47 protein-coding genes (1 of these 47 only partly in view) are annotated in these 57,671 nt (G+C 73.1%); 29 read left to right on the top strand and 18 right to left on the bottom strand.

All coding sequences use genetic code 11. The features are described from left to right. On the bottom strand, nucleotides 1-474 hold the 5' portion of the coding sequence (locus tag ACH4EB_RS32555; protein WP_398351785.1) for an RNA polymerase sigma factor SigF. 345 nt of this gene lie to the left of the window's left edge; the window shows 474 of its 819 coding nt (coding positions 1-474); it begins with the start codon at nucleotides 472-474; its stop codon lies off the left edge, out of view. Nucleotides 475-924: 450 nt separating this feature from the next. On the opposite strand from ACH4EB_RS32555, the gene ACH4EB_RS32550 reads away from it, so the two are divergent. The 6 genes from ACH4EB_RS32550 (at nucleotide 925) to ACH4EB_RS32525 (ending at nucleotide 7,144) form a co-directional block, all read left to right on the top strand. Next, entirely contained in the window at nucleotides 925-1,293 is a 369-nt protein-coding gene (locus ACH4EB_RS32550; RefSeq protein ID WP_031009365.1) for an STAS domain-containing protein, read from the top strand. A gap of 181 nt (nucleotides 1,294-1,474) precedes the next feature. Then, entirely contained in the window at nucleotides 1,475-1,972 is a 498-nt protein-coding gene (locus tag ACH4EB_RS32545; protein ID WP_365843991.1) for an ATP-binding protein, read from the top strand. Between the two features lie 401 nt (nucleotides 1,973-2,373). Further along, the gene (locus ACH4EB_RS32540) at nucleotides 2,374-3,150 is read left to right on the top strand and encodes an LPXTG cell wall anchor domain-containing protein (protein WP_398351784.1); all 777 of its coding nucleotides are present in this window, start codon (nucleotides 2,374-2,376) and stop codon (nucleotides 3,148-3,150) included. Between the two features lie 66 nt (nucleotides 3,151-3,216). Next, nucleotides 3,217-4,206: a hypothetical protein gene (locus tag ACH4EB_RS32535; RefSeq protein WP_398351783.1), complete on the top strand. Its 990-nt coding sequence runs from the start codon at nucleotides 3,217-3,219 to the stop codon at nucleotides 4,204-4,206. Nucleotides 4,207-4,478: 272 nt separating this feature from the next. Beyond that, complete coding sequence (locus ACH4EB_RS32530; RefSeq protein ID WP_398351781.1) at nucleotides 4,479-5,669, top strand: hypothetical protein; 1,191 nt, start codon at nucleotides 4,479-4,481, stop codon at nucleotides 5,667-5,669. Continuing rightward, entirely contained in the window at nucleotides 5,669-7,144 is a 1,476-nt protein-coding gene (locus tag ACH4EB_RS32525; protein ID WP_398351780.1) for a hypothetical protein, read from the top strand. The genes ACH4EB_RS32530 and ACH4EB_RS32525 overlap by 1 nt, the downstream gene beginning before the upstream one ends. A 151-nt stretch (nucleotides 7,145-7,295) precedes the next feature. Here the strand turns inward: ACH4EB_RS32525 and ACH4EB_RS32520 are convergent, their stop codons facing one another. Continuing rightward, complete coding sequence (locus tag ACH4EB_RS32520) at nucleotides 7,296-8,825, bottom strand: peptide MFS transporter (RefSeq protein WP_398351779.1); 1,530 nt, start codon at nucleotides 8,823-8,825, stop codon at nucleotides 7,296-7,298. Nucleotides 8,826-9,346: 521 nt separating this feature from the next. Between ACH4EB_RS32520 and ACH4EB_RS32515 the strand changes: the two genes are divergently transcribed. After that, nucleotides 9,347-10,027, top strand: coding sequence for a response regulator transcription factor (locus ACH4EB_RS32515; protein WP_385238189.1), 681 nt, complete (start codon nucleotides 9,347-9,349; stop codon nucleotides 10,025-10,027). Nucleotides 10,028-10,086: 59 nt separating this feature from the next. Beyond that, nucleotides 10,087-11,334 (top strand): ATP-binding protein, encoded by a 1,248-nt coding sequence (locus ACH4EB_RS32510; protein WP_398351777.1) that lies wholly within the window; start codon nucleotides 10,087-10,089, stop codon nucleotides 11,332-11,334. Nucleotides 11,335-11,366: 32 nt separating this feature from the next. Here the strand turns inward: ACH4EB_RS32510 and ACH4EB_RS32505 are convergent, their stop codons facing one another. Beyond that, entirely contained in the window at nucleotides 11,367-11,897 is a 531-nt protein-coding gene (locus tag ACH4EB_RS32505) for a GtrA family protein (protein ID WP_398351776.1), read from the bottom strand. A 135-nt stretch (nucleotides 11,898-12,032) separates the two neighbouring features. Further along, nucleotides 12,033-12,470 carry a protease inhibitor I42 family protein gene (locus ACH4EB_RS32500; RefSeq protein ID WP_398351775.1) on the bottom strand — a complete coding sequence of 146 codons (438 nt, stop codon included), beginning with the start codon at nucleotides 12,468-12,470 and terminating at the stop codon, nucleotides 12,033-12,035. A 144-nt stretch (nucleotides 12,471-12,614) separates the two neighbouring features. Here ACH4EB_RS32500 and ACH4EB_RS32495 point away from each other — a divergent pair, with 144 nt between their 5' ends. From ACH4EB_RS32495 to ACH4EB_RS32485, 3 genes are all read left to right on the top strand, one after another. Further along, complete coding sequence (locus ACH4EB_RS32495; protein ID WP_398351773.1) at nucleotides 12,615-13,811, top strand: 5-(carboxyamino)imidazole ribonucleotide synthase; 1,197 nt, start codon at nucleotides 12,615-12,617, stop codon at nucleotides 13,809-13,811. A gap of 104 nt (nucleotides 13,812-13,915) precedes the next feature. Then, nucleotides 13,916-14,419 carry a 5-(carboxyamino)imidazole ribonucleotide mutase gene (gene purE, locus ACH4EB_RS32490; RefSeq protein ID WP_398351833.1) on the top strand — a complete coding sequence of 168 codons (504 nt, stop codon included), beginning with the start codon at nucleotides 13,916-13,918 and terminating at the stop codon, nucleotides 14,417-14,419. Beyond that, complete coding sequence (locus ACH4EB_RS32485) at nucleotides 14,416-15,603, top strand: dipeptidase (protein ID WP_398351772.1); 1,188 nt, start codon at nucleotides 14,416-14,418, stop codon at nucleotides 15,601-15,603. The genes purE and ACH4EB_RS32485 overlap by 4 nt, the downstream gene beginning before the upstream one ends. Nucleotides 15,604-15,720: 117 nt before the next feature. Here the strand turns inward: ACH4EB_RS32485 and ACH4EB_RS32480 are convergent, their stop codons facing one another. After that, the gene (locus tag ACH4EB_RS32480; RefSeq protein WP_398351771.1) at nucleotides 15,721-17,061 is read right to left on the bottom strand and encodes a UDP-glucose dehydrogenase family protein; all 1,341 of its coding nucleotides are present in this window, start codon (nucleotides 17,059-17,061) and stop codon (nucleotides 15,721-15,723) included. A gap of 197 nt (nucleotides 17,062-17,258) precedes the next feature. Here ACH4EB_RS32480 and ACH4EB_RS32475 point away from each other — a divergent pair, with 197 nt between their 5' ends. After that, entirely contained in the window at nucleotides 17,259-18,431 is a 1,173-nt protein-coding gene (locus ACH4EB_RS32475; RefSeq protein WP_398351769.1) for an acyl-CoA dehydrogenase family protein, read from the top strand. A gap of 191 nt (nucleotides 18,432-18,622) precedes the next feature. Here the strand turns inward: ACH4EB_RS32475 and ACH4EB_RS32470 are convergent, their stop codons facing one another. From ACH4EB_RS32470 to ACH4EB_RS32460, 3 genes are all read right to left on the bottom strand, one after another. Further along, nucleotides 18,623-18,811, bottom strand: a complete 189-nt coding sequence (locus ACH4EB_RS32470) for a hypothetical protein (protein ID WP_398351768.1) — start codon at nucleotides 18,809-18,811, stop codon at nucleotides 18,623-18,625. Between the two features lie 3 nt (nucleotides 18,812-18,814). Continuing rightward, a complete protein-coding gene (locus ACH4EB_RS32465; RefSeq protein WP_398351767.1) occupies nucleotides 18,815-18,949 on the bottom strand; it encodes a hypothetical protein in 135 nt (44 codons plus the stop codon). A 587-nt stretch (nucleotides 18,950-19,536) separates the two neighbouring features. Further along, nucleotides 19,537-20,835: an LCP family protein gene (locus ACH4EB_RS32460; protein WP_398351766.1), complete on the bottom strand. Its 1,299-nt coding sequence runs from the start codon at nucleotides 20,833-20,835 to the stop codon at nucleotides 19,537-19,539. Between the two features lie 260 nt (nucleotides 20,836-21,095). Between ACH4EB_RS32460 and ACH4EB_RS32455 the strand changes: the two genes are divergently transcribed. Continuing rightward, nucleotides 21,096-21,644, top strand: coding sequence for an acyl-CoA thioesterase (locus tag ACH4EB_RS32455; protein ID WP_398351765.1), 549 nt, complete (start codon nucleotides 21,096-21,098; stop codon nucleotides 21,642-21,644). Nucleotides 21,645-22,201: 557 nt separating this feature from the next. On the opposite strand, the gene ACH4EB_RS32450 is transcribed toward ACH4EB_RS32455, so the two are convergent. Both ACH4EB_RS32450 and ACH4EB_RS32445 read right to left on the bottom strand, forming a co-directional pair. Continuing rightward, nucleotides 22,202-22,336, bottom strand: a complete 135-nt coding sequence (locus ACH4EB_RS32450; RefSeq protein WP_398351764.1) for a lasso RiPP family leader peptide-containing protein — start codon at nucleotides 22,334-22,336, stop codon at nucleotides 22,202-22,204. A 308-nt stretch (nucleotides 22,337-22,644) separates the two neighbouring features. Then, nucleotides 22,645-24,096, bottom strand: a complete 1,452-nt coding sequence (locus ACH4EB_RS32445; protein WP_398351763.1) for an LCP family protein — start codon at nucleotides 24,094-24,096, stop codon at nucleotides 22,645-22,647. A 208-nt stretch (nucleotides 24,097-24,304) separates the two neighbouring features. On the opposite strand from ACH4EB_RS32445, the gene ACH4EB_RS32440 reads away from it, so the two are divergent. The 3 genes from ACH4EB_RS32440 (at nucleotide 24,305) to ACH4EB_RS32430 (ending at nucleotide 28,176) form a co-directional block, all read left to right on the top strand. After that, on the top strand, nucleotides 24,305-25,366 hold the full coding sequence (locus tag ACH4EB_RS32440) for a glycosyltransferase family 2 protein (protein ID WP_398351762.1): 1,062 nt from the start codon (nucleotides 24,305-24,307) through the stop codon (nucleotides 25,364-25,366). 235 nt (nucleotides 25,367-25,601) lie between these two features. Then, a complete protein-coding gene (locus tag ACH4EB_RS32435) occupies nucleotides 25,602-27,032 on the top strand; it encodes an MFS transporter (protein ID WP_398351760.1) in 1,431 nt (476 codons plus the stop codon). 37 nt (nucleotides 27,033-27,069) lie between these two features. Beyond that, nucleotides 27,070-28,176 (top strand): polyprenyl synthetase family protein, encoded by a 1,107-nt coding sequence (locus ACH4EB_RS32430; protein ID WP_398351759.1) that lies wholly within the window; start codon nucleotides 27,070-27,072, stop codon nucleotides 28,174-28,176. Here ACH4EB_RS32430 and ACH4EB_RS32425 read toward each other — a convergent pair. From ACH4EB_RS32425 to ACH4EB_RS32410, 4 genes are all read right to left on the bottom strand, one after another. Continuing rightward, nucleotides 28,164-29,864: an LCP family protein gene (locus tag ACH4EB_RS32425; RefSeq protein ID WP_398351832.1), complete on the bottom strand. Its 1,701-nt coding sequence runs from the start codon at nucleotides 29,862-29,864 to the stop codon at nucleotides 28,164-28,166. The genes ACH4EB_RS32430 and ACH4EB_RS32425 overlap by 13 nt on opposite strands. Before the next feature lie 614 nt (nucleotides 29,865-30,478). Then, complete coding sequence (locus ACH4EB_RS32420) at nucleotides 30,479-32,242, bottom strand: LCP family protein (RefSeq protein ID WP_398351758.1); 1,764 nt, start codon at nucleotides 32,240-32,242, stop codon at nucleotides 30,479-30,481. 230 nt (nucleotides 32,243-32,472) lie between these two features. Then, the gene (locus ACH4EB_RS32415) at nucleotides 32,473-33,819 is read right to left on the bottom strand and encodes an LCP family protein (RefSeq protein ID WP_398351756.1); all 1,347 of its coding nucleotides are present in this window, start codon (nucleotides 33,817-33,819) and stop codon (nucleotides 32,473-32,475) included. A gap of 197 nt (nucleotides 33,820-34,016) precedes the next feature. Beyond that, nucleotides 34,017-34,769: a TIGR03089 family protein gene (locus ACH4EB_RS32410; protein WP_398351755.1), complete on the bottom strand. Its 753-nt coding sequence runs from the start codon at nucleotides 34,767-34,769 to the stop codon at nucleotides 34,017-34,019. A gap of 126 nt (nucleotides 34,770-34,895) precedes the next feature. Between ACH4EB_RS32410 and ACH4EB_RS32405 the strand changes: the two genes are divergently transcribed. From ACH4EB_RS32405 to ACH4EB_RS32395, 3 genes are all read left to right on the top strand, one after another. Further along, a complete protein-coding gene (locus tag ACH4EB_RS32405) occupies nucleotides 34,896-36,278 on the top strand; it encodes an N-acetylmuramoyl-L-alanine amidase (RefSeq protein ID WP_398351754.1) in 1,383 nt (460 codons plus the stop codon). A 73-nt stretch (nucleotides 36,279-36,351) separates the two neighbouring features. Then, the gene (locus tag ACH4EB_RS32400) at nucleotides 36,352-37,434 is read left to right on the top strand and encodes a sugar phosphate nucleotidyltransferase (RefSeq protein WP_398351752.1); all 1,083 of its coding nucleotides are present in this window, start codon (nucleotides 36,352-36,354) and stop codon (nucleotides 37,432-37,434) included. 198 nt (nucleotides 37,435-37,632) lie between these two features. Continuing rightward, entirely contained in the window at nucleotides 37,633-38,547 is a 915-nt protein-coding gene (locus ACH4EB_RS32395) for a DNA-3-methyladenine glycosylase family protein (protein WP_398351751.1), read from the top strand. Nucleotides 38,548-38,586: 39 nt separating this feature from the next. On the opposite strand, the gene ACH4EB_RS32390 is transcribed toward ACH4EB_RS32395, so the two are convergent. The 3 genes from ACH4EB_RS32390 to ACH4EB_RS32380 are packed head-to-tail and all read right to left on the bottom strand — an operon-like array spanning nucleotide 38,587 to nucleotide 41,468. Next, complete coding sequence (locus tag ACH4EB_RS32390) at nucleotides 38,587-39,948, bottom strand: coenzyme F420-0:L-glutamate ligase (protein WP_398351750.1); 1,362 nt, start codon at nucleotides 39,946-39,948, stop codon at nucleotides 38,587-38,589. Then, entirely contained in the window at nucleotides 39,945-40,901 is a 957-nt protein-coding gene (gene cofD, locus ACH4EB_RS32385) for a 2-phospho-L-lactate transferase (protein WP_398351749.1), read from the bottom strand. Before cofD ends, ACH4EB_RS32390 begins: the two co-directional genes overlap by 4 nt. Nucleotides 40,902-40,913: 12 nt before the next feature. Then, nucleotides 40,914-41,468: a cysteine dioxygenase gene (locus ACH4EB_RS32380; RefSeq protein WP_398351748.1), complete on the bottom strand. Its 555-nt coding sequence runs from the start codon at nucleotides 41,466-41,468 to the stop codon at nucleotides 40,914-40,916. Between the two features lie 677 nt (nucleotides 41,469-42,145). On the opposite strand from ACH4EB_RS32380, the gene ACH4EB_RS32375 reads away from it, so the two are divergent. The 3 genes from ACH4EB_RS32375 to ACH4EB_RS32365 all read left to right on the top strand — a co-directional run bounded on the left by ACH4EB_RS32375 (nucleotide 42,146) and on the right by ACH4EB_RS32365 (nucleotide 48,082). Beyond that, complete coding sequence (locus tag ACH4EB_RS32375) at nucleotides 42,146-42,409, top strand: WhiB family transcriptional regulator (RefSeq protein WP_003983763.1); 264 nt, start codon at nucleotides 42,146-42,148, stop codon at nucleotides 42,407-42,409. A gap of 292 nt (nucleotides 42,410-42,701) precedes the next feature. Continuing rightward, a complete protein-coding gene (locus tag ACH4EB_RS32370; RefSeq protein WP_398351747.1) occupies nucleotides 42,702-46,538 on the top strand; it encodes a glycosyltransferase in 3,837 nt (1,278 codons plus the stop codon). Continuing rightward, nucleotides 46,535-48,082, top strand: coding sequence for a DUF5719 family protein (locus tag ACH4EB_RS32365; protein WP_398351745.1), 1,548 nt, complete (start codon nucleotides 46,535-46,537; stop codon nucleotides 48,080-48,082). Before ACH4EB_RS32370 ends, ACH4EB_RS32365 begins: the two co-directional genes overlap by 4 nt. A gap of 78 nt (nucleotides 48,083-48,160) precedes the next feature. On the opposite strand, the gene ACH4EB_RS32360 is transcribed toward ACH4EB_RS32365, so the two are convergent. After that, the gene (locus tag ACH4EB_RS32360) at nucleotides 48,161-48,700 is read right to left on the bottom strand and encodes a metallopeptidase family protein (protein WP_398351744.1); all 540 of its coding nucleotides are present in this window, start codon (nucleotides 48,698-48,700) and stop codon (nucleotides 48,161-48,163) included. Nucleotides 48,701-48,971: 271 nt separating this feature from the next. Between ACH4EB_RS32360 and ACH4EB_RS32355 the strand changes: the two genes are divergently transcribed. The 7 genes from ACH4EB_RS32355 (at nucleotide 48,972) to ACH4EB_RS32325 (ending at nucleotide 57,410) form a co-directional block, all read left to right on the top strand. Beyond that, on the top strand, nucleotides 48,972-49,415 hold the full coding sequence (locus tag ACH4EB_RS32355) for a DUF3499 domain-containing protein (protein ID WP_398351742.1): 444 nt from the start codon (nucleotides 48,972-48,974) through the stop codon (nucleotides 49,413-49,415). A gap of 282 nt (nucleotides 49,416-49,697) precedes the next feature. After that, nucleotides 49,698-51,314 carry an L-lactate permease gene (locus ACH4EB_RS32350; protein ID WP_398351740.1) on the top strand — a complete coding sequence of 539 codons (1,617 nt, stop codon included), beginning with the start codon at nucleotides 49,698-49,700 and terminating at the stop codon, nucleotides 51,312-51,314. A 176-nt stretch (nucleotides 51,315-51,490) separates the two neighbouring features. Continuing rightward, entirely contained in the window at nucleotides 51,491-52,849 is a 1,359-nt protein-coding gene (locus ACH4EB_RS32345; protein ID WP_398351739.1) for a phosphomannomutase/phosphoglucomutase, read from the top strand. A gap of 342 nt (nucleotides 52,850-53,191) precedes the next feature. After that, a complete protein-coding gene (locus ACH4EB_RS32340; protein ID WP_030021694.1) occupies nucleotides 53,192-53,374 on the top strand; it encodes a Trm112 family protein in 183 nt (60 codons plus the stop codon). 64 nt (nucleotides 53,375-53,438) lie between these two features. Next, nucleotides 53,439-54,581: an SIS domain-containing protein gene (locus ACH4EB_RS32335; protein ID WP_398351738.1), complete on the top strand. Its 1,143-nt coding sequence runs from the start codon at nucleotides 53,439-53,441 to the stop codon at nucleotides 54,579-54,581. Between the two features lie 227 nt (nucleotides 54,582-54,808). After that, complete coding sequence (manA, locus tag ACH4EB_RS32330; RefSeq protein ID WP_398351737.1) at nucleotides 54,809-56,134, top strand: mannose-6-phosphate isomerase, class I; 1,326 nt, start codon at nucleotides 54,809-54,811, stop codon at nucleotides 56,132-56,134. Between the two features lie 316 nt (nucleotides 56,135-56,450). After that, entirely contained in the window at nucleotides 56,451-57,410 is a 960-nt protein-coding gene (locus ACH4EB_RS32325; RefSeq protein WP_398351736.1) for a cation diffusion facilitator family transporter, read from the top strand. Nucleotides 57,411-57,671: the final 261 nt, after the last annotated feature.

Here is a 57,671-nt window from a genome sequence, read left to right as displayed (position 1 = left end):
GCGTTCGGCCAGCTCGCTGACCGTCGGGGAACGGTCCAGCTTCTGCGCCAGCTCGTCACCGGCCTTGGCCAGGTCCAGGCGCAGTTCCTGCAGGCGCCTGGGCACCCGTACGGACCAGCTCGTGTCCCGGAAGAAACGCTTGATCTCGCCGACGATGGTCGGCATGGCGAACGTCGGGAACTCCACGCCGCGGCTCAGCTCGAAGCGGTCGATCGCCTTGATCAGGCCGATGGTGCCGACCTGGACGATGTCCTCCATGGGCTCGCTGCGCGAGCGGAACCGGGAGGCCGCGAACTTCACCAGCGCGAGGTTGAGTTCGACCAGGGTGTTGCGGACGTACGCGAATTCGTGGGTGCCTTCTTCCAGCGACTCCAGGCGCTCGAAGAGGGTCTTGGACAGGGCCCGGGCGTCCACCGGCCCCACCTGGTCGTACGGGGGGATCTCGGGCAGCCCGTCGAGCTCGGGGATTCCCATTGCATCCGATGCGGACGGTTCAGATGTGATCTGCGGGGAATGAGTCGTTCGGGACTGTTCGGGCAGGGCGGCCTCGGACAGGACGGCCTCGGTGAGAGCGGCCTCTGCGAGGGTGGTCTCTGACAAGGGAGTCGACGACGCGGTCTCCGTGGTGTCTTCGGTGCGCAATTCGTCGAGCCGGGGTGACATGTTGTCCTCCATCGTTCTCGGCATATGGCTGCCGATGCCTCTACGCGAAGCTGCGGTGTGCGGCGCCTCCAAAGCCGGCCGTTTCGAATGTGTCCTTACTACGCCTACCTGGGTTTGCCGGAAGATGGCAAGTGCGTGTTGTCCTGGTTTGCAGGGAAGTACGTATTGTTCGGCTACCAGCCTTGTGGATCGAAGGCGTAGTGTTCGGTCAGCGCAGTCGTAAGCAATCGGACGCCGAGACAGCAAGAGGGGTGCACGCGCATGGACCGCGGGACGGTCGGCAGTGCCAGTCGGGGACGGCTCAATGTCGCGATCCGGCATCAGGGTGCCAGCGCGATCGTGACCGTAGCGGGTGAGCTGGATCACCACACCGCGGACCTGTTGCGGGAATCACTTGAGGGGTGCGTCGCGGACGGCTTCGCGCGACTGGTCGTCGACTGCTCGCAACTGGAGTTCATGGACTCCACCGGCTTGAACGTACTGCTCGGCGCCCGCCTGAAGGCGGAGGCCGGGGGAGGCGGGGTACATCTGGCCGGAATGCAGCCGGTGGTGGCGCGAGTCTTCGAGATCACCGGCGCGGACGCGGTGTTCACCGTGCACGACTCCCTCGACAAGGCTCTCGCCGACTGACGGCGGCGGCGCAGGTGGTGCACTACGGGGGGTTCCTCCCGTATGCGTTGCCCGCGTCACAACTTCCGTACCCAAGAAGTGGGTGTTCTCACGGTCCCGTCGGGCAGGAGACATCTGAATCTGTTGAATCTGTCAGGTAACCGCTATCCGTGAAATGGCGAATCGGTGAGGTGAAGCGCTGATGAGCACCACCCGGCCGTACCCGCCGGGCGACCTCGGCCCGGAGCCGGGCAACGCCGGCGCTCCCTCCGCCTCCCCGGCCGTCCCGGCCGGCCAGATCCGCAGGCTGCGCCTGGCGGGTGTGCAGGGAGCCGTCGCGCGGGCCCGTGACTTCGCCCGGCAGGCCCTCCACGACTGGGGCTGGCTCCCGGCCGCCGGTGCCGACCAGCGGGCGGCCGCCGAGGACGTCCTGCTCGTGGTCTCCGAGCTGGTCACCAACGCCTGCCTGCACGCGGAGGGGCCCGAGGAACTGCGGCTGCGCAGCAACGCCAAGGTGCTGCGCCTCGAAGTGACCGACCTCGGCGCGGGCTCGCCCGCGCCCCGCACCCCCCACCGGGCGGGGCGGCCCGGCGGGCACGGCATGTTCATCGTGCAGCGCCTGTGTCTGGACTGGGGTGTCGTACGCAACCCCGACGGCACGGGCAAGACCGTGTGGGCGGAGCTGGCGGCTCCCTCTTAGGGCCCCCTGGGCGGGGCCCTCCTTCGCGCTCCGGGGCGGCGAGGCGCGGCGCGCGGGGCGCCACCGAAGCCGTCGGGCCGGCGTGGCCCGGTGGCCGTGGGTGAGCGGCCGGGGGCGCGCGGTCGGGGTGCGGCCTGTTGTTTCCGTACGGGCGCGTCCGCGTCCGGAACGCGGATGCGCACCCCCTGTGCCTCAAGGCGCCCTCCTGCACTTCAAGCGCCCCCTTGGCCTCCCCCTGCCCGTCATCCGCTCTTCCTGTCTTCCCCCGGCGTCCCGCACCGTACGGATCCGGCCTGTTCTGTGACTTCCCTCGACAAGGTCCCCGGCGTACCTTGAGCCACCGATCTGATGTGCCGTCAGTAACATCGGGCGGCGCTCAACCGCGAGAAGGGGAACTCAAGGTGGCCCGCTTCTACGAACAGCACGCCGCGCGCCCCCGCCGCCGCGCGGCCGGCCTGGCCGCGGCCGTGGCGCTGACGGCGGGGTCCGCGGTCCTGCTCGCCGCGCCGGACGCCCGGGCCGACGTCGTGGACGTCAACTACCAGTGCAAGACGCCGATCGGGAACAAGGGCGCGGTCTCGCCCATCGACATCAGGAGCACGCGCAGCGCAAGCGCGTACAAGCTCGTGATGTCCTTCCGGAAGGGCGTCTCGTCCAGCCCCGTCGAACTGGGCGCCGGTGCCATGAAGCCGAGCGCGCTCATCAAGCTGGGTGGCGCGGAGAGCGGCACCGTGCCCGTGTCGGGGCCGCCCAACGACAAGGCGGTTCCCGCCAACACGCCCATAAAGATCAGTGACTTGAGCGGGACCTATACGCCCAAGCAGAGCGGCAAGGTCACCTTCACCGCCTCCACGCTCACCATCAAGGCCCTCGGGACGACCACCACCTGCACGCCCGCCAACAACCCGAAGCCGTCGCTCACCCTGGACGTCAAGAGCGCGGGCGGAACGGGCAGTTCCGGGACGGGCAGTACCGGAACGGGTGGTTCCGGCAGTACGGGTGACAGCGGCACCGGCAGCGGCGCCGGGGGATCGACGGGCACCTCCGGCGGCGGAGAGCTGCCGCAGACCGGCCCGGCCGACTCCGCCGTCGCCCTCGGGACACTCGGCGGCACGGTGCTCCTCGCCGGCGCGGCAGGCGTCCTCTGGCTGACGCGGCGCCACCAGCAGCACGCCTAGACCCCGGCCGCCCGCGCACGCGTACCAGTACGAGCACCAGGACCTGCACCAGCCCAGGAGCCGCCGATGCCGTCCCGTACCCGCTCGGTGGTCTCGGGCGCAGCCCTCGCGACCGCCGCCGCGCTGCTGAGCCCGGCCGGGGCGTACGCCGGGCCCGTCCCCGGCCCGCCCGCCCCGGGCCCGGAGGGCGGGCGGTGGACCGCCGCGCCCGCCCCCGGCGGCGGGACCCGGCCGAGCGCCCGGGACCGCCCGTACTTCTACCTGGAAGGCGCGCCCGGCGCGGTCCTGAAGGACCGGCTCTCGCTCACCAACCCTGGTGGCGGTGCGGTGACGCTCCGGCTGCGCGGCGGGCCGACCAGGGCCGGCGGCTGGATCTCCACGGCGGGCAGGGAGATACGGGTGCCGCCGCGTACCCGGGCGGACGTGCCCTTCACCGTGACCGTCCCCGGGGACGCGACGCCGGGCGACCATCCGGCCGCGCTCGTCGCCGAAGGGGGCGGCCGGGCGGCCACGGTCCCGGTGCATCTGCGGGTGACCGGGCCCGCGCTCGCCGCGCTGAGCGTCGAGGACGTGGCGGTGGAGCGCCGGGGGAGCGCGGCGGTCATCCGGTACGTGCTGGTCAACCGCGGAAACACCGCGCTCAGGCCACGGCTCGCGGTCGACGCCGACGGGCTTTTCGGCCCGGTCCTGCGCCGCGCCGCGCGCCCCCTGCCCGGCACGCTGCCGCCGGGCCGCCGGATGCCGCTGACCGAGCCGTGGCCCGATCCGCCCGTGCTGGACTCGGTGGACGTACGGCTGACGGTCACGGCGGCGGGCGGCGCGCACGGGACGGCGGAAACGTCCTGCACGGCGGTGCCGTGGGGTGCCGCCGCGCTCCCGCCCGCGGGGCTGCTGACGGGCGCGGCCCTGTGGCGCATACGGCGCCGGAGGCGGGCCCCGGAGCCGCGGCAGGAGGAGCGCGCGGCTCCCGGGCCGGGGCCAGGGGCACGCACAGGGAGGCAGACAACGGCGCACCCGGCCCCCGCGGCGGCTTCCCGGGCGGGGACGGATACATGAGCGGCGCCGGGTGCGTGAGCGGTGACGGGCGCGTACGTGGCGGCGGATACGTGAGCGGCGCCGGATGCGTGAGTGGCGATGGTCCTGTAAGTGGTGGCGGACACGCGCGTGGCGGCGGGAGAGCGGGCCGCGCCGCGCCGGCGGCCGAGGGCGGGAGGGCGGGCGCCGGCGGGAACGCAGCCGCAGGCGGGGGCGCGGGCCACAGCGGATACGCGGGCGTGCGTGCCGGTGCGGGCGCCGGAGCGGAGCCCGGGCATCACAGGGGCGCGGCCGTGTCCGGCGGGACCGCGACGACGGTCCTGGCGCTCTCCGCCCTCTTCTGCCTCTTCCTCCTGCCGGTGACCGTGCCCCCGGCCTCGGCGGCCTCTCCGGGCTCGGCCGCCGCCCCGGCCGCCGCTCCATCCGCCCAGGACCCCCGTATCCAGCTCTCCGCCCGAGAGGCAGGCCAGGGCGGCACCCTCACCGTGACCGGCCGGGGCTGGCGGCCCAAGACGCTGCTCACCCTGCTCATCTGCGGGCAGAACATGATCGGCGGCACCAACGCCTGCGCCAACGGTGCCGGCCGGGCCGTGACCACCGGCCCGGACGGCTCCTTCCACAGGGACCTCCCGGTCGCCGAGCCGCCCAAGCCCTGCCCGTGCGTCGTGCACGCCGCCACCGTGACCGGCGCGCCCGCCACCGCCGACGCCCCGTTCACGGTGGCCGGGCACCCGGTCGCGCCGCTGCCGCGCCAGGACGCGGGCGGGCGGCTGAGCGTCCTGGCACCGCCGCGCCTGGAGGGCTCCGACAACCTGCTGACCTGGTTCGGCGCGCCGCCGCGGCGGCGGCTCGTGGTCACCGTGGGCAACGTCGGCTCCACCCCCGCCGAGGACCCGGTCTTCGAGGTCGGCACCTCGCACGGTGTCTTCGCCCCGCAGTGGGAGGAGCGGCAGTGGCAGGGGACCGTGCCCGCCGGACGGAAACAGCGGATCGAACTGCCGGTGGAGCTGCCCGCCGGGGCGCACGGCGACCACCTCGTGTCGCTGAAGTACGGCGGCAAGGTACTCGCCGAGCAGCCGTGGGGCGTGGGGCGGCCCTGGGGCGTGACGCTGTTCTGGGTCCTGCTGTGCGTCGTCGTGCCGGCCGCCGTCTTCCGCGTCGGCATGGCGCTTGTCGACCGCGTCCGCCCGCGCCCGGTAGCCGCCCGTACGCGAGGGCGGGGCAGGACCGCCCCGCACGCTCCACCGCGTACACCGGTCGCCGGACGCCACCGCGAGGCCCGCGCCCCGGGCCGGACCGGGCGGCTCTCCGGCCTGGCCGAACGGCTCCCCGGCCGCGGGCGCGCCCCCGCGCCCGGCGAGCCGGAGCCGCCCCCCGCGGACGGCGATGCCGCCGCCACCCTGCCGTGGTTCACCCCGGACACCGCACCGTCCGCCACCACAGCACCACCCACCGACCCGCCGACGTCGAAAGGTTCCCCGTGATGAGGCAACGCAGGAGAGCGAGCGCGGGCGGATTCGCGCTGATGCTCGCGGGTGCGGGCATTCTGGCGGCCGCCGGACCGGCCGGGGCCGCGGAGACGGCGTACCGGACCGAGTGCGTACCGCCGCCGATCTCGGGTCTGCCCGCGATCCAGGGCACCACCAAGGTCGAGGTGACCGCGCCCGCGACGGCGAAGGTCGGCGACGAGGTCGAGGTGGTGTGGCGGACGGTCGAGGCCGCGTCCAAGAACCCCGACATCCTCGACCTGGACAAGGACACCGTGCAGCCCAGCGGCAAGATCAAGGTGGCCGGCGCGCAGAGCGGCGAGCTGAGTGTCCAGGGGCCGCGGCAGAATCCGCCGATCCCCAGGAACAGCCCGATGAAGCTCTCGGACATGAAGGGCACCTTGAAGCTGGAGAAGCCCGGCGAGGTCACCCTCGCGCCCGGCTTCTACAACATCAACGTCAACAAGCCGATCTCCACCGACACGAAGTGCAGCCCGAAGGAGGAGGTGAAGCCCGCCGCCACGATCAAGGTCACGGAGGGCGGCGGCACCACCGGCGGCACCACCGGTGGCGGCACGGCCGGCGGTGACACCGGCGGTGGCACGGGAGGCGGTGACACCGGCGGCAGCGGCACCGGCGGGACCACGGGCGGCTCCACGGCGAGCGGCGGTACGAGCGGTGGTACGAGCACCGGCGGTACCGGCGGCTCCGGCACCGGTGGCTCGACCGGTGGCAGTGCCGGTGGCAGCACCGGCGGTACGGCCGGCTCCTCCGGCGGCGGAGGCGACCCCGACGGCACCTCCTACGAGGGCAGGCAGGTCCAGGTCCCGTACGCCTGCAAGACCCCCATCGGCGACAGGAAGGCCACCTCGCCAGTGCGGATCGACGCGACCAAGAAGGGCGGCGGGTACGGCCTGACGGTGACGTTCGCGAAGTCGGTGATGGACAGCCCGGCGGACATCCCGGCCGGTGCGGTCAAGCCGTCCATGGAGGTGCGGGTCGGCGGCGCCGACCGGGGCACCGTCCGGACCGAGGGCCCGGCGAACAAGGAACCGATCAAGTCCGGGCAGCCGATCGCGATCCCCGACCTGAAGGGCACCTACACCCCGGGCGCCACCGGCAAGGCGACCCTGACGCCGGGCGTGCTCACCGTCAACGCCCTGGGCACGACCACGACCTGCACCCCGGAGAAGGACCCGGGCGTCTCCCTCGCCCTGGACACGACGGCCCAGCAGGGCGGCACCAGCGGCGGCTCGTCCGGCGGCTCGGCGTCCGGCGGTGCCGGCGGGGCCACGGCGGGCGGCGGTTCGGCCGGTCCGGCGAGCGCGGGCGGTTCGTCGGGCGGCCTCGCGGAGACCGGCGCGGGCGACCACGGCGGCCTGCGGGCCCTGGCCCTGGTCGCGGGCACGGTGGTCCTGCTGGGCGGCGCCGTCTTCACCTTCGCGCCCGGCCGCCGGCTGCGGCACCGCTGAGCCCGTACCGCAGGCGGGTTCCGGCCCGCACCGGGTAACGGGCCGGGACCCGTACGCGAACGCCGGACAGCGGCGTACCCGCAAGGCAGAAGGGGCCCGGTGCCCTCTGGCACCGAGCCCCTCCGCGTATCAGGGACGCGTCACGAGCGCGTCAGCGGACGTCACCCATGGACGCCTCGATCTTCTTGCGGGACATCCAGATCGCGACACCGGCCAGCACGGCCAGGGTCGCTTCGGACGCCACCACCCCCACACCGCTGAGGTCGGCACCGGCCAGGGAGATCAGGCTGACCACGCAGTCACCGGTGGTGACGGCGAGGAACCACACGCCCATCATCTGGCTGGCGTACTTCTGCGGGGCCATCTTGGTGGTCACCGACAGGCCGACCGGGGAGAGGCACAGCTCACCCATGGTCTGGATCATGTAGACGGTGATCAGCCACATCGGGGTGACCTTGTCGCCGTCGGACGACATCTGCATCGGCACGATGAACACGAAGTACGAGGCGCCGACGAGCAGCATCGACATCGCGAACTTCACGACCGTGGTGGGCTCCTTGGAGCGCCGGGCCAGGGCCGTCCAGATCGCGGCGAAGACCGGCGCGAGCGCCATGACCCAGGCCGAGTTCACCGACTGGAACCAGGTGGACGGGAAGTGCAGGCCGAAGACCGAGTCCGCGGTGTTCTTGTCGGCGAAGACGTTCAGCGTCGAACCGGCCTGGTCGAAGATCATGAAGAAGATCGCGGCGGCGACGAAGAACCAGATGTAGCCGCTGACCTTGGTCTGCTCGGACTGCGTCAGTTCCTTGTCGCGCTTGATGCGCACCAGGACCGAGATCGGGATGATCATGCCGAGCAGGCTGATCGGGATCAGCGCCCAGTTGAGCGTGAAGGACCCGGTGGCCACGACGATGCCGTAGAAGACGGCCGCGATGACGACCCAGATCAGGCCCTTGCGCAGCCAGCTCATCCGCTCGTCGCGCGTGAGCGGGGTCGGTACCTGGCCGCTGCGCGGGTTCAGGTTGCGGGTGCCGAACAGGAAGCCGGCCAGGCCCAGCGCCATACCCAGACCGGCGGTGGCGAAGCCGACGTGCCAGTTGATGTTCTGGCCGATGGTGCCGACCACCAGCGGGGCGATGAAGCCGCCGAGGTTGATGCCGATGTAGAAGATCGTGAAACCGGCGTCCCGGCGCGGGTCCTGCGGACCGTCGTAGAGCTGGCCGACCATCGTGGAGATGTTGGCCTTCAGCAGACCCGAACCCAGCGCCACCAGCACCAGGCCGACGAAGAACAGGCCCTCGCCGGGCAGGGCCAGCGTGAGGTGGCCGGCGATCACGACGCTCGCGCCGATGGCCACGGTCTTGCGCGGGCCCCAGACCCGGTCGCCGAACCAGCCGCCGGGCATGGCGAGCAGGTAGACCATCGCCATGTAGACCGCGTAGATCGCCGAAGCGGTCGCGGCGGTCATGGCCAGGCCACCGCCCTGCTCGCCCACCTTGGCGTCGGCGCCGCCCGAGATGAGGTAGAGGACGAGGAGCGCCCTCATGCCGTAGAAGCTGAACCGCTCCCACATCTCGGTCATGAAGAGAGTGGCCAGTCCGCGGGGGTGGCCGAAGAAGGTTTTGCCGTCGCTGGCAGGGTTCCCCTGCGCGCCGGCGTCCTTCGTCAGGCTGGACGCCATGGTGCTTCCTAGGTGTGCTCGGGACGCGTGGGAGACCGCAGCGCGCCCGGGTCGGCTGACCGGCACCGGCGTCACGTTGCCCGCCCCCACGTCCTTGGGGGCCGACGCCACTGGCAGAGGAATCGGCAGGACAGTCGTGACACCGGGATCCACGCCCCCGTGCTGCTTCGCGCGGTGGACCCGGTCGACAGGTCATTCACTGTGTATCAAGACTGGAGGTACCAGCCCCGCACACAACAGGGACCGATGACGTCTCTTGAGAGTCATGGGTCCCGAGGCTGTGCTACGGACGTTGGGACACCATACGTCCAGCGACCGTACCGATGGGACGACTGAGACAACGGTCACATGATCAACCGGGAACCGTACCGGGGGTCGCACCTGCGGCGTCCGCCGTGCCCCGTGATCACCCGCCGGCCGCGAGCACGCCGCCGGCCCGCCGTCCGCGGGACGTTTTCCGGCCACCTCCGGGCGTACCGGGTGCCGCCCGTGGAGGCCGGACATCGGACTACCATCGGCCCATGACCCGTGTACTGCTCGCCGAGGATGACGCGTCCATCTCGGAGCCGCTCGCCCGCGCCCTGCGCCGCGAGGGTTACGAAGTCGAGGTGCGCGAGGACGGCCCCACGGCGCTCGACGCCGGTCTGCAGGGCAATATCGACCTGGTCGTCCTCGACCTGGGCCTGCCCGGCATGGACGGCCTGGAGGTGGCCCGCCGGCTGCGCAACGAAGGCCACTCCTTCCCCATCCTCGTGCTCACCGCCCGCGCCGACGAGGTCGACACCGTCGTCGGCCTGGACGCCGGTGCCGACGACTACGTCACCAAGCCCTTCCGGCTCGCCGAACTGCTCGCCCGCGTCCGCGCCCTGCTGCGCCGCGGCTCGTCCGTCGAGCCGCAGCAGCCGCCCGCGACCCACGGCGTACGGATCGACGTCGAGTCGCACCGGGCCTGGATGGGCGACGACGAACTCCAGCTCACCGCGAAGGAGTTCGACCTGCTGCGGGTGCTGGTGCGGGACGCGGGCCGGGTCGTCACCCGTGACCAGCTCATGCGCGAGGTCTGGGACACCACGTGGTGGTCGTCCACGAAGACGCTGGACATGCACATCTCCTGGCTGCGCAAGAAGCTCGGCGACGACGCGGCCAACCCGCGGTACATCGCCACCGTGCGCGGCGTCGGCTTCCGCTTCGAAAAGAGCTGAGCGCCCGCCGCCGGGCGGGAAGAAGTAGAAGAACGAACGCATCCCGCCCGGAGGACACCGTGCGCCGCCGTCTGATCAATTCCACCCTCGCCGTGGTGCTCGTCGTGATCGCCGTCTTCGGCGTCTCGCTCGTCATCGTCGAGACCCGCACCATCCAGTCGGGGGCGCAGGACAGCGTCGCCTCCGAGGCCGTACGGCTCGTCGGCATCGTCGAGAGCCGGCTGGGCAGCGGCGAGAAACTGACGCCCGAGATCCTCTCGGAACAGATCACCGCGAAGCGGTACGCCGAGATCAAGGTGCCGGGCAGGGCGCGCATCGAGATCGGCTCCCGGCCGACGGGCGACGTCATCGCCTCGACCCAGCACGGCGACCGCGGCGAGACCGTCACCGTCCAGGAGCCGCGCTCCGCGGTCAGCGCCGAGATCGGCCGGACGCTGCTGGTCATCCTGGCCGTGGCAATCCTCGCGATCCTCGCCGCCGTGGTGCTCGCCGTCCAGCAGGCCCGCCGGCTGACCGCCCCGCTGACCGATCTCGCGGAGACCGCCGAGCGCCTCGGCTCCGGCGACCCCCGCCCGCGCCACCGCCGCTACGGCGTGCAGGAGCTGGACCGGGTCGCGGACGTGCTCGACGCCAGCGCCGAGCGGATCGCCCGGATGCTCACCGCCGAGCGGCGGCTCGCCGCCGACGCCTCCCACCAGTTGCGCACGCCGCTGACCGCGCTCTCCATGCGGCTGGAGGAGATCACCGTCACCGACGACCCGGACACGGTGAAGGAGGAGGCCAGCATCGCGCTGGGCCAGGTCGAACGGCTCACCGACGTCGTCCAGCGGCTGCTGACCAACTCCCGCGACCCGCGCTCCGGCTCCGCCGTCGCCTTCGACCTCGACGAGGTCGTCAAGCAGCAGGTCGAGGAGTGGCGCCCGGCCTACCGCAGCGCCGGCCGGGCCATCGTGCGCTCCGGCAAGAAGGGGCTGCGGGCGGTCGGCACACCCGGGGCGGTGGCCCAGGTCCTCGCCACCCTGATCGAGAACTCGCTGATGCACGGGGACGGGACGGTGGCGCTGCGCACCCGGGTCACCGGCAACCAGGCGGTCGTCGAGGTCACGGACGCCGGCCGGGGCGTACCGCCGGACCTCGGTTCGCGGGTCTTCGAGCGGACGGTCAGTGGCCGGAACTCGACGGGGCTGGGCCTGGCCGTGGCCCGTGACCTGGCGGAGGCGGACGGCGGGCGGCTGGAACTCCTCCAGCAGCGCCCGCCGGTGTTCGCCCTCTTCCTCGCCCGCGAGGCCGAGCCGCACGCGGAGTGAGCCGGCGGCCGGTGGCCCGCCAGGAGCGCGCCCTAGTCGCGGGGCCGGTCGGCGGCGGCCGCGCGGGCCGTCTGCGGCGTCTGGGCGCCCTCCGCGAGGAAGGACTCCGCGGTCTCCACGGCCTTCCGCGCGGGCAGCGCGCGGAACACCCAGGTGCGGTAGGACCAGAAGCGGAAGAGCGTGGCCAGGCCGATGCCGAGGAACTTGAAGACGTTGCTCTGCAGCGAGGTGTCCCAGCCGAACCCGTACGTCGCCACGTACAGGACACCGTTCTCGATGACCAGGCCGATGACGCTGAACAGCAGGAAGAGCGTCAGCTCCTTGGTCCGGCCGTTCTTGTCGCGGTCCCGGTAGGTGAAGTAGCGGTAGCCGAGGTAGTTCGTGCCGGTGGCGACGACGGTCGCGATGACGCTGGCCCGGACGACGGGCAGCTCGGACAGGTGCCGTACGAGGTTGAAGACGGCGAAGTTGACGAGGACTCCCGCCCCTCCGACGGCGCCGAACTTCATGAGTTCGCGGGCCAGCGCGTCCAGTCGGGCCCGCAGTGCGCTCCGTTCACTCATCGTGATCGTTCAGCTCCTGTGGTGGGCGTTCGTGGGCGTTTCTGCGCGGCCGTCCCCGTGCAACCGCACGCTCATGCTAACCAGGGGACCTGTGTGCTGCCTGCCATCCGGGACGGCAGGGGCGTACGGGATATGTCAGTCCACGGTCACGCGGAACCGTCGGGTCCGGCTGTTCTCGTCCTGCTCGTCGGCCTGCGGGGTGCCGCAGCGGAAGCAGTATCTGAGAGTCACCTCGGTACGTCCGGCGCCCCGTGCCATGAAATCCACGTAGCGGATGCCCCCTGAGCCCGGGCGGACCGGCTCGTCGGCGTCGTAGTGGCCGCCGGTCTTCCGCAGTACGGCCGGGTCCGGCTCCGGTGCCGCCAGGACCCACCGGAAGCCGGTGGAGGGGTTGTCCTTGAGGCGGATCGAGAAGTGGGTGCCGGCGGAGACCGTGATCTCCCGGTCGTCCTCGTCGAAGACGACGGGGCCGGTGAGCTGTGTGATCACCGCGTAGACGGCGGCGGCCAGGGCGGCTGCCGCGACGACGATGCCCACGGTCCTGGTGCGCCCGGGTATCCGGCCGTCGTTCATGCGTTCCGTCCCCTCCGTGCGGGCGGCGAGCCTACCGCCCCGGCCGATCTCCGGGAGCCGGAACGGGGAGAGTGGCGCACTTGGGTTCGTAGGTTCCTCCAAGAGAGTGACGGAGCTGCGTGGGCGGGCGGATACCCTGGGGACGTGACGTTCCCGGTAGTCGGCATGGTCGGCGGCGGTCAGCTCGCCCGTATGACCCACGAGGCGGGCATCCCCCTCGGCATCAAGTTCAAGCTCCTCAGCGACACCCCGCAGGACTCGGCGGCCCAGGTGGTCAGCGAGGTCGTCATCGGCGACCACCGCGACCTGGACACGCTGCGCGCCTTCGCCCGTGGCTGTGATGTGATCACCTTCGATCACGAGCACGTTCCCACCGAGCATTTGAGGGCCCTGGAGGCCGACGGCATCCCCGTACGGCCCGGCCCCGACGCGCTCGTGCACGCCCAGGACAAGGGGGTGATGCGAGCGAAGCTCGACGCGATCGGGGCACCCTGCCCCCGGCACCGCATCGTCGCGGACCCGGAGGACGTGGCGCGGTTCGCGGCCGAGATCGGCGGGGGCGGCGCGCAGCGCCCCGATGCCGTGCGGTGGCCGGACGACGGGCGGGGCGGAGGGCTCGCCGTGGTCCTCAAGACGGTCCGTGGCGGCTATGACGGCAAGGGCGTGTGGGTCGTACGATCCTCCAAGGAGGCCGCCGAGCCGTTCCGCGCCGGGGTGCCGGTTCTCGCCGAGGAGAAGGTCCCCTTCGTACGGGAACTGGCCGCCAACGTCGTCCGCTCGCCGCACGGCCAGGCCGTCGCGTACCCGGTCGTGGAGTCCGTCCAGGTCGACGGCGTCTGCGACACGGTGATCGCGCCCGCCCCCGGTCTCTCCGGCGCGCTGTCCGGCCAGGCCCAGGAGCTGGCGCTGCGCATCGCGCACGAGCTCGGCGTGATCGGCCACCTCGCGGTCGAGCTGTTCGAGACCGCCGACGGCCGCATCCTCGTCAACGAGCTGGCCATGCGCCCGCACAACTCCGGCCACTGGACCCAGGACGGCGCGGTCACCTCGCAGTTCGCCAACCACCTGCGGGCCGTCCTCGACCTCCCGCTCGGCGACCCCCGCCCGCGCGCGCAGTGGACCGTGATGGCCAACGTCCTCGGCGGCGACTATCCGGACATGTATTCCGCGTACCTCCATTGCATGGCACGGGACCCGCAGTTGAAGATCCATATGTACGGAAAGGACGTGAAGCCCGGCCGCAAGGTCGGACACGTCAACACCTACGGCGACGACCTGGCCGACGTGCGCGAGCGCGCCGCGCACGCCGCCGGTTATCTGCGAGGAACCATCACCGAATGACCCACCCGTCGCCCGGCCACCACCCCTCATCGAGCTCCCCCACACTCCGTGCCGGGGGACCTCCGGCGCGCCCCTCCGAGGGCGCCCCCGTGATCGGCATCGTCATGGGCTCCGACTCCGACTGGCCCGTCATGGAGGCCGCCGCCAAGGCCCTCGACGAGTTCGAGGTCCCCTACGAGGTCGACGTCGTCTCCGCGCACCGGATGCCGCACGAGATGATCGCGTACGGCGAGGAGGCCGCCGGCCGCGGCCTGAAAGCGATCATCGCGGGCGCCGGGGGAGCGGCCCACCTGCCGGGGATGCTCGCCTCGGTCACCCCGCTGCCGGTCATCGGCGTGCCCGTACCGCTGAAGTACCTGGACGGCATGGACTCCCTGCTGTCCATCGTGCAGATGCCGGCCGGCGTGCCGGTCGCCACCGTCTCGGTCGGCGGCGCCCGCAACGCCGGACTGCTCGCCGCCCGGATGCTCGCCGCGCACGACCCCGACCTGCTGGCCCGGATGCGCGAGTTCCAGCAGCACCTGAACGAGCAGGCCACCGAGAAGGGCAAGCGGCTGCGCAACAAGGTCGCCTCCCCGGCCGGCTTCGGCTTCGGGAACGGCAGGTGAGCGCGTCCCTGGCGGCGGCCCGCGCGCTGCTCGCCGAGCACCCCGTCGTCGACGGCCACAACGACCTGCCCTGGGCCCTGCGCGAGCAGGTCCGCTACGACCTCGACCGGCGTGACATCGCCGGCGACCAGACCGGCCACCTGCACACCGACATCCCCCGGCTGCGGGCCGGCGGCGTCGGCGCGCAGTTCTGGTCGGTGTACGTACGGACCGACTACACCGGCGACCGGGCCGTCAGCGCCACCTTCGAACAGATCGACGTGGTGCGCCGGCTCGCCGACCGCCACCCCGGCGACCTGCGCCTGGCGTACACCGCCGACGACATGGAAGCGGCCCGCGCCGACGGCCGGATCGCCTCCCTGATGGGCGCCGAGGGCGGCCACTCCATCAACAACTCGCTGGCCACCCTGCGCGCGCTGTACGCGCTGGGCGTGCGCTACATGACGCTCACCCACAACGACAACATCGCCTGGGCGGACTCGGCCACCGACGAGCCGCGCGCGCACGGCCTCACCGCCTTCGGCCGCGAGGTCGTCCGCGAGATGAACCGCCTCGGGATGCTCGTCGACCTCTCGCACGTCTCCGCCGACACCATGCGGGACGCGCTGGACACCAGCGCCGCGCCGGTCGTCTTCTCGCACTCCTCCGCCCGCGCGGTCTGCGACCACCCGCGCAACATCCCGGACGACGTGCTGGAGCGGCTGCCCGCCAACGGCGGCATCGCGATGGTCACCTTCGTACCGAAGTTCATCCTGCCCGAGGCCGGCGACTGGACGCTGCGGGCCGACGAGAACATGCGCGCGCACGGCTTCCACCACCTGGACACCACCGCCGAGGGCATGGCCGTACACCGCGCCTTCGAGGCGGCGAACCCGCGCCCGCTCGCCACCGCCGCCACCGTCGCCGACCACCTCGACCACATGCGCGAGGCCGCCGGCATCGACCACCTCGGCATCGGCGGCGACTTCGACGGCACCGCCTTCACGCCCGCCGACCTCGCCGACGTCTCCGGCTACCCGAACCTGATCGCCGAACTCCTGGACCGGAAGTGGTCCACGGCCGACCTGGCCAAGCTGACCTGGCAGAACGCCGTCCGCACGCTGCGTGGCGCGGAGGACGTGGCGCGCACGCTGCGGGCCGGGCGCGGACCGTCCATCGCGACGATCGAACAGCTCGACGGCTGACACGGCCGGGGGCGCGCACCGCCCTGGCGGAGGGGCAGCACCCGCCGCGACGCCACGAGGGCCGGACTCCCCGGGGAGTCCGGCCCTCGTCGTTCGTCCTGGGAAGTTCCCCGCCCGTCAGGCCTGCGGACGGCCCAGTGCCCGGTACGTCCAGCCCGCCTTGCGCCACAGCTCCGGGTCGAGCGCGTTGCGCCCGTCCAGGATGCGCGGCGTGGCCACCACCTCGGCCAGCGCGGCCGGGTCCAGCTCCCGGAACTCCCGCCACTCGGTCAGGTGCAGCACCACATCGGCGCCGCGCACCGCCTCCGGCGCCGAGTCCGCGTACCCCAGCGTCGGGAACACGCGCCGCGCGTTCTCCATGCCCTTCGGGTCGTACACCGTCACCTGGCCGCCCTGGAGGTGGATCTGCCCGGCGACGTTGAGCGCGGGGGAGTCCCGTACGTCGTCCGAATCCGGCTTGAAAGTGGCGCCGAGGACGGCGACCCGGGTGCCCAGGAAGGAGCCGCCGACCGCCTCCCGGGTCAGCTCGACCATGTGGCCGCGGCGCCGCATGTTGATCGAGTCCACCTCGCGCAGGAACGTCAATGCCTGGTCGGCGCCCAGCTCACCGGCGCGCGCCATGAACGCCCGGATGTCCTTGGGCAGACAGCCGCCGCCGAAGCCGATACCGGCGCGCAGGAACTTCTTGCCGATCCGCTCGTCGTGGCCGATCGCCTCCGCCAGCTTCACCACGTCGCCGCCGGCCGCCTCGCACACCTCCGCCATGGCGTTGATGAACGAGATCTTCGTGGCCAGGAAGGAGTTGGCGGACGTCTTGACCAGCTCGGCGGTGGGGAAGTCGGCCACCACGAACGGCGAGCCCTCGGCCATCGGCTTCGCGTACACCTCCCGCAGCACCTCCTCGGCCCGGCCGCCTTCCACACCGATCACGATCCGGTCCGGGTGCAGGGTGTCCTGCACGGCGAAGCCCTCGCGCAGGAACTCCGGGTTCCAGGCCAGCTCCACGTCCGCACCGGCCGGCGCCAGCTCCGCGAGCCGCTTCGCCAGCCGCGCCGCGCTGCCCACCGGGACCGTCGACTTGCCGACCACCAGCGCCGGGCGCCGCAGCAGCGGGGCCAGCGACTCGACGGCCGACTCGACGTACGACATGTCACAGGCGTACTCGCCGTGCTTCTGCGGCGTGTTCACACACACGAAGTGCACATCGCCGAAGTCGGCCAGCTCCTCCCAGGAGGTGGTGAAGCGCAGCCGGCCGCTGGCGCCCTCGAAGCCCGCGACGTGCGCCCGCAGCAGCTCCTCCAGGCCGGGCTCGAACATCGGGGTCTCGCCCCGCTCCAGCATCGCGATCTTCGCCGGGTCGATGTCCAGCCCCATGACCTCGAACCCCAGCTCCGCCATGGCCGCGGCATGCGTCGCGCCGAGGTAGCCGGTGCCGATCACGGTGATCTTCAGGGCCATGGGTGCTCCAGGTGCATACGGGGAGGAGTGCGCTGCCTGAGCATAGTCGGGCCGGTGTCCGGCGGCCCGGGCCCGGTGGCCGGGACCTTACGGGTGCTGTCGGCTAACTCACGTACCCCGCCCGGCGCAGGGCCCCTAGAATTCGGGTTACTTAACGGTAGTTAGCACTGCACCAGCTCTCAGGGGAGTGAGAAACGTTGGCGGGAACCGCTGATTTCGATCTGTACCGGACGTCCGAGGAGCACGACATGCTCCGCGAGTCGGTGCGCTCGCTCGCCGAGGCGAAGATCGCCCCGTTCGCCGCCGAGGTGGACGAACAGGCCCGCTTCCCGCAGGAGGCCCGGGACGCGCTGACCCTCAACGACCTGCACGCCGTCCACGTACCGGAGGCGTACGGCGGCGCCGGCGCCGACGCGCTGGCCACCGTCATCGTCATCGAGGAGGTCGCCCGCGTCTGCGCCTCCTCCTCGCTGATCCCCGCCGTCAACAAGCTCGGCTCCCTCCCCGTGATCCTCTCCGGCTCCGAGGAGCTGAAGAAGACGTACCTGGGCCCGCTCGCCAAGGGCGACGCGATGTTCTCCTACTGCCTGAGCGAGCCGGACGCGGGCTCCGACGCGGCCGGCATGAAGACCAAGGCGGTACGCGACGGCGACCACTACGTCCTCAACGGCGTCAAGCGCTGGATCACCAACGCCGGCGTCAGCGAGTACTACACGGTGATGGCCGTCACCGACCCGGAGAAGCGCTCCAAGGGCATCTCCGCCTTCGTCGTCGAGAAGGACGACGAGGGCGTCTCCTTCGGCGCCCCGGAGAAGAAGCTCGGCATCAAGGGCTCGCCGACCCGCGAGGTCTACCTCGACAACGTCCGCATCCCCGCCGACCGCATGATCGGCGCCGAGGGCACCGGCTTCGCGACCGCGATGAAGACGCTGGACCACACCCGCATCACCATCGCGGCCCAGGCCCTCGGCATCGCCCAGGGCGCCCTGGACTACGCCAAGGGCTACGTCCAGGAGCGCAAGCAGTTCGGCAAGCCGATCGGCGACTTCCAGGGCGTGCAGTTCATGCTCGCCGACATGGCCATGAAGCTGGAGGCCGCCCGCCAGCTCACCTACGCCGCGGCCGCCAAGTCCGAGCGCATCTCCGCCGGCGGCAAGCCCGAGGACCTCACCTTCTTCGGCGCCGCCGCCAAGTGCTACGCCTCCGACGCCGCCATGGAAATCACCACCGACGCCGTCCAACTCCTCGGCGGCTACGGCTACACCCGCGACTACCCCCTGGAACGCATGATGCGCGACGCCAAGATCACCCAGATCTACGAGGGGACCAATCAGGTGCAGCGGATCGTGATGGCCAGGAACCTTCCGTAGCGGGGTTACCACAGGTCAGCGGCCCCATCCGGTGGTACTGGAGCGGTCCTCGGCTTCCGGTCCGCCGGGCCGGTCCGGGGTGCTCCCGGAGCCTTGCTCCTGTACGCGCGAATCTCCTTGACGCGGCCGCCCACGTGCTCGAACGCCCCTGTCGCGACCGGCGGGGGCGTTCGTTCGCCGGCTGGGACGACTCACACGGGACTGACTCCGGCCTGGGCCTTGATGGTGACCACGGCCTCTTCGGTGAGCCAGCGAAGGGGGACCACGGTCCACTTCTCGCCCTTGCGCATGACCACGGCGTCACCGTCCCTGGTACGTCCGACATGAACGAAACCGTGATCACGCCGCAGGTCTTTCGCCAGGTTCTCGCCGTGGATCACGCGTTACCTCCCTTCGCGGTCCTCGTCGTCGGCCACGCTGCTGTGCACGTCCCCGTTCTGAGAGACGCGGGTGCCGGGATCGGACGCCTGATCCTGGTTGGCGTACGGATCCCAGTCGTCCTCGTTCTTCTTGCCCATTCTCGCTTCTCGCCCGCTCCTTCCTGTCGAACACTGAGGTGCCGCAGGGGACCGGTCCCGGGCCGTCGTGCAATCCGTCGGTGGCCGTCGGGGCGCCGCCGCGGGAAGACGTTGCAGTCGGACACGGTGGCCATGTCGCCGCCCGCCCGCGCCCGATCGCTTCCGGGGGCGATGTGATGACCGTAGAACGCGGCGAGTGCAGGGCTCCACAAACTTGCACCGAATTGCACGCCGATTTGCTCGGCCGGTGAGCTATTGACGTTGTCTCCGCTGCCCGGTGAAGCTCGTGCAAGCACCTGGAACAGGGAGCCGGCCATGGCCGGGGAGTTCGTTGGCATCGACCCCGCCACCGACCGGGATCACTGCCCAGCGGTGGTGTCTCCGCCTTGGCCGGTGATCTCGGGAAAAGCTGGAGGAGCGTTCGGCGAAGAGAGCATCTGTGCAGATCAGAAAGTCGATCACCGAAAAGCATGCAGATTTACGAGGGCACGCGTCAGGTGCGGCGGATCGTGCCGCGCGGAATCTGCCGTGACGCCATCGACGTGCGAAAGCCCCGGGGCGGGGGCTTTCGCACCGTACCGTGCGGATTACTCGTTCCCACTCACCGTGACCGGCTCGTCGTTCTTGAGTTGTTCGACGAGTTTGGCGACCTTGGGTTTGTCCCAGCGGAGGTTGCCGCCGGTGGTGCCGGCGATGGGCATGTTCATCGACTTGCCGTCGCCGCCCGTGACGCCCTTCATGGCGAAGAACATCTGGCCCAGGTCGAACAGGCCCATGTCCTTGTCGACGATCACGGTGCCCAGGCCCGCGCTCATCGTCGGGTAGAGCTTGAACGGGTTGATGATCGTGCCGGGGGTGGCCGTCTGGTTGGCGAGTGCGGCGAGGAACTTCTGCTGGTTCTTCGTGCGGTCCAGGTCGCTGCCCGCGAAGGCGTAGCGGGTCCGGACGAAGGCCAGGGCCTGCTCGCCGTTGAGGGTCTGCTTGCCGGCCTGGAAGTCGGCGCCGGACTTCTTGTCCTTGAAGGCCTTCGGGATGTCCATCTCCACGCCGCCGATCGCGTCCACGATGCCCGCGAAGCCCGCGAAGCCGATCTCGACGTAGTGGTCGATGCGCAGGCCGGTGTTGTGCTCGACGGTGCGCACCAGCAGCTCCGGGCCGTCCTCGGCGTACGCCGCGTTCAGCTTGGTGTGGCGGCCCCTGGCCGCGTACTTCTTGCCGGTCTTGGAGCCGACGAACGAGGGGATCTCCACGTCCGAGTCGCGCGGCAGGGAGATCAGCGTCGGGCCGTTGCCGCCGTCGTGCAGGATCATCATCGAGTCCGTGCGCTTGCCCTCGGCGGAGCCGGTGTGCAGCTTCTTCTTGTCCTCGTCGGACATGCCCTCGCGGCTGTCGGAGCCGACGATCAGGTAGTTGGTGCCGTCGCCTTCCTCCGGCCGGTCGATGACCTTGCTCAGGTCGACCTCGCGGCGCAGCTTGCCGTCGGCCCAGAAGTACGTGGCGACCGAGGTGACCAGGAGCACGGCGACCACCGTCAGGACGGTCCATTTGATGCGGCGGCCCCAGTTGGGGGCGGGCCGCTGGGCGCCGCCCCGTCCGCCGCCTCCGCCGCGGCCCCCGCCGTAGACCTGGCCGGTGTTGTAGCCGTCGTCGTGGCTGTTGCCGTACGGGTCCTGGCCCTGGCTCTGGTGGGGGACCGAGGGGCGGCGCGGCGAGAGGTGCGGCGGCAGCGGCGGCTCGGGCGGCTGCTGCCCCGGCCCGGGAGCGGGGCCGCCGGGACCACCGGGCCCGCCGCGCCGTACGTGCGGCATGGGGCGCGCGCCCTCCGGCTCGGCGCCGCTGCCACGTCCGTACCGGTCTCTGTTGTCGGACCCAGGCCACTCGTTCATGGAGGAAGTCTGCCTGTCGAATGGCTCCCCCATACAGGGCAGGTACGAGATCGGGCCGTCGCTGTTGCAGAGCTGATGCAAAGTGACGCGGGGCGTCGCTTGCGTAATACGGACGGAGGTGATTATTCCGGCGAGGACCGCGCTGGCCGGGGGAGAGGGCGGGGCGGTGGTGACGGGGGGTGTCCGGAGCGTGAGGGGGTGAGAGTGGTGCGGGATGGGCGCGAGGGAAGGTACGCGCGCCCCGCGCATACAGTGGGCGCATGACCGATCTCGTCACCACCGGCCCGGAGGACGACCTTCCGGGCAAGCCCACCTCCGTCTCCCGTACGACGCTGTCGCACATCATGACGGCAGGCGACACCAACCTGCTCGGCACGGTGCACGGTGGCGTGATCATGAAACTCGTCGATGACGCGGCGGGCGCGGTCGCGGGGCGGCACTCCGGGGGGCCGGCGGTCACGGCTTCCATGGATGAGATGGCGTTCCTGTCGCCTGTGCGTGTCGGCGATCTTGTGCATGTGCACGCACAGTGCAACTGGACCGGGCGGACGTCCATGGAGATTGGTGTCCGGGTCATGGCCGAGCGTTGGAATGAGTCCACGCCTGCGACACAGGTCGGTTCGGCGTACCTGGTCTTCGCGGCGGTGGACGAGGACGGCAAGCCCCGTTCCGTGCCGCCGGTCGTCCCGGAGACCGACCGCGACAAGCGGCGGTTCCAGGAGGCGCAGATCCGCCGCACGCATCGTCTGGCGCGGCGGCGGGCGATTATGGAACTGCGGGAGCAGGGCGGCGCGGAGGACGGCGCGTAGTCACCTGCTTTTCGGTTCCCGGCGGTGACCGCCGGGATGTGCCATGCGCAGTGCCGGCCGTTCGGTGCGCAGGCACAGCCGAACTGATCTTGTGCGGGGCGGCCAGGGGCGTTCCGCCGCTGCCAGGCGGTTTCGACGGTTGTCCACAGGTTGTGTGTTCCGCCGCAGGTGACGGTGTGGGCGTGTTCTCCGGTGGCCGGGGCGAGGACGCGGTCGAACGGGGTCGTTGCGGGGTGGCCGAGGCGGGCGTCGGCGGCGGTGAGGCGAGGGGGCGTGCGGGTGGTGTCCGGGACGGGGGCGAAGCGGGGAATCCACGGGCGGCTGTTCGGCCCCGGTGGGCATCTCGCTGCTGTGCGGACGGCGTCCGTTTTCGGAGGTGAGCGGGGCAGCTTCCCGAGGGTGCGCAACTGTTGGGCCCGCCGACCACAAGCCGGCGGGTCCGGCGCGCGTTCGGAAACGACAACACGCCCCCGCTTCGGCACATGGCCGGAGCGGGGGCGCTGTGCGGAGGGAGGACGCTCAGCCCGGGCCGACGGGGCCCGTCAAAGCGGCGGGAATCACCATGCGTGGTCGTATCCGCCGGACCAGAAGTCGTCGAGCCCCCCGTGGGGGCCGAGCGTGACGTCGTTGAACGAGCCGGCCTCCGCGATCTCGGGTGCTTCGTACTCGGTCACTTCCTGGTTGTCCTGCATGGTTCCTCCTCTGTGGCGACGTAGGCGCGGCTTGTGCGCCTACGGCCATGTTGTCCGTCAACCGGGAGGCTGCCGATCCCTCGTGGGAGTGGCCGAGTGGTGCGCGGGCGCACTCGTCCGGGGAGCGTGAACATCGCCTCCGCCGGCCGCCTCCGGCGCGTGCGACGAGCAAGACGAGCAAGACGAGCAAGACGAGCAAGGGTCCCGGCCCCGCCTGGAGTGCCCGGCGGCACCCGGAGGTCCCCGATGGTCTCCGGGGGCCTGGGGCAACCGGCAGGCTCAACAGCGTTTGCCGCCGACCCCGATGATCACGGGCACGCTGCCTCGTCGCCGGTCAGTGTTCCGAAGTCGCCGGCGGCCGTCGGCTGGGTCGGGTCGTCGGAGCGCACCCGGTGGACCGCCTTGAAGTCCTTGCCGACGGTGACGCGCAGCACCGCGCCCTGGCCGGGGACCTGGCGCAGGGCCGCGCCGGGCAGGGCGGCGGCGAGGGAGCGGACCGAGCGGTCCCAGCGCGGGTCGTAGGCGATCACGGTCCGCCGGGTGCGGGTGGGGGCGTTGCCCGGGGTGCCGGTGGTGTCGAAGCCGGTGGCGCGCAGTGACCTGTCCACCGCGCGGCCCAGCCCCGTGCGGCCCGCGCCGTTGTCGACCTGCACCCGGATCGTGGCGGGCGGTACGTCCACGACCGTCGCGCGCTGCCGGCCGGGCCGCCGTACGGCCAGCGGCCGGTCCTCGCGCAGGGCCTGGAAGAGCTGCTTCGCCCGGTTCTCGTTCCACATCACGGTCGAGCCCACGTTGGGCACCTGGAAGTCGATGTCGCCCAGTGGTACGGAGGCGAACTCGGACGACGACGGGTTGAAGCCGCGCAGGGCCTGGCCGAGATCGACCATCTCGTCCGCGCCGAAGCCCTCGTCGGCCCGTACGGACTCCAGCAGCGCGTCGGTGATCTCCTTGAGCTGGCCCGGGTGGAGCAGTGCGCCGGAGCTGGTGATCTTGTGCATGAGTGCGGCGAGGAAGCGCTGCTGGCGTTGCATCCGCCCGAGGTCGGAGGCGCTGTCCAGGTGCCGGGCGCGGACGTATTGCAGCGCCTGGCCGCCGTTGAGGCGGGAGCGCCCGGCGGGCAGGTTCAGACCGCTGTGGCTGTCCTTCAGGGGGCGCGTGGTGCAGATGTTCACGCCGCCGACCGCGTCCACCGTCTTCATGAAGCTGGTGAAGTCGACCTCCAGGTAGTGGTCGATGTGCACGCCGGTCATCCGCTCGACGGTCCGGATGGTCAGGTTGGGCCCGCCCTCGGCGTACGCCGCGTTCAGCTTGACGGGGTGGCCGTGGTGCTTCCGGCCGGTGGTCGCGTCGGTGTGCGGGGGCGTCTGCGCGTACGAGTCACGCGGCAGGCTGACCACGCTGGCGCGGTTCCGGTCGGCGGACAGGTGGACCATCATGATCGTGTCGGTGCAGTGGCACGGCTCGCCGCCCAGGTGGTACCTGCGTTTCTCCGCCGCGGAGAGCTTGTTGCGGCCGTCCGTGCCGACGACCAGGAAGTTCATGCCGTCACCGCCGCTGTTGTCCGGCCGGTTGCCCATGCCCTTGAAGGCGTCCACGCGGGCGATGCCGTCCTCGACCCCGGTGACCATGGCGTGCCCGATACCGCCCGCGGCCAGTAGCAGCAGCGAGGCGCCCGCGGTGATGCGCAGGCCCCAGCGGGGCCGCCCGCCCGGTCGCCGGTGACGGGCGGGCGGGCGGGGCGAGCGGTGCGGTGCGGTCATGGGGGACACCTCCGCGGCGGGGTCGGGCGGACGGAGTGCGGGGACGGGGACGGCGGGGGCGCGGACGGACCGGACACAACGGGAAGGAGCGGGCCGGGTCACCGTAGGCCCATATGATCGGCTGTAAAGCACCACACGCCGGGCGCCGCCCCCAGGGCCACCCGGCTGCCGTCGGCCCCCGTCCCCCATACGCGGTAACGTGACCGCGATGAACGCCACGCCACCGCAGCAGCTCCCGGCCGTCTCCGTGATCATGCCGGTGCTCAACGAGGAACGTCATCTGCGCAGCTCGGTCCAGCACATCCTGGAACAGGAGTACGCCGGTGAGATGGAAGTGGTGATCGCGCTCGGGCCCTCGACGGACCGAACCGACGAGATCGCCGCCGAGCTGGTCGCCGAGAACGCCGCGAACGACCGCGCCCGGGTGCTGACCGTGCCCAACCCCACCGGCCGCACCCCGGCTGCCCTGAACGCGGCGATCAAGGCGTCCCGCCACCCGGTCGTGGTACGCGTCGACGGCCACGGCATGCTCTCGCCGAACTACATCGCGACCGCGGTGCGCCTCCTGGAGGAGACCGGCGCGCAGAACGTCGGCGGCATCATGCACGCCGAGGGTGAGAACGCCTGGGAGGACGCGGTGGCCGCCGCGATGACCTCCAGGATCGGCGTGGGCAACGCGGCCTTCCACACGGGCGGCGACGCGGGCCCGGCCGATACGGTCTACCTGGGTGTCTTCCGGCGTGCGGCGCTGGAGCAGCAGGGCGGCTACAACGAGGAGTTCATCCGCGCCCAGGACTGGGAGCTGAACTTCCGCATCCGCGAGGCGGGCGGCCAGGTCTGGTTCTCGCCGGAGCTGAAGGTGCAGTACCGGCCGCGGCCCAGCATCCGCGCGCTCGCCAAGCAGTACAAGGACTACGGGCGCTGGCGCCACGTCGTGGCCCGCTACCACTCCGGTTCGATCAATCTGCGGTACCTGGCGCCGCCGACCGCCGTGTGTGCCATCGCGGCGGGCGCCGTGGTCGGCGCCTTCGTCACGCCGTGGGGTTTCGTCGTCCCGGCCGGCTACCTGGCCGCCATCACGGCGGGCTCGGTCCCGGCGGGCAAGGGGCTGCCGCCGAAGGCCCGCGTGCAGATCCCGGTCGCCCTGGCGACCATGCACATGTCATGGGGCTGGGGCTTCCTGACCAGTCCGCGGTCGCTGGCCAAGAAGGTCATCGCCAGCCGCCGCCCGGCGGTGACGGCACCGCGGCAGCCCGCCGCGGCCGAGTGAGCGCACCGCCGGCCCGCACACCCGGCTGACGCGTCGGCGCCCGTACCGCGGAACCGGACACCTCCGGAGGTACGGGCGCCGACGCGTATCGGTGCCCCTCCCGCATCAACTCCCGCACCAACTGCCCCTTCCGTCGCAGCGACAGACGTGGGCTGGGCACGGACGCGTCGCCATGGTTACGATACGTGCCTCGATCATCACGTACCGTGCTCGGCGATCGGCTGGAGGTGCCCCCGTGCGTCCCTGGGCGGCGCTGGTTGTCCTGCTGTGCGGCACGTTCCTCGCCAACCTCGATGTCTTCATCGTGGTCGTGGCGATGCCCGCGCTGGAACGGGACCTGGGCGCGGACGGCGGCCAGCAGCAACTGCTCCTCGCCGGATACCAGTTGGTCTACGCCCTCGGCCTGGCCGTCGGCGGCCGGCTGGGGGACGCGCTCGGCTCCCTGCGGGTCTTCGGCCTCGGCATGGCCGTCTTCACCGGCGCCTCGGCCGCCTGCGGAGCGGCGCCCACCACCGGCGTCCTGGTCGTGGCCCGCCTGGTCCAGGGCGCCGGCACGGCACTGATGGTGCCCCAGGTCTACCGCGCGGCGCAGACCCTGTTCACCGGCGCGGCGCGGCGCAGGGCGTACGCCGCGATCGGCGCGGTGATGGGGCTCGGCGCGATCGGCGGGCAACTGCTCGGCGGCTGGCTGCTGTCGGCGGACGTCCTCGGCCTCGACTGGCGCGCCGTCTTCCTCGTCAACGTACCGGTGGGCGCCCTGGCGCTCACGCTCCTGCCATGGGCGGCGGGCGGGCGCCCGCCCGTACGCGACGGGCCGGTCCGCGCCGACCTGCCCGGCGTGGGCCTCGCGGCCGCCGCCCTCGGACTGTTCACCGTCCCGCTGGTGGCGGGCGGCGCGGGCGGCATGGTGTGGTGGGGACCGGCCTGCCTGGCCGCCTCCGTTCCGGTCGCGGGCTGCTTCCTGCGCCACGAACGCGCGCTGGACGCCCGGGGCGGCTCACCACTCGTACCGCCGCGGCTGCTGCGGCTCGCCGGCTTCCGCCGCGGCATCGCCCTGATCGTCCTGATCAACTGCGGGCTCGCCGCGTTCGTCCTGATGCTCGGCCTGCTGCTGCAGAAGGGGCTGCGCTGGAGCCCGCTGGCCACGGGCGCGGGCATGGTGCCGGCCGCGGTCGCCTTCGCCGCCGGATCACTGATCGCGCCGCGGCTCGCCCGCGGCGCGGAGGCCCGGCTGCTGGTCCTGGCCTCCCTCGCCGCGACGGCCGGGTACGCGGGCTGCGCCGTGAGCGCCCTCGGCGACGATCCCCGCCACCTGCTCGGCGCGGTCAGCGCCGCCGGCGGCGCGCTGGGCCTGTGCGTCACCCCGGCCCTGTCCCTGACCCTGCGCACCGTGCCCGGGCCGGTCGCCGGCGCGGCGTCCGGTGTGGTCTCCACGGCCCAGCAGCTCGGCGCCGCCCTCGGCGTGTGCGTCTTCGGCTTCCTCTTCTTCGCCCAGGTGCGCGCCACGGCCGACGTCGTCGCCGCCTTCGCGGTCACCACGACCGCACTGACCACGACATCGGCGGCCGCCGCCGTCCTCGCCCGCGGCCTGCCCCCGGAGGCCGCGCCCGCGGGCCGGCCGCAGGACGCCCGGGGTGCCACGGCACCGCGGGACGTCCCGATGTGAGACCGGACCGATCCCCCCTGACCGTACGGAGACACGCTTGTCCCCTCACCCCCGGTCCGCCACCGTGCGGCCGAGCCCCGAAGCCCGGCTCACCGAGGTCTTCCCGCAGGTACGGCAGTACCTCGCCGGGCTCCTCGACGACTACCGGCCCCGGTACGCGTATCTGCGGCCCACCCTCGAACGGCTCGTCACCCACGGCCGGCGGACCCCCCTCGAATGCGCCCTGCCGCTCCTCGTGCACGGCGCCGTCGAGGGCACCCTCGAACCGGCCGTCCCGGTGGCCGGGGTGCACGCCCTGTGGTGGCGGGCCGCCAACACCTTCGACGACGTGTCGGACGGCGACGTCGGCCCCCGGCTGTACGGCGGCGACCCGGCCGCCGTCATGACGGCGGCCCTGGAATGCGGCTACGCCCTGCCGCTGCGCGCCCTGGCCGCCCTGCCGGTGCCCGGGCCCCTGCGCGAGCGGCTGACCGCGGACTTTCTCGACGGCTGGACCGCCGCCTGCGACGGGCAGGTCGGTGACATCCTCGGCTCGCCGACCGGGACGAGCCCCGAGGAGGTCCTGACGGTCTACCGGCACAAGAGCGGCTCGGTCTACGCCATGGCCGCCACGATGGCGGCCCGCCTCGCGCTCGGCGCGGACGGCGCCGACGACCCGCGGGCCGCCGCCTGGGGGGAGTTCGGGCAGGCCGTCGGGCTGCTCGCGCAGTTCCGCAACGACGAGGACGACCTGCGCTCGGGACACAACGAGGACCTCGGCAACCGCACCGCCACCTATCTCCTGGTCCACCTGCTGCACTCGGCCACCGGCGCGGCCAGGGAACAGGCGGTGGAACTCCTCGGCCGGGCCGCCGACTCGGCCGCCGACCGCCGCCGGCTGGCCGCCATGATGTTCGACCCGGACGTGCTCGTGCCGTACCAGCGTTTCCTCGCGGACGTGCACCAGCGCGCCCACGCCCTGCTGGACACCCTCGCGCCCGCCTCGCCCTACGCCGCGCCCCTGCACCGGCGGGTCGACGACGAGGTGCGGACCACCGCGTACGCCGTCGCGCCGGCGGGCCCGCTCGGCGCGCACTGCACCCTGCCGCCGGGCCCGGCGGTGCCGCCCGGCCGCGCCCAGGAGCGGACCGGTCAGAAGGTGTAGGCGGGGTTCACCTTCATGCAGGCCTTCTTGTCCTCGCCGTTGAGGGCGTCGGCGCTGTCCGGCGCCTTGCCGGCCTCCTCCTTGCCGGCCGGCGGCTTCGGGAACGAGGTGCCCCTGCGCCAGTCGTTGCCGATCACCAGCCGCATCCGGGTGGCCGAACGCGACTCCTTGACCACGTCCTTGGACAGGCCGAGCGCCTTCGCGAGGGCGAGGGCGTCGCCGCGCCCCTCCTTGGCCGGGTAGGTGATCGTGGTGTCGGCCTGGGTGGTGAGGCGGGTGTCCGTGACGGCCGCGCTGTAGCCGAGGGAGACGAGGTGGTTCTGGAGCACGTTCGCGCGCCCGGAGACCGGGCCCTGAACCGTGCTGTTGGTGCCGTTCTGGACGATGACGTCCAGCTTGTTCCTGGCCGTCGTCGGCTGCGGGTCGGGCGCGGGTTTCTTCTTCTTGTCCTTGCCGTCCAGCGCGGTGTCGTTGCGGACGAGGGAGAAGGTCCGCTCGGCGTCGCCCGGCTTGGGTACGACGTACTCGCCGCCCGCCGCGTACTGCCACGGCATGGTGACCATCGTGATCCGCTCGGTCGGCACCCGCTGGAGGTCGCCGCCCAGGTCGAACAGCTTCTTGACGCTGCCCAGGCCCTCGTCCACCGTCAGCGCCTTGGTGGCGGCCTCGGCCAGGTCGCGCAGCTTCATCGGGTCGGTGAGCTTGGTGCCCGCCTTCAGCTCGCGGACCATCGAGTTCATGTACATGTGCTGGGCCTTGGCCCGGCCGATGTCGGTGTTGTCCTCGAAGCCGTAGCGGGTGCGCAGCCACTGGAGGGCCTGCACGCCCTTGACCGAGTGGGTGCCCGCGGTGAGCTTCAGGCCGCTGCCGTGGCCCTTCTTGTCGTGCGAGTAGATGTTCTTGTCCACACACACGGGGACACCGCCGATCGCGTCCGCCATGTCCACCACGCCGGCGAAGTCGACCATCATGAAGTGGTCGATGTAGATGCCGGTCAGCTCCTTCCAGGTGGCGACGGTGCAGCCGGGGCCGCCGTGCTGGAGCGAGGTGTTGATGGCCGCGGTGGTCTGCGGGTAGACCTTGCCGTCGTCCGGGTCCTTGCACTCGGGGATCGGTACGCGGGTGTCGCGCGGGATCGAGATGACCGACATGCTGCTGCGGTCGGCGGAGACGTGCAGCAGCATCTGCACGTCGGCCAGCGGCTTGCGGTCCGCGTCCTGGCGGGCGCCGCCCAGTTCGATGTTCTTCTCGCTGTTGCGGCCGTCCGAGCCGAGCAGCAGGATGTTCAGCGGCGTCTGCCCGAAGGCGTTCGGCTCGGGTTTCTCCAGACCGCCGGAGCCCAGATCCAGGGCGTCCTTGCGGAGATTGCTGTTGAGGTGCTCGTAGTACCAGTAACCGGCTCCGGCCGTGCCGACTATCAGTACGGCCAGGGTTATCGCGCTCCAGCGCAGGACGCGCCGGGCCTTGCTGCGCGGTTTACGGGCGCGGCGGGCGCCCTTGGCCTCGGGCTCGGCGCTCTCGGCCGGGCCGCCGGAGGCGCCGGGCGCGGAGCCGTCGGCCGGGGCGGCGCCGGGCTCCGCCGCGTCCTTGACGGCGGTGGCGGTACCGGCGGCGGGGGCTGCGGATGTGCCGGGGGCGGACGTAACAGGGGAGGGTGTGCCGGGAACGGGTGTGCCGGTGCCGGGCATACCGGGGGCGGGTGGGCCGGAGACGGCCGTACCGGAGCCGGGTGAACCGGCGCCGGCCGTACCGGAGCCCGGTGACCCGGTGACCGGCGTGCCCGTGACGGCCGGCGCGGGGGTCCGGCCGGCGGGGGTGCCGCCGCTCGGGGGCGGTCCCGCGACGCCGCCGGTGATCACGGGCGGCCCTGACACACCGCCGGTGATCAGCGGCGGGACGGCCGTGCCGCCGCCCGCCGACGGCGTGCCGGTACCGGTGCCGGTGCCGCCGGGAGCGTCCGGGGCATCGGACGGGCCCGGGGCGCCCGGGCCGGTCGGGGCGCCCGGGCCGGTCGGGACGCCCGGGCCGGTCGGGACGCCCTGGGCGGTCGCGCCGCCCCGGTCCGCCGTCGGCTCACCGCCGGGGCCCGCCGTCCCGTTCTGCCCGTTTTTGTACAGGCTGTCGTCCCAGCCCAGGTCCTTGGCGTCGGGCCGGCGCCGGCGTGGCCCGTCTCCACGCGCACTGCTGTGCCGCATTGGGTTTCTCCCCCGTCAGTCGGCGCCGGTCACGGCGGCCGGGGCTCGCTTGGTCTTTCCGGCTGCCCCGTGCAGTCGCGGACCGGCCGGGGAGCCCGGCCGTCCGGCTACTTGGCGCAGACGTTCTTGTCGTCGGCGTTGACGTTCTGCACGCCGTCCGGCGTTTTCGCCGGCGCCTCGATCGACTTGCCCGGTTCCTCGAAGTCCTTGCCCAGGATCAGCTTCATCGGGACCTTGGGGCCCGCGTCCGCGGTGGTCTTCTTCAGCGCACCCTTGGGCAGGCCCATCCAGGCGGCCAGGGTGGCTGCCTGGTCGGCCTGGTTCGGCGCGTACTCCAGCCGGGTCGCGGCCAGCTTCGTCGGGGCGTTGCCGGCGTTCGTCGACAGCTTCGCGGCCTTGCTGTTCTGCAGCCAGTCCACCGTCTCCTGGGCGGCACCGATCGGCCCGCCGCCGTTGCTGACATCGACCCGGACCTTGTCGGCCGGCGCCTGGGGAACCTTCTTCTCGTCCGACGTGCCCTTGCCCTTCTTCTCCTTCGTCTTGGACAGCGAGTGGTCGGCGCGGATCATCTGGAACAGCGGTCCGGCCTTCGCCTCGTCCATTACGACGGTCGCAGGGTCCTTCGGGTTGTCCAGGACGGGCACTGTGGCGAATGTGATGTTTTTGATGTCGACCCGGCTGAGGTCCTTGGCGAGGTCCACGAGCTTGCCCGCGCTGCCGATCCCGGTGTCCACGGTCAGCGCCTTGGTGGCGGCCTGGGCCAGGTCGTAGAGCTTGGGCACGCTGGTGAGGGTGTCGCCGGACTTCATCTTGCGGATCATCGAGCCGAGGAACTGCTGCTGCAACTGGATGCGGCTCAGGTCGCTGCCGGTGCCGACGGAGTGCCGGGTACGGACGAAGGCCAGCGCCTGCTCGCCCTTGACGACGCTCTTGCCCGCCGGCAGGTGCAGGTGGGACTTGGGGTCGTCGATGGGCTTGGCGGCGCACACCTCGACGCCGTCCACCGCCTCCGACAGCTCCTTGACGGCGTTGAAGTCGGCCATCATGAAGTGGTCTATCGACAGGCCGGTCATCTTCTCCACGGTGCGCCAGGTGCAGCCGGGGTCGCGGTCCTCCTGGCCCAGGCTCGTGTTGAAGCGGACCTTGCGCTCACCCGGGATCGTCCTGGTCGCCCCGTCCTTCTTGGTGGGGCAGTCCGGAATGTCGGTGATCATGTCGCGGGGGATGCTCAGGGCCGTCGCGTTGGAGCGGTCCTCGGAGACGTGCATCAGGATCGTGGTGTCCGCGTGCCCCACGCTGCCCGTGTCGCCGTAGCCCTGGTTGCCCTTGCCGGAGCGGGCGTCCGTGCCGATGACGAGGATGTTGACCGGGCCGTCCTTGACCGCCGGGTTCTCCTTGCCGACGTCGACCTTGGAGATGTTCCCGTTCAGTTGCTGGTACAGGTAGAACGCGCCACCGCAGCCCGCGACGAGGACGAAGCCGAGCGCGCCGGACGTCCAGTAGAGCGCCTTCTTCTTCGTGGACTTCTTCGGCTTGGGCTTACGGCGGCTCGGCGCGCTGCCGCCGGGCGGGGCGGGGCGGTTCCCGGCGCGCCGGTCGCGCTGGGCCGGCAGCTCACGGGTGTCGCCGTCCTGACCGCGCCCGCCGCCTCCAGAACCGTTTTGCCCCGTACGGCTGCCGGGTGCGGGACCGCCCTCGGGCCGTGGCGTGCCACGGCCGCGTCCGGGCGCCGGAACCCTGCGGTCGGCAGGCTTCGCCGCCGGGGCGTCGCCAGGGTCGAGCCGCAACTCATAGGTGCCGGTGTTCGGGTCGAACACCCACTGATCGGCGGGATCGATGTTGTCCCCTCGCCCACGGCCTTGCGCGTCCACGGTGCCTTGTGTCCTCCGTCGGTGCCACGCGGCGCCTCCCCCTCAAGGCGCTCGGTCGGTCGGTTGTGCATTGCGCGGTCAGCCTGGTCGGTGCGGACCGGATCGCTCACACTATCCGCCCAGTTCAGCGTCGAGCGACGCCCGTGACACATTCCACTCCCCTACAACTGGGCAATTCATCCCATCTTTTCGGCGGCTTTCGAGCGGCCGGACGGGTTTTTGCCGGGCTTTCAGCGGCAGATCCCGCGTTCCGCGGTGGTGCCGCGGAACGTGGGCGTCGCGGACGGGGCGGGGGCTCCGTTCGTCGCGTCGCCCGCGGAATTTTTACGCGGTCCTGATGCCGGGCCGGGGGATTTCGACGTGCCCGCCGTGCTCCCCGCCCGGCCCGGCACCGCGGACGCCGCGGGGGCCGGCGTGGTGGGCGCGGAGGTGGGCCGCACGGTCACCGGGCGGTCCTTGCCCAACTGCCGGAAGAGCTGCTCGGCGTCCGGCTGGACGAGTTCGTCGCGGTCGGTGTTGTAGCGGTACTCCTGGCGCGGAACGGTCAGAAACTGCACTTTGTCGGTCGGAATGCTGCGCATACCGCGGACCCATTCGTACAGACCCCGCAGCGACGCCAGATCCTCGTCGGTGGTCAGGGAACTCGTCGCGGCGTCCAGCAGCGGGTAGAGCCGGCCGGGGTGCAGCAGGACGCCGTTGCTCTTGACCTTGTTCACCAGCGCCGCCAGGAACTGCTGCTGACGCTCCATGCGCTGGGTGTCGCTGCCGTCGCCGAGGCTCTTGCGGGCCCGTACGTAACCGAGCGCCTCCTCCCCGCGCAGCGTCTGCCACCCGGCCGGCAGCCGCAGATGCGCCTCGTCGTCCTTCACGGGCCGTTCGAGGCACACATCCACGCCGTCCACCGCGTCCACCATTTTCTTGAAACCGGCGAAATCCACGATCATGTGGTGGTCGATGCGAATGCCGGTCAATTTCTCGACCGTCCGGATCGTGCAGGCCGCGCCTGCGAACTCGAACGCCCAGTTGAACTGGATGAATTGCGGCACCGACTGCTTTCCGTCGGAACGCTTGCAACCGGGAATGTGCACCATCAGATCGCGCGGGATGCTGACCGCCGTCGCGCTGCCGCGGTCCGCCGCCGCGTGCAGCAGGATCGTGGTGTCCGAACGCTGGGTGCCGTTGTCCTCGCCGTACTTGCCGCCGTTGTCCCCGGAGCGCCGGTCGGAGCCGATCAGCAGGACGTTCTCCGCGCCGCCGGGCTCCGATCTGGGCCGCTCCGCCTCGTACTTCTCCAGCTCGTTGCGGGTGTCGGGGTCGGTACGGATGTTGCCGTCCAGCTTGTTGTAGAGCAGCCAGCCCGTACCGGCCGCGGCCAGCACCAGCCCGGAGAGCCCGAGGGCGGACCAGCGCACCCACCGCCGCCGGGGCCGCGGGCCGGTGGCCGTCGCGCCGCTCTCCGCCGAGAGGTCCAGCGGCGGGGCCGCGAGCGGGGCGGTGCGCGCGCCCACCCCCTCCGCGGGGTCCTGCGGGCCGCGCGGGTCCGGCCGGCCGGGAGGGTTCTCCGGGCTGTCGCTCACGTGTGCGTCCCCATCCCTCCGGAGTCGGCGTCCCGCCCGCGCGGGCCACCGTCCGGCGGGCGGCCGGGCGGGCCCGCAAGGGCGTCCGTACCCCAAGATCATGGCCTGCCCGGGGCGTACCGGCCCCCCGCGGAGCCCCGGGCGTCCGCCGGACGGGGGACAAGGCGTGGTGCCCGGCCGGGCACCGCGCCCCGCTCTCAGACCGCGCGGTGGGTGACCCGCTCGCTCTCCTCGCGCCGGTTCAGGCCGTCCGCGTCCAGCCGGTCCAGGTTCCGGCACAGGACGACCGAGCCGCCCGCGGCCAGCGGGGCGAGCAGTCCGGCGGACAGGCCCGCCCAGCCGTCGTACGGCAGACCGGACAGCAGCCGGGACCCCTCGGACAGCCCGCGCTCCGCGGCGTCGGCCAGCGCCGCCGCCACCACCTCGGCGCCGGTCAGCTCCCGGCCGTCCACGGCGAGCGCCGGGTCCTGCGGGGCGACCGGCGTGTACGGCGCGAACCGGTCGCCCTGGCTCGGCACCTCGACCGCGTAGTCCGCGAAGCCCTGCGGCGGCTGCGGGAAGCGGCCGCCCAGCGGGCGCAGCGCCAGCGCCACCCGCTCGCCCGGGCAGGCGCGGGCCTCCTCCAGGGTGTCCGGGCCGCTCACGACGGTGTCGGCGGCGGCGGGGTCACCGCCGACGTCCGCGACGACGCCGACCGAGGAGCAGGCCAGCAGCCAGACCGCGGTCTGCCAGTGCGCGGGCAGCAGCAGCGCCAGGCGGTCGCCGGGCTCGGCGGCGAGGTCCCCCTGGAGGTAGTTGGCGGTCTTCGCCACCCAATTGGCGAAGGTGGCGACGGACAGTTCCACGCGCTCGCCCGTGGCGTCGTCGTAGAAGGTCACCAGCGGGCGGGCCGGGTCCGCGGCGAGCGCGGAACGCAGCAGGTCGGCGGGGGTGCGATCGGTGGTGTTCATCGGCGTCAGGGTACGCGCGGCGGCGGCCGCCGGTCAGCCGGACGGCGGGCGCGGACGGGGCCGCCGGGCCGACGCGCCGTCAGTTCATGAATGGCATGTTATGCCCTATTCGTACACGATTTCCGCATGCGTGCCATTCTTGCTACCTCGATCGCCGTGACGTGCACCGCCGCCCTCGCCCTCCCGCTCGCCCTGCCCGCCCAGGCCGGACAGTCGGGGCGGGCGGAACAGGCGGGGCGGTCCGCACCGGCCGTCCCCGCCGGCATCCCCGGCAGCACCCGCTCCCTGCCCCTGCGCCCCCTGGACGCCTCGGACCGGAGCGCGGCATCCGGCGCCCAGGGCCTGTCCGCCCGCGGCGTCGCCCCGTTCTCGCTGGTCGGCGTCGTCTGGGATGACCCGGCGGCCGCCCTGCACGGCGACGTCCAGGTCCGTACCCGCCCCGTCGGCAGCACCGCCTGGTCCGACTGGCAGGGCATCCGGGCGCACGACGACGACGCGCCCGACCCGCACTCCGCCGAGCGCCGGGGCGGCTCCGTACGGGGCAGCACTGCGCCCCTGTGGGTCGGCGCCTCCGACGCCGTCGACCTGCGCGTCGTTCCGGAGCGCGAGGCCGGCGGCCGGACGGCCGCGCGCCGGACGCTGCCCGCCGGGATGCACCTGGAACTCGTCGACCCCGGCCAGGACACCGCCCCGGTACGGGCGGCACGGGCCGGCGGGCAGCCCGCCGGGGAAGGCCGTCCGAAACCGCCCCGCAACACCGGCACCGTCGGCTCCGCCCTCGACTCGCTGCTCGGCGTCTTCCGTATCCCGGCGCTGGGCAGGCCCGCCGCCACCGGCGACGACTACGACGACGAACCCACCCCGCGCCCCACCGACACCTCCCGCCCCACCTCCCCCCGCTCCTACGTCGGCCCGCGCCCGGCCATCGTCACCCGGGCCGGCTGGGGCGCCGACGAGAAGCTGCGCGAACGGCAGTTCGCGTACACCAGGAGCGTCCGCGCGGCCTTCGTCCACCACAGCGCCACCGGCAACAACTACACGTGCCGGCAGGCCCCTTCGGTGCTGCGCGGCATCTACCGCTTCCACGTCAAGAGCAGCGGCTGGCGCGACATGGGCTACAACTTCCTCATCGACAAGTGCGGCACCATCTACGAAGGCCGCGCGGGCGGCGTCGCCAAGCCGGTGATGGGCGCGCACACCCGCGGCTTCAACCACGACAGCATGGGCATCGCCGTTCTCGGGACGTTCGAGAATGCAAATCCGCCAGCCTCGGCCGTTTCCGCCGTGGCCAAGCTGACGGCGTGGAAACTCGGGCTGTACGGGGTCAACCCGCGAGCCACAACTTCCCTAGTTTCCGGCGGCGGCAACCTGTTCAAGAAGGGCACCCGGGCTAAGCTGCACGCCATCTCGGGCCACCGGGACGGATTCAACACCGAGTGCCCGGGCGACCGTCTCTACAGCAAGCTCGGCACCGCACGCAGTGCCGCGGCGCGTCTCCAGGGCCGCTGAAAGTCCGTTCGAAAGGATCTGCCTACACTGGTCCGCCGACCGGCCGACCCCAGCAGGAAGCAGAGAAGACAAGGTGACTGAAGCGATCCTCCTGGTCGGCGGCAAGGGCACCCGGCTGCGCCCGCTGACGGTGCACACGCCCAAGCCGATGGTTCCGGCCGCCGGCGTCCCCTTCCTCACCCACCAGTTGGCGCGGGCCCGCGCCGCGGGTGTGGAACACATCGTGCTGGCCACGTCCTACCTCGCCGAGGTCTTCGAGCCGTACTTCGGCGACGGCTCCACGCTCGGACTGCACCTGGAGTACGTCACCGAGGACGAGCCGCTGGGCACCGGCGGCGCCATCCGCAACGTCGCCTCCCGCCTGCACTCGGCACCCGGCGACCCGGTCCTGATCTTCAACGGTGACATCCTCACCGGCCTGGACATCGCGGCCCTGGTGGACACCCACCGCACCACCGGCGCCGACGTCTCCCTGCACCTGACCAAGGTCGCCGACCCGCGCGCGTTCGGCCTGGTGCCCACCGACGCCACCGGCCGGGTCACCGCCTTCCTGGAGAAGCCGCAGACGCCCGAGGAGATCGTCACCGACCAGATCAACGCGGGCGCCTACGTCTTCAACCGCTCCGTCATCGACACCATCCCCACCGGCCGCCCGGTCTCCGTCGAACGCGAGACCTTCCCCGGCCTGCTGGACAGCGGCGCCCACCTCCAGGGCATGGTCGACTCCACCTACTGGCTCGACCTGGGCACCCCGCATGCCTTCGTACGCGGCTCCGCCGACCTGGTGCTGGGCCGCGCGCCGTCCCCGGCGGTCCCCGGCCGCTGCGGGGACCGCCTGGTCATGGACACCGCCGACGTCGCACCGGACGCCAAGATCACCGGCGGTTCGGCCGTCGGCGCCCGGGCCCGGGTCGGCGCGGGCGCGCGCGTCGACGGCAGCACCGTCCTGGAAGGCGCCGTCGTCGAGCCGGGCGCCCGCGTCCGCGACTCCCTGATCGGCGCCGGGGCGCGCATCGGCGCCCGTACGGTCCTGGAAGGCGCGGTCATCGGCGACGGCGCGCACATCGGCGCCGACAACGAGCTGCTCGACGGTATACGGGTGTGGTGCGGCGCCGAGATCCCCGAGGCGGCGGTCCGCTTCTCCTCCGACCAGTAGGGCGGGGGTGGGGCGCCCGCTCCGGCCGGTGGGCCGGGGCCCATCGGCCGGCGGATCACACGCCGGGAGACGGTCTCCGACCGGCGCACCGGAGGCCGGGCGCCGGCAGACGGACGCGGGCTCCCGAACGACCCCCGCGCCCCACGGCAGCACCCCCATACACCCCCGTATCACCCCCCCATCACTTACCCTGGCCGGATGTCCGCCCCCCTCCGCCGCACCTGGGTCCCGCCCGGCCCCTACGACCTGCACCGCACCCTCGGTGTGCTCGGCCGTGGCCCCGGCGACCCGGCGTTCTGGGTGGCGGACGGTGCCGTCCGGCGCGCCAGCCGCACCCCGCGGGGCCCGGCCACCCTGTGCGTACGGGCCCGGCCCGGCACCGGAGAGGTCGAGGCCGAGGCGTGGGGGCCGGGCGCCGACTGGCTGCTCGACGGGCTGCCCGCCCTGCTGGGCGCGGACGACGACCCGGCGGCCTTCACGCCGCGGCACCGCCTCGTCCACGAGGCGTACCGCCGCCACCCCGGCGTACGGCTCGCCCGCACCGGCCTGGTCCTGGAGTCGCTGATCCCCTCGGTCCTGGAGCAGAAGGTCACCGCCGACGAGGCATACCGCGCCTGGCGCCTGCTCCTCCAACGGCACGGCGAGAGAGCGCCCGGCCCCTGGGACCGGCTGCGCGTGATGCCCGACCCGCGCGGCTGGGCCATGATCCCCTCCTGGGAGTGGCACCGCGCGGGCGTCGACCACAAGCGCTCGGCCACGATCCTGCGCGCCGTACGCGTCGCCAGCCGCCTGGAGGAGGCCGCGGCCATGGGCCTGCCGGACGCGCTGCACCGGCTCCAGCTCGTGCCGGGCATCGGCCCGTGGACGGCCGCCGAGGCGTTGCAGCGGTCCAACGGCGCGCCGGACGCGGTCACCGTCGGCGATCTGCACCTGCCGCGCATCGTCGGTTACGCGCTGACCGGGCGGCGCGACGGCACCGACGAGCAGATGCTCGACCTGCTCGCCCCCTACGAGGGCCAGCGGCACCGCGCCACCCGCTTCATCCTGCTGTCGGGCCGGACCCTGCCGCGCCGCGCCCCGCGCTTCCCCGTCGGGGACATCGCCCGGCTCTAGCGACGGCCGGGCGGCGCCCCGACGGGTACGGCGCCGGGCTCAGCGCACCACCACGAAGTCGTCCTCCGGGCGCGGCGGCCGCGGCCGGGGCGGCGCCGCCGCGTGGCCCACGGCCACCGCGCCCATCGGGTCCCACTCCGCCGGCAGGTCCAGCACCTCCCGTACGACGTCGCGGCAGAACATCGTCGAGGACACCCACGCCGACCCCAGCCGCTCCCCGGCCAGCGCGACCAGGAAGTTCTGGATGCCCGCGCCGCCCGCGACGACGAACATCTCCCGCTCGGCGGCGTTGCGCCGCGCGTCCGGATACCGGTGCGAGCCGTCCATGACCAGGCACGGCACGACCAGGTACGGCGCGTTGCGCAGCACCTCGCCGCGGCGCACCCGCCTGGCGATCGACTCCTCGCTGAAGCCGTCCCCGCGCAGGTCGGCGATCCACGCGTCGCGCATCGCGTCCAGCAGCCCGGTGCGCGCGGCCGCCGACTCCAGCAGGACGAACCGCCAGGGCGTGGTGTGGTGCGGCGCGGGCGCGGTGACCGCCGCGGCGACCGCGCGCCGCACCGCGCCGGGGTCCACCGGGGCGTCGGTGAACTCGCGGACCGTACGCCGCAGCGTCACCGCTTCCCGTACGGCCTCGGAGGTGCCCAGCCGGAACATGTCGCTCGCGGCGCCGCGCACCAGCTCCCGGGCGCCCGGGTCGGCCGGGCCGTCGCCGTCCGCGTCCGGGCCGCCGTCGCGCACCAGGTGGGGCAGCCCGCGGACCACCGCCACCGGCAGCCCGGCCGCCTTGCCCTTGACCAGGTCGCCCGCCGCGGCCAGTTCGTCGGCGGTGGCGACGATCGTCGCGCTGAGCGGATTGCCGTACGCGTCCACGCCGCCGCGCAGGTCGTCCAGCACCCGCACCCCGGCCGCGCCGATCGCGACATCGGTCAGCCCGCTGCGCCACGGCCGCCCGAAGGTGTCGCTGACGACGACACCGACCCGTACGCCCAGCGCCTCCCGCAGCCCGTCCCGGATGGCGCGGGCCGAGGCGTCCGGGTCCTCGGGCAGCAACAGCACGGTCCCGGCCGGGGTGTTGGAGGCGTCGACACCCGCCGCCGCCATGACCAGGCCCTGCCGGTTCTCGACGATGCGCAGCGTGCCGCGGCGCGCCACGACCCGTACGGTCTCCCGGTCGATGGCCGCCTCGCGGTCGGTGGCCTCCATGATCCGGCCCTCGGCCTTGCTGACGATCTTCGAGGTCACCAGCAGCACGTCGCCGTCGGCCAGTCCGGGCAGCCCGTCGGCGGTCGCCGCGGCCGCGATGATCTTGGAGAGGTCGTCGCCGTCCCGCACCTCGGGGATGCCGGGCAGTGCCCACACCCGGTACGCCGCGGCCGGTGCGGGCCCCGGGGCGGTCACGCGCGGACCTCCTCGGCCAGTGCCAGCGCTTCGCGGGCCATCGCGGTGGTCGCGTCCAGGTCCGTCATCATCAGCGGCACGGCCCGGCAGCGGATGCCCGCCTCCTCGACCTCGGGCACCGCGCCCGCGTCCACCGTGTCGACGAGCCAGCCGTCCAGCAGCCCGGAGCCGTAGTGTGTGGCCACCGCGGCCGCCGTCGACTCGACGCCGACCGCGGCGAGAACCTTGTCCGCCATGCCGCGCACCGGCGCGTCCCCGACGATCGGCGACAGCCCGACCACCGGCACCCCGGCGTCCGCGATCGCCTCCCGGATGCCCGGCACCGCCAGGATCGTGCCGACGCTCACCACCGGGTTGGACGGCGGGAAGAGCACCACGTCGGCCTGGGCGATGGCGTCCAGCACGCCCGGCGCGGGCTTGGCCCGCTCGGCGCCGACCGGCACCACCGCGTGCGCGTCCACCGAGGCGCGCAGCCGTACCCAGTACTCCTGGAAGTGGATGGCCTTGCGCTCGCCGTCGACGTCCACGGCGACATGGGTCTCCACCCGGTCGTCGGACATCGGCAGCAGCCGCACACCCGGCTTCCACCGCGCGCACAGCGCCTCGGTCACCGCGCTGAGCGGGTAGCCGGCGCCGAGCATCTGCGTACGGACGATGTGGGTGGCGAAGTCGCGGTCGCCCAGCCCGAACCACTCGGGCCCGACCCCGTACGCCGCCAACTCCTCCTTGACCCGGAAGGTTTCTTCGGCACGGCCCCAGCCCTGCTCCTCGTTGATGCCGCCGCCGAGCGTGTACATCACGGTGTCGAGGTCCGGGCAGACCTTCAGCCCGAACAGATGGATGTCGTCACCGGTGTTGCCGATGACCGTGATGTCGGCGTCCGGCGCCGCTGCTTTCACACCCCGCAGGAAGCGGGCGCCGCCGATGCCGCCGGCGAGAACCACAATGCGCATGGGGCCAGCATGTCAGGGGGCGAGCACCTCGTGGGAGGTGCCCGCCTCGTGGGAGGTGCCCGCCGCGCAGCGGGCGCTGTGCATCGGCATGTCCGTCAGGCCGGGGAAGTACACGTGCAGGCTGACGGCGGGTACGAGCGCGTCGTTGACGACCTCGTGGACGTACCCGGGGGCGAAGACGCGCTGCGCGCCGGCCGCGAGGGTCCGGTGCCCGCCCGCCGTGCGTTCGCTCAACTCGCCCTCCAGTACGGTCAGTACGCCGGAGGAGGGGCCGTGGTCGTGCCGTCCGCTGCCCTGGCCCGGCAGCCAGCTCAGCAGCCACACCTCGTAGCCGGGCGAGGGGCGGCCCGCGCGGCCGGGGCCGGTGGCGCCCGGGACGGAGTGCAGCCGGTGGTACCAGCGGGTGGTGGCGTCGTAGCGCACGAGCGGGGCCCAGCGGGCCCGGTCGGCGGCGATCTCACGGGCGAGGCCGGCGAAGCCGGCGACGGTGGAGGGGTGCGCGGGGACGGGCGGGAGCAGGTGCGGGACGGCCAGCGGGTCGCCGGCGATCTGGACATCGCTGTTCATGGGCGGAGTTCCTCGGCAGGGTGCTCAGGTGGCGCAGATGGGGGGCGCCGCGGCGCGGGACGCGCGCGGCGGGCACGGGAGCCGTGCGGGGTGCTGCGAGTACTGCGGGAGAAGAAGCCGGAGCTCGGTGGCGTCAACAGCTAGAACAGCGACAGCGGGCCTGGGCAGCGCAGCGGGACCCGTAGGAACGGGTCAGGCGGAGCGCAGGAATCGCTGGCATGCATGCAAGGAGACCGGGTACTCGGCGCCGTGTCAACCGGGTGTCTGCTTTGGGCGATATGTTTCACCTCATCCGGTTACTGCGACCGGCGAAAGGTTTGTGCAGACGGGGCACGGAGAAGACGGGCGACATCCGCGCGCTCCCGGGCGCCGTTGCGCTCTCGTGACCTGAATGTGACCTGTCCCGCTTCGGTGGGCGCGGTGCAACGGCTGTGCGGCCCGTCGCGTCCTTGGGTGTGAGAGGGGAGTTACGGGTGATGCGGCTGAGGAAGTGTCCTGTTTTTTGCCGATTTGAACACTTTCTGCATACGCTTGGTTCCGCAGAGTGAATAAGGGGCCCAATAGCAGATCTCGGCTTGACTGGCCCGGATCGGCACACTTGTAATTTCACTCGTGTCGTTCAGCCGTCATCGGTAACGGCTGCATCACGGGGACGCAAAGACAGACGAGGGGCGCACATGACCGAGCTGTTCCAGGAATTGCTGGTCGAAGAGGCGGACGAGGAGCTCGGCTGGCAGGAGCGCGCGCTGTGCGCCCAGACCGACCCCGAATCCTTCTTCCCGGAGAAGGGTGGCTCCACCCGCGAGGCCAAGAAGGTCTGCCTCGCCTGCGAGGTCCGCTCCGAATGCCTTGAATATGCCCTCGCCAACGACGAACGCTTCGGCATCTGGGGCGGACTGTCCGAGCGCGAGCGGCGCCGGCTCAAGAAGGCAGCGGTCTGACGTCCAGTGCGACGGCCCGGCCGCCGGGCCACCGATTCTCCCTATATCCCCCTATAGACAACGGTCCGCCTCCGGAGCCCACGTGCCGGAGGCGGACCGCTGTGCACGCGGCGGACGGACGGGGTCGCCGAAGCATTAGTGTGGGGCCGCGTCCGAGGCGCACCGACGCCCTGACCGGCACCCGGCCACGACCCGTGCCGTCGGCCGCGCCGTGTCGCCGTCCGTCGCAGTCCACAGCGCAGCGCTATGCCGGGGGAGGACCCCGATACCCCCGGGGAGGGCCCCTACCTCGATGTCCGTGCACAGTCAGCCGGCCGCCCAGGCCGCGCAAGCCGCCGCCCAATACCACGACGGCACCCCCGAGTTCCCCCGGCACGTCGTCACCGCCGTGATCGTCTCCCACGACGGCGAACGCTGGCTGCCCGACGCGCTCGCCGGCCTGCTCGGCCAGGAACGCCCGCCCCAGCAGATCCTCGGCGCCGACACCGGCAGCGCGGACGGCTCCGCCCGGCTGCTCGGCGAGGCCCTCGGCGACGAGCGGGTGCTCCACCTCGCCCGCCGCTCCGGCTTCGGCACCGCCGTCGCCGAAGCCGTACGCGCCGCGCCCGCCCCCGGCCCCGACGACCTGCCGTACCTGCGCCGCCCCAGCGGCTGGGACCCGGTCAGCCGCACCTGGCGCGACGACGCCTACGACCTGCCGGAACTCCCGCACGGCGAACCCGTCCAGTGGCTGTGGCTGCTGCACGACGACTGCGCGCCCGAACCCGACGCACTCGCCGAACTGCTGCGGGTCGCCGACTCCAGCCCCGCCACCGCCGTCGTCGGCCCCAAGCTGCGGAGCTGGTACGACCGGCGACAGCTCCTCGAAACGGGCGTCAGCATCGCGCGCAGCGGCCGCCGTTGGACCGGCCTGGACCGCCGCGAACAGGACCAGGGACAGCACGACCAGGTACGCCCCGTCCTGTCCGTCTCCAGCGCCGGCATGCTCATCCGGCGCGACGTGTACGAGCAGTTGGGCGGCTTCGACCGGCGGCTGCCGCTGATGCGCGACGACGTCGACCTGTGCTGGCGCGCCCAGGCCGCCGGCCACCAGGTCCTCGTCGCCCCCGACGCGGTCCTGCGGCACGCCGAGGCGTCCGCCCGCGAACGCCGCCCCATCGACTGCGTCGGCCGCTCCACCGCCGGCCCGCACCGCGTCGACAAGGCCGGCGCCGTCTACACCCTCCTGGCCAACACCCGCGGCGCCCTGCTCCCGTACGTCGTCCTGCGCATCGTTCTCGGCACCCTGCTGCGCGTCCTCGCCTACCTCGTCGGCAAGGTCCCCGGCCAGGCCCTCGACGAACTCGCCGGCCTCTTCGGCACCCTGCTGCGCCCCGGCGCGATCCTCGCCGCGCGCAGGAAACGCGGCCGCCCCGCCACGGACGCGAGCGAACTGCGGCCCCTCTTCCCGCCGCCCGGCGCGACCGTACGGGCCACCGTCGAACAGATCGCCGGCAACCTCGCCGGACGCTCCGCCCCCGAAGCCGCCTCCGCCGGACGGCACGGCGCCGTCGAATCCGGACCCGGCGGCGACGACGCCGACTACCTGGAGATCGAACAGTTCGCCCGGCTCAAGCGGATCGCCCGCCGGCCGGCCCCGGTGCTCTTCCTCCTCCTGCTCGTCGTCTCCCTCATCGCCTGCCGCTCCCTGCTCGGCTCCGGCGCGCTCACCGGCGGCGCCCTGCTGCCCGCCCCCGGCAGCCTCGGCGCCCTCTGGTCGAGCTACCTCGACGGCTGGCACGCCACCGGCACCGGCAGCACCGCCTCCGCGCCCCCGTACCTCGCTGTTCTCGCCCTGGTCGCCACCTTCTTCCTCGGCAGCACCTCACTGGCCGTCACCGTCCTGCTGGTGTGCTCCGTACCGCTCGCCGGACTGAGCGCCTACTTCGCCTCCCGGCCGCTGGTCACCTCCCGTCTGCTGCGCGCCTGGGGCAGCGTCGGCTACGCCTTCCTGCCCGCCGTCACCGGCGCCCTCGCCGGCGGCCGCATCGGCACCGCCGTCCTCGCGGTCCTGCTGCCGCTGATGGCGCGGGCCGCCGTCGCCGCCGGCGGCCTGCGGCTGACCCCCGGCACCCGGCCGAGCTGGCGCGCCGCCTGGGCGTACGCGCTGCTGCTCACCTTCACCACCGCCTTCACCCCCGTCGTCTGGCCCGTCGCCGTCCTGCTCGGCCTCGCCCTGCTGGTGCTGCGCGCCCTCGACGGCAACCGCGGCCTGCTCCTGGCGTACGCGCTGCGCTTCCTCGCCGTCGCCGGCACCCCGCTCGTCGTCCTGGCGCCCTGGTCGCTGTCGCTGCTCGCCCACCCGGCCCGCTTCTTCCGGGAGGCCGGCCTGGATCTCGGCGCGGGACCGGCCTCCGTACTGGATCTCGTCGGCATCAGCCCCGGCGGCCCGAAGGCCGTCGGCGGGGTGCTGCTCCTCGGCATCGTCCTGGCCGCGCTGGCCGCCACGCTCCGCGCCGACCGGCAGCTCGCGATCCGTACGTCCTGGGCCGTGGCCGTCACCGGCCTGCTGTTCGCCGTACTGGCCAACCGCTCCGCCTGGGCCGGGCCCGCCGCCCTCGTCTACGGGCTCGCGCTGCTGTGCGCCGCCGCCGTCGGCGCCGAAGGCATCCGCTCCCGTATGGAGACCCTCGGCTTCGGCTGGAAGCAGCCGGCCGCCGTCCTGATCGCGCTCTCGGCGCTGCTCGCCCCGCTGTACGCGGCGGTGAGCTGGATGATCACCGGCGCGGCGGGGCCGCTGGAGCGCCGTGACCCGGTGCAGGTCCCCGCGTTCGTCGCCGAGGACACCGGCTCCGTCGACCAGGCCCGCACCCTCGTCCTCGACGGCGACGCCGGACACGTCGCGTACACCCTGGTACGCGGCTCCGGCGCGCGCCTCGGGGACGCCGACATCGCGGCGGAGACCGGCGAGGACAAGCGGCTCGGCGGCATCGTCGCCCATCTCGTCGCCGGGTCCGGCGCCGACCAGGCCAACCAGCTCGGCGGCTACGCCGTCCGCTACCTCCTGGTCCGCGACGGCGCGCCCCGCGACATGGGCCGCGTCCTGGACGCCACCCCGGGCCTGACCCGGCTCAGCCAGGACGACGGCAGCGCCCTGTGGCGCGTCGACCGGCGCGTCTCGCGCGTCGCGATCGTGCCGGGGGAGGCCAAGGACGGCACGCGCGCGGGCCGCGCCGCCGCACCGGTCCCGGTCCCGGCCGGGCCCGTCGCGGCCCACACCGACCTGCCCAACGGCGCCGACGGCCGGGTGCTGCGCGTCGCCGACACCGCCGACGCGGGCTGGCAGGCCACCCTCGACGGCAAGCCGCTGAAGCCGGTCACGGTCGACGGCTGGGCGCAGGGCTTCGAACTGCCCGCGTCCGGCGGCCGCCTGGACCTGACCCACGACGACCCCGTGGGCCACACCGCGTGGTTGTGGGCCCAGGGCCTGCTCGCCGTGGTCCTGGTGGTACTCGCCCTGCCGGGCCGCCGCCGGGAGATCGACGACGACCTGCCCGAGGACGGCGCGGCCGCGCTGTCCGCACCGGCCGCCGCGGGCGAGGGCCGCCGGGCCCGGCGGCTGCGGGCCGCACAGGCGTCCGGCGCCCCCGAAGGCGGCGCGGACCCGGGCGTTCCGGGTCCGCGGTCCGGCGACGATCCGGCGTCCGCCCCGGTGGCGTCTCCCGTCGCCGACCCGATGGCCGCCGGGACAGCCGACCCGTACGCCGCCGTACCGCAGCAGCAGGGCTACGACCAGCAGCAGGGATACGGCCAGCAGATGTACGAGCAGTGGCAGGCGCCGGGGGCGGGCGAGCCGGCGCACGGCGCACCGTACGCGCCGGACGACCCGTACCAGGGCGCGCAGTCGCCGTACGGAGGTGAAGCGGACGCGCAGCCGTACGGGCAGGACCAGTACGGGCAGCAGTACCCGGGCGCCGCTCCCTACGGGACGGACCCCGGCCAGGCCGCCGGCCTGTACCAGCCCGGCGCCTACGCCCCGTACTACGGGCAGCCGTCCCAGCAGCCCCCGCACCAGCAGCCCTACGACGACGGCACGACCTACCCCGGCTCCTACCGCGAGCCCCGCCGTGACGGGAGCGACCAGCAGTGAAGCGCACCATCATGTCCCTGATCGGCGCGGCCGTGGCGCTCGGCGCGGTCACCGGTGTCGCCGCCGTCGCCGCACCGGACGGGCAGCGCGCCACCAAGGCCGAGGGCGCCTCCCGGCGGCCCGTCGAGCGGTCCGCGCTGCTGTGCCCGCCGCCCACCTCGTCGGAGGTCGGCGCCACCACGTACACCGCCTTCACCCCCAAGGGGACGGGCGGCGCGGCGGGCTCCCGGGGCACCGCCGGGCTGCTGCCCGCCCAGACCGCCAAGCTGGACGGCACGGGCGGACAGGCCGGCAAGGGCAAGGAGGGTGGCGAAGGCCGGCCGGGCGCGCAGGCGGCCGGAGCCCCCGTCGCGCCCCTGAAGGAAGCCGGCACACCCGTCACCGCGACCACGGACCGCGCGGACGCGCCCGCCCTCGCCGGGGCCGCCGACGGCGCCCTCGCGCCCGGCTGGACCGTCCAGCAGACCACCAGCGTCGCGGCCGGCAACGGGCGCGGCCTGCTCGGCCTGTCCTGCGCGGCCCCCGACACCGACTTCTGGTTCCCCGGCGTGAGCACCGCCAAGGACCGCCAGGACTACGTCCACCTCACCAACCCCGACGACACCCCGGCCGTCGTCGATCTCGACCTGCGCGGCAAGGACGGCCCGCTGAAGTCCGCCTCCGGCGAGAACATCACCGTGCCGCCCCACTCCTCCCTGCCGGTCCTGCTCGCCACACTGACCGGCACGCCCACCCAGGACGCGGCACTGCACGTGGTCGCCCGCGAGGGCCGGGTCGGCGCCTCCGTTCAGGCCGCCGACGCCAAACTGGGCGGCGACTGGCTGCCCGCGGCGGCCGACCCCGCGCCCGGCGCGGTCCTGCCGGGCATCCCGGCCGACGCCACCTCCGTCCACCTCGTCACCGTCGCCCCGGGCGGGCAGGACGCCGACCTGAAGGTGCAGTTGGCCACCCCGAACGGCCTGATCACCCCGGCCGGACTGGAGACCCTGCACGTCAAGAGCGGAATGACGGCCTCCGCCGACCTCAAGGACCTCACCAAGGGCGAGGCGGGCTCCCTGGTCCTGACCCCGGCGGACGGCTCCGGGGTGCCGGTCGCGGCGGCCCTGCGGGTCACCCGCGGCAAGGGCGACCGGCAGGAGATGGCCTTCATCCCGGCGACCGGGCCGGTCGGGGAGCGGGCCACCGCCGCCGACAACCGGGACAAGGGCAGCACGCTCTCCCTGGTCGCACCGGAGAAGGGCAAGGACGCGAAGGTCACGGTCACCGCGTCGGCGGGCAGCGGGGGCGGTACGCCGGTGTCGAAGACGTACACGGTCAAGGGCGGCAGCACCCTCGCCGTGGACCCGCCCCGCCCCCAGGGCCTCAAGGGCTCCTACGCGCTGACCGTCACCCCGTCGGCGGGCAGCGGCCCGGTCCACGCGGCCCGGACCCTGGCCCTGCCCCAGGGCGGCCTGCCCGCCTTCACCGTGCAGACCCTCCCGGACGACCGGGGAACGGTGGTGGTGCCGACGGCGGGGGAGGACATCTCACTGCTGATGAAGTGAGAGCCTGTGGCATAACCCCGGGCGCCGGGCCGGGGTTGTGCCACAGGCTCTGAGGGGCGGTGGGTGGTCCGCGCGGCGTCAGTCCTGCCCGTACCGCGGGTCGACCGACTCCGGTGCCAGGCCGAGCAGCTCGGCGACCTGCTCGACGACGACCTCGTGGACCAGCAGCGCCCGCTCGTCGCGGTTCTTCGTACGGATCTCCACCGGGCGGCGGTAGACGATCACCCGCTCCCGCTGGTCGCCGGTGGCGGGCAGCAGCCGGCCCAGCGGCACCGTCTCCTCGTCGGCGGCCGGCCCGGCGTCCCCGTCGGGGCCGAACCCCGGCACCTCGACGACCAGGAAGTCGACGTCCGCGAGCTGCGGCCAGCGCCGTTCCAGCCGGTCCCGTGAGTCGTAGACCAGGTCGACGAAGGAATCCGCGCGGCTCACCGAGAGCGGTACCTGGGGCGGGGCGACCGGGCCGCGCATACCGCGGCCGTGCCGGTCGCGCCGGCGCGGGCGGGGCCCTGCCGGGGCGGCGGAGCGCTCGGCGCCGCCGGGCGCGGCGGGGGCGCCGCCCGTGCCGGCCGGGGCGGGGGTCCCTCCGGCGCCGGCCGGAGGAGGTACGGGGCTGTCCATCAGAACCGAGCGTAACCGTCCGGGGGCGGGCGGCGCGGGAGAGCGGCGGAACCGATGCCATGTCGTCGAGTGACCGGTCGTAGGCTCGTCGCGTCCGTTCGCTGCCATGCGTCAGACCATGAAGGGCATGGGGAATGACATGAAATGTACAGAGTCGTGACAGGTTTTGATGCACTGCGCCGTCCGGCCCAGTGCTCCCCGCGCGGTCCGGTCCGAGCGCCCGCAGGTCAGGCGCACCGGACGAACCAGGACGACACGGTTGGGTGAGGTCGTGGAGAGTCATCGCGGCCCGCTCAAGAGTGCGGTACCGTCCAACGTCGTGAGCCCTGTACGTCGCTGTTCGCGCACTGCGTGCGGCCGCCCCGCCGTCGCAACGCTGACGTACGTCTACGCGGATTCGACCGCCGTGCTCGGACCGCTCGCCACCTACGCCGAGCCCCACTGCTACGACCTGTGCGCCGAGCACTCCGAGCGGCTGACCGCGCCGCGCGGCTGGGAAGTCGTGCGCCTGGCCACCGACACCGGCCCGGCCCGGCCCAGCGGCGACGACCTCGAAGCACTCGCCAACGCGGTGCGCGAGGCGGCCCGCCCCCAGGAGCGCGCGGCGGGCGGCGGCACCGGCCCACAGGTCAGCGGGCCGAACGGGCGCGATGCCCACCCCATGGAGGTCGCCCGCCGGGGCCACCTGCGAGTTCTGCGGTCGCCGGACTCCTGAGGACGGCCGACCGGGACTGCCGGTGCGATTGCCGGTCCGCTGGGGACGGCCGGACACGGCCGGTGTGATCGCCGGTCTTCCGGGGACGACAGGACGCTCCGGTGATGCCGTCACCGGACTCCTGAGGACGCGTGACGCGGGCGAACCCGCCCCGCCCGCTGCCGATCACTTTCGTCCGCGGCATTGACGCCACCTCGGCGCGGACACCACCATGCCTCCACTCCCGAATGATCCGCTTCCGTATGGCGGAAGTGACGGGGGAGCTGCCCACCGGGAGGCCGAGTGTTCGTCCAGCAGCGTGAGCCCGTAGCCGATTCGCTCGCCCTGTCCGCGCTCGTCGCCGCCCTCCCGCTGGTCACCGTCCTCGTCCTGCTCGGCGCCGTACGGATGCGCGCCCACCGCGCCGGGCTCACCGGCCTCGCCGTCGCCCTCGCCACCGCCTGCCTCGGCTACGGCATGCCCGCCGGGCAGGCCCTGTCCGCCGCGGCGCAGGGCGCGCTCTTCGGCCTGTTCCCCATCCTGTGGATCGTCGTCAACGCCCTCTGGGTGTACCGGATGACGGTCCGCACCCGCCACTTCGACGTCCTGCGCCGCTCCTTCTCCGGGCTCTCCGCCGACCCCCGCGTCCAGGCCCTGGTCATCGCCTTCTGCTTCGGGGCGCTGCTCGAAGCGCTCGCCGGGTTCGGGGCGCCCGTCGCGATCAGCGCGGTGATGCTGGTCGCGCTCGGCTTCACCCCGGTACGGGCCGCCGTCGTCGCGCTCGTCGCCAACACCGCGCCGGTCGCCTTCGGCGCCATGGGCACCCCCGTGGTCACTCTCGCCCAGGTCACCGGCCTGCCGCTGGACACCGTCGCCCCGGTCGTCGGCCGCCAGACCCCGCTGCTCGCCCTCGTCGTACCGCTGCTGCTGGTGTTCCTGGTCGACGGCCGGCGCGGCCTGCGGGAGACCTGGGCGCCCGCGCTCGCCTGCGGACTGGCCTTCGCCGCCGTGCAGTTCGCGGCGGCCAACCACGTGTCCGCGCAGCTCGCCGACATCGGCGCGGCCCTCGCGGGAGCCGCCGCGCTCGTCGCCGTGCCCGGCGCCCGCCGGCCCGCCTCCGCACCGGTGCGGGCCGCCGTGCTGACCGGTGTCCGCAGCGAGGACCTGGACGTCCGCGACTCCCGCGCCGACGTCGTGCGGGCCTACGCGCCGTACGCCCTCATCGTCGCCGTCTTCTCCCTCGCCCAGATCCCGCCCGCCAAGGACCTCCTCGACCGCGCGACCCGCACCTTCGACTGGCCCTTCCTGGACGTCGCGGGCCCCGACGGCCGCCCGGTCGGCGCCAACGTCTTCTCGCTGCCGCTGCTCGCCACCGGCGGGACGCTGGTGCTGCTGGCCGGCGTCCTGACCGCCGCCGTGCTCGGCGTACGGGCCGCCACCGCCGTACGCGAATGGGCCGCGACCGTACGCGAACTGCGCGCGGCGATCCTGACCGTCACCTCCGTCCTGGCCCTCGCCTACGTCATGAACCTCTCCGGACAGGCCGCCACCATCGGCTACTTCGTCGCCGCCGCCGGCGCCGGACTGGCCTTCCTCTCACCCGTCCTCGGCTGGTTCGGCGTCGCCGTCACCGGCTCCGACACCTCCGCCAACGCCCTCTTCGGCGCCCTCCAGGTGACCGCCGCCCGGCAGTCCGGCCTCTCACCCGTCCTGCTCGCCGCCGCCAACAGCTCCGGCGGCGTACTCGGCAAGATGATCTCCCCGCAGAACCTGGCGATCGCCTGCGCCGCGGTCGGACTGGCCGGACGCGAGGGTGACCTGCTGCGCAAGGTGCTGCCGTGGAGCCTGGGGCTACTGCTGGTGATGTGCCTGATCGTGGTGGGGCAGAGCACGGCGGTGCTGGGGTGGATGCTGCCGTAGGGGACCGGCCGCCCGGGTCCCGCGGCGGGCTCGGAGCACCGCGGCGTCCCCGCGATTGACCACGGCTGGTCCGGGACACAAGAGGCCCCGGGCTGCCGGGCCCCGCACGAACCAGCCTCCCTCCGGCCGCGTACGGGTAGGTTTGGGACCCCGTCATGACATCAGGAGGGCTGGCTGTGACTGATCTGTCGCAGATCGTGAAGGCGTACGACGTGCGCGGTGTGGTCCCCGACCAGTGGGACGAGGCGCTGGCCGAGCTGTTCGGCGCGGCCTTCGTCCAGGTCACCGGAGCGGACGCGATCGTGACCGGGCACGACATGCGGCCCTCCTCACCCGGCCTGTCCCGGGCCTTCGCCCGCGGCGCCGCGGCGCGCGGCGCGGACGTCACCGAGATCGGGCTGTGCTCGACCGACCAGCTCTACTACGCCAGCGGCGCGCTGGACCTGCCCGGCGCGATGTTCACCGCCTCGCACAACCCCGCGCAGTACAACGGCATCAAGATGTGCCGGGCGGGCGCCGCCCCGGTCGGCCAGGACACCGGCCTCGCCGAGATCCGCGCGCTCGTCGAACAGTGGCGCGACGGCGACGGTCCGGAGCCCGCGGCCACCCCCGGCACCATCACAGAGCGCGACGTCCTCGGTGACTACGCGGCCCACCTGCGCCGCCTCGTCGACCTCTCCGGCATCCGCCGCCTGAAGGTCGTGGTGGACGCCGGCAACGGCATGGGCGGCCATACCGTCCCCACCGTCTTCGAGGGCCTGCCCATCGACCTGGACGCCCTGTACTTCGAACTCGACGGCACCTTCCCGAACCACGAGGCCAACCCCCTGGACCCGGCGAACATCGTCGACCTCCAGGCACGGGTCCGCGAGGTCGGCGCCGACCTCGGCCTGGCCTTCGACGGTGACGCGGACCGCTGCTTCGTCGTCGACGGCAACGGCGACCCGGTCTCCCCGTCCGCGATCACCGCCCTGGTCGCCGCCCGCGAACTGGCCAAGCACCCCGGCGGCACGGTCATCCACAACTGCATCACCTCCTGGTCCGTCCCGGAGGTCGTCAAGGAGAACGGCGGCACGCCCGTACGCACCCGCGTCGGCCACTCGTTCATCAAGGGCGAGATGGCCACGACCGGCGCCATCTTCGGCGGCGAGCACTCCGCCCACTACTACTTCCGCGACTTCTGGAACGCCGACACCGGCATGCTCGCCGCCCTGCACGTCCTGGCGGCGCTCGGCGGCCAGGACGGCCCGCTGTCCGAACTGGTCGCCCAGTACGACCGGTACGCCGCCTCCGGCGAGATCAACAGCACCGTCGACGACCAGACGGACCGCCTCGCCGCCGTCAGGACCGCGTACGCGGGCCACGAGGGCACCGAACTGGACGAGCTGGACGGCCTGACGGTCACCACCGCCGACTGGTGGTTCAACCTCCGCCCCTCCAACACCGAACCCCTCCTCCGCCTGAACGTCGAGGCCCGGGACCGGGAGACGGTCGAGCGGGTACGGGACGAGGTGCTGGAAATCGTCCGGGCCTGAGGACGAGGCCGAAAGCCCGGGCCCCCAAGGCTGCGAGGCCGGGGCGCGGGCCGGAGGGGCTGCGAGTCCGGGGGCCGGGGCGGCCGGAAGGGCTGCGGGGCCGGGGCGGGGGCCGTTCGGCTGACATGGGCTGAGGTGGGCTGAAGTGGGCCGAGACGGGCCGAGGCGGTGGCCGGGAGCTGCCGGCGAGGGCCTGACCGCTCGGGAGCCGGACGGCCCCGGGCGGCGCCGGGCGGGTGCGCCGCCACCGTCCCGCCCGCCCCGGCCACCTGCGGCGCGTCCCGGCACCCCGCCCCGGCGGTACGCTGGCAGTGCCGTATTCACGCCGAAGGAGAAGCCCCCATGCCGGTCGACGCCAGCCTGATCGAGATCCTCGCCTGCCCGGCGTGCCACGCCCCGCTGGCGGACCGGTCGGACGCCGACCCTGCCGAGCTGCGATGCACCGGCACCGAATGCGGCCTCGCCTACCCCGTCCGCGACGGCATCCCCGTACTCCTGGTGGACGAGGCACGCCGCCCCGCCTGACCCGGGCGACGGAGCCGTCCGGACCCCACCCCGCCCGTACCGGCGATCGGAGGCAGCGCACACCATGCTCGACGAGTCCCTTCTGGACGCACCCGAAGCGCTGGCCGGCGCCGACCGCTACGGACTGCTGCGCGGCGTCGCCGAATCCGGGGCACGGGTACGCACCGCGGCCCGTAACGCCGCCGAGTCCGGCATCGTCGACCTGCGGCCCGACGGCCGGCCCCGCACCGTCCTCGTGGCGGGCCCCGGACCGGCCGCCGCCTGCGTCGCCGACCTCTTCGCCGCCCTCGGCGGCGGCAACTGCCCGGTCACCCTCATCCGGCCCACCGGCGTCGCCGCGCGCCCCGGCGCACTGCGCTGGGCCCTGCCCGGCTGGTCCGGCCCGCTGGACCTGCTCCTGATCGCCGGTCCGGACGGCACCGACCCCGGCCTCGCGCAGCTCGTCGAACAGGCGTACCGCCGCGGCTGCTCCGTCGTCGCCGTCACCCCGGCGGGCGGCCCGCTCGCCGACGCCGTCGTCCAGGCCCGCGGCCTCACCGTCCCGCTGGCCACCACCCCGTACGACGCCGAGTTCGACGTGGCGGGCGCGCCGCCCGCCGCACCCGGCACCCTCTGGTCGCTGCTCACCCCGCTGCTCGCGCTCGCCGACCGGATCGGCCTGCTCAGCGCCACGTCCGACCTGCTCGCCCAGCTCGCCGACCGCCTCGACCAGGTCGCCGAACGCTGCGGCCCCGCCATCGAGACGTACTCCAACCCCGCCAAGACGCTCGCCGCCGAACTCGCCGACGCGCTCCCGCTGATCTGGACCGAGGACCTCGTCGCCGGAGCCGTCGGCCGGCACTTCGCGACCGTACTGGCCGGACTCGCCGGCCGCCCCGCGCTCGCCGGCGAACTGCCCGAGACCATGACCACGCACGGCGCGCTGCTCGCCGGCCCGTTCGCGGCCGGCGCCGACCCGGACGACTTCTTCCGCGACCGCGTCGAACAGCCCACCGCCCTGCACGCCCGGGTGGTCCTGCTCCGCGAGGAACCCCCCGGCCCGCACTCCGCCGCGCCCGCCGCCCGCGAACTGGCGCTGGAGCACGACACCCCGGTCAGCGAACTGGAACCGGCCGGCGGCAGCGCCCTGGAGAGGGCCGCCGAACTTCTCGCCGTCACGGATTTCGCCGCCGTTTACCTGGCGCTCGCCGACACCGAGGGAGTATGAGGACCCGGCCGCCGGACGTACGGGAAGCCTGAGCGCCACCCGCGAACAGGGAAAGTACGCGCATCCGGCGCCCACCCGGCCGGCAACCCCGCGCCCCGGGCCCGGAGTCGGCCCGGGCCCCGGCCACCCGTCGGCGACACGGCGTCGCCCGTACGGCCGCCCCGGCCGGGCTTCCCGAACGAAGCCGAGCCGCCCGAACGAAGACGAAGAATCAGGAAGCCCGTCACATGGACCGCCTCACGAACACCGTGCGCCCCTACGCCTGGGGCTCCACCACCGCCATCCCGGAACTCCTCGGCACCGAGCCGACCGGCGAACCCCAGGCCGAGATGTGGATGGGCGCCCACCCCGGCGCCCCCTCCCGCACCGACCGCGGCACCGGCCCGGTGTCGCTGGCCGACGTCATAGCCGCCGACCCGGAAGGCGAACTCGGTCCCGACGCGGTACGCGCCTTCGGCCCCCGGCTGCCCTTCCTGCTCAAACTGCTCGCCGCCGGCTCCCCGCTCTCCCTCCAGGTCCACCCCGACCTGGCCCAGGCCCAGAAGGGCTACGCGGACGAGGAGCGGCGCGGCGTCCCCGCCGACGCGGCGCACCGCAACTACAAGGACGCCAACCACAAGCCCGAACTGATCTGCGCCCTCACCCCCTTCGAAGGGCTCTGCGGCTTCCGGCACCCGGCCGAGGCCGCCACCCTCCTCGAAGGTCTCGGCGTGGGCGCCCTCAAGCCGTACGCCGACATCCTGCGCGCCGCCCCGGAGGACGCCGCGCTGCGCGAGGTCCTGACCGCCGTACTGCGCGCCGACCGGGACGAGACGGCCGAAACCGTCGAGCAGGCCGCGGCCGCCGCCCAGCGGCTGGCCGGCGAAGGCGGCCCGCACGCCGACTCCTACGCCGCGTACGCCGCCATCGCCCACCACTACCCGGGCGACCCGGGCGTGCTCGCGGCCATGCTCCTCAACCACGTACGGCTACAGCCCGGCGAAGCGCTCTTCCTGGGCGCCGGCATCCCGCACGCCTACCTCAGCGGCCTCGGCGTGGAACTGATGGCCAACTCCGACAACGTGCTGCGCTGCGGCCTGACCCCCAAGCACGTGGACATCCCCGAACTCCTGCGCGTCGTCCGCTTCGAGCCCCGCGACGCGGGGGTGCTGCGGCCGGAGGAGGCCACGGCGGCGGGCGAAGAGGTCTACGAGACCCCGACCGACGAGTTCCGGCTCTCCCGCTTCGTCCTGGCTCCCGGCGGCGCGCCCCGCACGCTCGACGACCGCACCCCGCAGATCCTGCTGTGCACGGCAGGAACGGTTGCTCTCCGTGCGTGCGGGGCTGGGGCGGATGGTGGTGCCGGGGCGGGCTTCGGGGCGGGTTCGGGAGTTGGGGCGGGTTCGGGAGTTGGGGCTGCGGCCGGGGCGGACAGCGGTTCCGGCTCCGGTTCCGGCTTCGGCTCTTGTACGGAACTGGTGCTCTCGCCGGGCGAGTCGGCCTACGTACCGGCCGGGGAGCGGGTGGAACTGTCGGGGGAGGGCACGGTCTTCCGGGCGACGGTGGCGGTCTGACGGGCGGCAGTGGCGGTCTGATGGTTGAGGGGATCTGCGACTGAGGGGCCCACGGCTGGGAGGCCTGCGGCTGAGGGAGGCCTGCGAGGGCCTGCCGGCGGGCTGTGGGCGGGCCGAGGGCGGGCCGAGGGCGGCCTGCTCACAGGGCCGGCGGGTCGATCCAGGCCGTCCCGCGTCCCGGTCGGCGGTCCCCGTGCGCGCCCCGGCGGGCGGGCTGCAACAATGACCCGCCTAAAGGGTTCGTAAAGAGCCCACGGAGCGGCCTCGGAGCAGGCTGCGCACCGCAGCCGGTCGACGGAAGGGAAATGCGCCACCCATGAGTGCATCAGGCGGTACCAAGGCGATCGTCGCGGCGCTGGGCGCCAACCTGGCCATCGCGGCGGCGAAGTTCGTGGCCTTCGCCTTCAGCGGATCGTCCTCGATGCTGGCCGAAGGCGTCCACTCCATCGCCGACTCCGGCAACCAGGGACTCCTGCTCCTCGGCGGCAAGAAGGCCAAGCGCGCCGCCACCGAGGAACACCCCTTCGGCTACGGCCGCGAGCGCTACATCTACGGCTTCCTCGTCTCCATCGTCCTGTTCACCGTCGGCGGCGTCTTCGCCCTGTACGAGGGCTACGAGAAGATCCACGACCCGCACGAACTGGAGCACTGGTACTGGCCCGTCGGCGTCCTCGTCTTCGCGATCATCGCCGAGAGCTTCTCCTTCCGTACGGCCATCAAGGAGTCCAACGAGCTGCGCGGCAAGCAGAGCTGGCCCCAGTTCATCCGCCGCGCCAAGGCCCCGGAACTCCCCGTCGTCCTCCTGGAGGACTTCGGCGCGCTGGTCGGCCTGGTGCTCGCGCTCGGCGGTGTCTGCCTCACCCTCGCCACCGGCAACGGCGTGTGGGACGGCATCGGCACGATGTGCATCGGCGCCCTCCTCGTCCTGATCGCCCTGGTCCTCGCCGGCGAGACGAAGTCGCTGCTGCTGGGCGAGGCCGCCGGTCCCGATCAGGTCGCCAAGATTCGCGAGGCCGTGGTCGACGGCGACACCGTCACTCGCGTCATCCACATGCGCACCCTCCACCTCGGCCCGGAGGAACTCCTCGTCGCCGCCAAGGTCGCGGTCCGGCACGACGACAGCGCCAAGGAGGTCGCCGACGCGATCAACGCCGCCGAGGAGCGCATCCGCGCGGCCGTCCCGATCGCCCGCGTGATCTACCTGGAACCGGACATCTACCACGAGTCCGCCGCCGCGGCGGGTGACAACCCGGCCAAGACACCGGGCGGCGCCTGACCGAGCCGGGGCAAGGCGGTCCGGGAACCGGCTCGGCAACCGGACTGGGAGCCGGGCAGGGGGCCGGGCCGGGAGCTGGGCCGGGGCCCGGCCGGGGTGGGGCCCCGGGGGCCGTCCGGGGCCGTTCCCGAGCGGGTTGTGGTCGTCCCGGGGGTCGTCCGGGATCGTTCCCGAGCGGGTTGTGGTCGTCCCGGGGGTCGTCCGGGATCGTTCCCGAGCGGGTTGTGGTCGTCCCGGGGGTCGTCCGGGATCGTTCCCGAG

The organism is Streptomyces sp. NPDC018045 (assembly GCF_044327445.1).
Classification (GTDB): domain Bacteria; phylum Actinomycetota; class Actinomycetes; order Streptomycetales; family Streptomycetaceae; genus Streptomyces.
The sequence above is the reverse complement of the archived record's forward strand: the minus strand, read 5'-3'. Positions and strand labels throughout refer to the sequence as shown.

Bases quoted from the DNA above. Each gene is read 5' to 3' on its own strand.
- ACH4EB_RS32550 (WP_031009365.1), top strand. From the start codon at position 925: ATGGACCGCGGGACGGTCGGCAGTGCCAGTCGGGGACGGCTCAATGTC.
- ACH4EB_RS32520 (WP_398351779.1), bottom strand. From the start codon at position 8,825: ATGGCGTCCAGCCTGACGAAGGACGCCGGCGCGCAGGGGAACCCTGCC.
- ACH4EB_RS32335 (WP_398351738.1), top strand. From the start codon at position 53,439: ATGCTCGACGAGTCCCTTCTGGACGCACCCGAAGCGCTGGCCGGCGCC.
- ACH4EB_RS32325 (WP_398351736.1), top strand. From the start codon at position 56,451: ATGAGTGCATCAGGCGGTACCAAGGCGATCGTCGCGGCGCTGGGCGCC.
- ACH4EB_RS32425 (WP_398351832.1), bottom strand. From the start codon at position 29,864: ATGCCCGGCACCGGCACACCCGTTCCCGGCACACCCTCCCCTGTTACG.
- ACH4EB_RS32515 (WP_385238189.1), top strand. From the start codon at position 9,347: ATGACCCGTGTACTGCTCGCCGAGGATGACGCGTCCATCTCGGAGCCG.
- ACH4EB_RS32535 (WP_398351783.1), top strand. From the start codon at position 3,217: ATGCCGTCCCGTACCCGCTCGGTGGTCTCGGGCGCAGCCCTCGCGACC.
- ACH4EB_RS32450 (WP_398351764.1), bottom strand. From the start codon at position 22,336: ATGCAGGACAACCAGGAAGTGACCGAGTACGAAGCACCCGAGATCGCG.
- ACH4EB_RS32340 (WP_030021694.1), top strand. From the start codon at position 53,192: ATGCCGGTCGACGCCAGCCTGATCGAGATCCTCGCCTGCCCGGCGTGC.
- ACH4EB_RS32375 (WP_003983763.1), top strand. From the start codon at position 42,146: ATGACCGAGCTGTTCCAGGAATTGCTGGTCGAAGAGGCGGACGAGGAG.
- manA (WP_398351737.1), top strand. From the start codon at position 54,809: ATGGACCGCCTCACGAACACCGTGCGCCCCTACGCCTGGGGCTCCACC.
- ACH4EB_RS32545 (WP_365843991.1), top strand. From the start codon at position 1,475: ATGAGCACCACCCGGCCGTACCCGCCGGGCGACCTCGGCCCGGAGCCG.
- ACH4EB_RS32480 (WP_398351771.1), bottom strand. From the start codon at position 17,061: ATGGCCCTGAAGATCACCGTGATCGGCACCGGCTACCTCGGCGCGACG.
- ACH4EB_RS32465 (WP_398351767.1), bottom strand. From the start codon at position 18,949: ATGGGCAAGAAGAACGAGGACGACTGGGATCCGTACGCCAACCAGGAT.
- ACH4EB_RS32500 (WP_398351775.1), bottom strand. From the start codon at position 12,470: ATGAACGACGGCCGGATACCCGGGCGCACCAGGACCGTGGGCATCGTC.
- ACH4EB_RS32405 (WP_398351754.1), top strand. From the start codon at position 34,896: ATGCGTGCCATTCTTGCTACCTCGATCGCCGTGACGTGCACCGCCGCC.
- ACH4EB_RS32440 (WP_398351762.1), top strand. From the start codon at position 24,305: ATGAACGCCACGCCACCGCAGCAGCTCCCGGCCGTCTCCGTGATCATG.
- ACH4EB_RS32395 (WP_398351751.1), top strand. From the start codon at position 37,633: ATGTCCGCCCCCCTCCGCCGCACCTGGGTCCCGCCCGGCCCCTACGAC.
- ACH4EB_RS32380 (WP_398351748.1), bottom strand. From the start codon at position 41,468: ATGAACAGCGATGTCCAGATCGCCGGCGACCCGCTGGCCGTCCCGCAC.
- ACH4EB_RS32445 (WP_398351763.1), bottom strand. From the start codon at position 24,096: ATGACCGCACCGCACCGCTCGCCCCGCCCGCCCGCCCGTCACCGGCGA.
- purE (WP_398351833.1), top strand. From the start codon at position 13,916: ATGGGCTCCGACTCCGACTGGCCCGTCATGGAGGCCGCCGCCAAGGCC.
- ACH4EB_RS32410 (WP_398351755.1), bottom strand. From the start codon at position 34,769: ATGAACACCACCGATCGCACCCCCGCCGACCTGCTGCGTTCCGCGCTC.
- ACH4EB_RS32460 (WP_398351766.1), bottom strand. From the start codon at position 20,835: ATGAACGAGTGGCCTGGGTCCGACAACAGAGACCGGTACGGACGTGGC.
- ACH4EB_RS32360 (WP_398351744.1), bottom strand. From the start codon at position 48,700: ATGGACAGCCCCGTACCTCCTCCGGCCGGCGCCGGAGGGACCCCCGCC.
- ACH4EB_RS32525 (WP_398351780.1), top strand. From the start codon at position 5,669: ATGAGGCAACGCAGGAGAGCGAGCGCGGGCGGATTCGCGCTGATGCTC.
- ACH4EB_RS32370 (WP_398351747.1), top strand. From the start codon at position 42,702: ATGTCCGTGCACAGTCAGCCGGCCGCCCAGGCCGCGCAAGCCGCCGCC.
- ACH4EB_RS32455 (WP_398351765.1), top strand. From the start codon at position 21,096: ATGACCGATCTCGTCACCACCGGCCCGGAGGACGACCTTCCGGGCAAG.
- cofD (WP_398351749.1), bottom strand. From the start codon at position 40,901: ATGCGCATTGTGGTTCTCGCCGGCGGCATCGGCGGCGCCCGCTTCCTG.
- ACH4EB_RS32505 (WP_398351776.1), bottom strand. From the start codon at position 11,897: ATGAGTGAACGGAGCGCACTGCGGGCCCGACTGGACGCGCTGGCCCGC.